At 37.9% G+C, this 57,671-nt stretch carries 49 protein-coding genes, 1 pseudogene and 1 riboswitch (1 of these 51 running past the window's edge); of the genes and pseudogenes, 18 read left to right on the top strand and 32 right to left on the bottom strand.

The window, feature by feature from the left end:
* The 5 genes from BTN98_RS06840 to BTN98_RS06820 form a co-directional block, all read left to right on the top strand.
* Positions 1-482, top strand: the 3' end of a protein-coding gene (locus BTN98_RS06840; RefSeq protein ID WP_060997441.1) for an ArsJ-associated glyceraldehyde-3-phosphate dehydrogenase. It extends 517 nt beyond the left edge of the window; only the last 482 of its 999 coding nucleotides appear in the window; its start codon lies beyond the left edge, outside the window; it ends in the stop codon at positions 480-482.
* Between the two features lie 42 nt (positions 483-524).
* Positions 525-1,757: an organoarsenical effux MFS transporter ArsJ gene (gene arsJ / locus BTN98_RS06835; protein WP_060997442.1), complete on the top strand. Its 1,233-nt coding sequence runs from the start codon at positions 525-527 to the stop codon at positions 1,755-1,757.
* A gap of 184 nt (positions 1,758-1,941) precedes the next feature.
* The gene (locus BTN98_RS06830; protein WP_060997443.1) at positions 1,942-4,887 is read left to right on the top strand and encodes a bifunctional diguanylate cyclase/phosphodiesterase; all 2,946 of its coding nucleotides are present in this window, start codon (positions 1,942-1,944) and stop codon (positions 4,885-4,887) included.
* An 81-nt stretch (positions 4,888-4,968) separates the two neighbouring features.
* Positions 4,969-5,643 (top strand): HAD family hydrolase, encoded by a 675-nt coding sequence (locus BTN98_RS06825; RefSeq protein WP_060997444.1) that lies wholly within the window; start codon positions 4,969-4,971, stop codon positions 5,641-5,643.
* Between the two features lie 69 nt (positions 5,644-5,712).
* The gene (locus BTN98_RS06820) at positions 5,713-5,979 is read left to right on the top strand and encodes a hypothetical protein (protein WP_060997445.1); all 267 of its coding nucleotides are present in this window, start codon (positions 5,713-5,715) and stop codon (positions 5,977-5,979) included.
* Positions 5,980-6,070: 91 nt separating this feature from the next.
* Here the strand turns inward: BTN98_RS06820 and BTN98_RS06815 are convergent, their stop codons facing one another.
* The 5 genes from BTN98_RS06815 to BTN98_RS06795 form a co-directional block, all read right to left on the bottom strand.
* Entirely contained in the window at positions 6,071-6,643 is a 573-nt protein-coding gene (locus BTN98_RS06815; RefSeq protein ID WP_060997446.1) for a cysteine hydrolase family protein, read from the bottom strand.
* 140 nt (positions 6,644-6,783) lie between these two features.
* A complete protein-coding gene (locus BTN98_RS06810) occupies positions 6,784-7,422 on the bottom strand; it encodes a murein L,D-transpeptidase catalytic domain family protein (RefSeq protein WP_060997447.1) in 639 nt (212 codons plus the stop codon).
* A 504-nt stretch (positions 7,423-7,926) separates the two neighbouring features.
* Positions 7,927-11,130 carry a chitinase C-terminal domain-containing protein gene (locus BTN98_RS06805; RefSeq protein WP_060997448.1) on the bottom strand — a complete coding sequence of 1,068 codons (3,204 nt, stop codon included), beginning with the start codon at positions 11,128-11,130 and terminating at the stop codon, positions 7,927-7,929.
* 381 nt (positions 11,131-11,511) lie between these two features.
* On the bottom strand, positions 11,512-12,144 hold the full coding sequence (locus BTN98_RS06800; protein ID WP_060997449.1) for a YccT family protein: 633 nt from the start codon (positions 12,142-12,144) through the stop codon (positions 11,512-11,514).
* Between the two features lie 179 nt (positions 12,145-12,323).
* Positions 12,324-13,514: a class I SAM-dependent methyltransferase gene (locus BTN98_RS06795; protein WP_060997450.1), complete on the bottom strand. Its 1,191-nt coding sequence runs from the start codon at positions 13,512-13,514 to the stop codon at positions 12,324-12,326.
* Between the two features lie 224 nt (positions 13,515-13,738).
* On the opposite strand from BTN98_RS06795, the gene yccX reads away from it, so the two are divergent.
* On the top strand, positions 13,739-14,011 hold the full coding sequence (gene yccX, locus BTN98_RS06790) for an acylphosphatase (protein WP_060997451.1): 273 nt from the start codon (positions 13,739-13,741) through the stop codon (positions 14,009-14,011).
* Between the two features lie 68 nt (positions 14,012-14,079).
* On the opposite strand, the gene tusE is transcribed toward yccX, so the two are convergent.
* The 14 genes and pseudogenes from tusE to ebgR form a co-directional block, all read right to left on the bottom strand.
* Entirely contained in the window at positions 14,080-14,409 is a 330-nt protein-coding gene (gene tusE, locus BTN98_RS06785) for a sulfurtransferase TusE (protein WP_060997452.1), read from the bottom strand.
* Between the two features lie 133 nt (positions 14,410-14,542).
* Positions 14,543-15,211, bottom strand: coding sequence for a Bax inhibitor-1/YccA family protein (locus BTN98_RS06780; RefSeq protein WP_060997453.1), 669 nt, complete (start codon positions 15,209-15,211; stop codon positions 14,543-14,545).
* Between the two features lie 226 nt (positions 15,212-15,437).
* On the bottom strand, positions 15,438-16,211 hold the full coding sequence (locus tag BTN98_RS06775; protein WP_060997454.1) for an amino acid ABC transporter ATP-binding protein: 774 nt from the start codon (positions 16,209-16,211) through the stop codon (positions 15,438-15,440).
* A 19-nt stretch (positions 16,212-16,230) separates the two neighbouring features.
* Positions 16,231-17,322: an amino acid ABC transporter permease gene (locus BTN98_RS06770; RefSeq protein WP_060997455.1), complete on the bottom strand. Its 1,092-nt coding sequence runs from the start codon at positions 17,320-17,322 to the stop codon at positions 16,231-16,233.
* 2 nt (positions 17,323-17,324) lie between these two features.
* Positions 17,325-18,516 (bottom strand): annotated as a pseudogene (locus BTN98_RS06765) (amino acid ABC transporter permease).
* 72 nt (positions 18,517-18,588) lie between these two features.
* On the bottom strand, positions 18,589-19,560 hold the full coding sequence (locus tag BTN98_RS06760; RefSeq protein ID WP_412779397.1) for an amino acid ABC transporter substrate-binding protein: 972 nt from the start codon (positions 19,558-19,560) through the stop codon (positions 18,589-18,591).
* A gap of 300 nt (positions 19,561-19,860) precedes the next feature.
* Positions 19,861-21,084 carry an L-lactate MFS transporter gene (locus BTN98_RS06755; protein WP_060997458.1) on the bottom strand — a complete coding sequence of 408 codons (1,224 nt, stop codon included), beginning with the start codon at positions 21,082-21,084 and terminating at the stop codon, positions 19,861-19,863.
* Positions 21,085-21,385: 301 nt separating this feature from the next.
* Entirely contained in the window at positions 21,386-22,612 is a 1,227-nt protein-coding gene (gene gltS, locus BTN98_RS06750; RefSeq protein ID WP_060997459.1) for a sodium/glutamate symporter, read from the bottom strand.
* An 853-nt stretch (positions 22,613-23,465) separates the two neighbouring features.
* Positions 23,466-23,807: a hypothetical protein gene (locus BTN98_RS06745; protein ID WP_060997460.1), complete on the bottom strand. Its 342-nt coding sequence runs from the start codon at positions 23,805-23,807 to the stop codon at positions 23,466-23,468.
* Between the two features lie 101 nt (positions 23,808-23,908).
* Positions 23,909-26,971 carry an EAL domain-containing protein gene (locus BTN98_RS06740; protein WP_060997461.1) on the bottom strand — a complete coding sequence of 1,021 codons (3,063 nt, stop codon included), beginning with the start codon at positions 26,969-26,971 and terminating at the stop codon, positions 23,909-23,911.
* Positions 26,972-27,148: 177 nt separating this feature from the next.
* A complete protein-coding gene (locus BTN98_RS06735; protein WP_060997462.1) occupies positions 27,149-28,573 on the bottom strand; it encodes an amino acid permease in 1,425 nt (474 codons plus the stop codon).
* Between the two features lie 171 nt (positions 28,574-28,744).
* Entirely contained in the window at positions 28,745-29,197 is a 453-nt protein-coding gene (locus BTN98_RS06730) for a beta-galactosidase subunit beta (RefSeq protein ID WP_060997463.1), read from the bottom strand.
* On the bottom strand, positions 29,197-32,274 hold the full coding sequence (ebgA, locus tag BTN98_RS06725) for a beta-galactosidase subunit alpha (protein ID WP_060997464.1): 3,078 nt from the start codon (positions 32,272-32,274) through the stop codon (positions 29,197-29,199). The genes BTN98_RS06730 and ebgA overlap by 1 nt, the downstream gene beginning before the upstream one ends.
* Before the next feature lie 236 nt (positions 32,275-32,510).
* Positions 32,511-33,500 carry a transcriptional regulator EbgR gene (gene ebgR, locus BTN98_RS06720; protein WP_060997465.1) on the bottom strand — a complete coding sequence of 330 codons (990 nt, stop codon included), beginning with the start codon at positions 33,498-33,500 and terminating at the stop codon, positions 32,511-32,513.
* 344 nt (positions 33,501-33,844) lie between these two features.
* Between ebgR and BTN98_RS06715 the strand changes: the two genes are divergently transcribed.
* From BTN98_RS06715 to galM, 3 genes are all read left to right on the top strand, one after another.
* Positions 33,845-34,906, top strand: a complete 1,062-nt coding sequence (locus BTN98_RS06715) for a UDP-glucose--hexose-1-phosphate uridylyltransferase (RefSeq protein ID WP_060997466.1) — start codon at positions 33,845-33,847, stop codon at positions 34,904-34,906.
* Between the two features lie 64 nt (positions 34,907-34,970).
* Entirely contained in the window at positions 34,971-36,161 is a 1,191-nt protein-coding gene (gene galK, locus BTN98_RS06710) for a galactokinase (RefSeq protein ID WP_060997467.1), read from the top strand.
* Between the two features lie 18 nt (positions 36,162-36,179).
* Complete coding sequence (gene galM, locus BTN98_RS06705; RefSeq protein WP_060997468.1) at positions 36,180-37,268, top strand: galactose-1-epimerase; 1,089 nt, start codon at positions 36,180-36,182, stop codon at positions 37,266-37,268.
* Between the two features lie 76 nt (positions 37,269-37,344).
* Here the strand turns inward: galM and BTN98_RS06700 are convergent, their stop codons facing one another.
* Complete coding sequence (locus BTN98_RS06700; RefSeq protein WP_060997469.1) at positions 37,345-37,863, bottom strand: hypothetical protein; 519 nt, start codon at positions 37,861-37,863, stop codon at positions 37,345-37,347.
* A gap of 233 nt (positions 37,864-38,096) precedes the next feature.
* Between BTN98_RS06700 and BTN98_RS06695 the strand changes: the two genes are divergently transcribed.
* Positions 38,097-38,453 carry a DsrE/DsrF/TusD sulfur relay family protein gene (locus BTN98_RS06695; RefSeq protein ID WP_060997470.1) on the top strand — a complete coding sequence of 119 codons (357 nt, stop codon included), beginning with the start codon at positions 38,097-38,099 and terminating at the stop codon, positions 38,451-38,453.
* A 64-nt stretch (positions 38,454-38,517) separates the two neighbouring features.
* Here the strand turns inward: BTN98_RS06695 and BTN98_RS06690 are convergent, their stop codons facing one another.
* Entirely contained in the window at positions 38,518-39,543 is a 1,026-nt protein-coding gene (locus BTN98_RS06690; protein ID WP_060997471.1) for a substrate-binding domain-containing protein, read from the bottom strand.
* 179 nt (positions 39,544-39,722) lie between these two features.
* Between BTN98_RS06690 and BTN98_RS06685 the strand changes: the two genes are divergently transcribed.
* The 6 genes from BTN98_RS06685 (at position 39,723) to BTN98_RS06660 (ending at position 43,750) form a co-directional block, all read left to right on the top strand.
* Entirely contained in the window at positions 39,723-40,055 is a 333-nt protein-coding gene (locus BTN98_RS06685; RefSeq protein WP_060997472.1) for a tRNA-binding protein, read from the top strand.
* A gap of 155 nt (positions 40,056-40,210) precedes the next feature.
* Positions 40,211-41,218, top strand: a complete 1,008-nt coding sequence (locus tag BTN98_RS06680) for a transposase (protein WP_060997473.1) — start codon at positions 40,211-40,213, stop codon at positions 41,216-41,218.
* Positions 41,219-41,495: 277 nt separating this feature from the next.
* Positions 41,496-41,777, top strand: coding sequence for a TetR family transcriptional regulator C-terminal domain-containing protein (locus BTN98_RS06675; RefSeq protein WP_060997474.1), 282 nt, complete (start codon positions 41,496-41,498; stop codon positions 41,775-41,777).
* A 179-nt stretch (positions 41,778-41,956) separates the two neighbouring features.
* Positions 41,957-42,298: a 5-carboxymethyl-2-hydroxymuconate Delta-isomerase gene (locus BTN98_RS06670; RefSeq protein ID WP_060997475.1), complete on the top strand. Its 342-nt coding sequence runs from the start codon at positions 41,957-41,959 to the stop codon at positions 42,296-42,298.
* A gap of 90 nt (positions 42,299-42,388) precedes the next feature.
* Positions 42,389-42,781: a cystatin domain-containing protein gene (locus tag BTN98_RS06665; RefSeq protein ID WP_060997476.1), complete on the top strand. Its 393-nt coding sequence runs from the start codon at positions 42,389-42,391 to the stop codon at positions 42,779-42,781.
* 318 nt (positions 42,782-43,099) lie between these two features.
* On the top strand, positions 43,100-43,750 hold the full coding sequence (locus BTN98_RS06660; RefSeq protein ID WP_060997477.1) for a Qnr family pentapeptide repeat protein: 651 nt from the start codon (positions 43,100-43,102) through the stop codon (positions 43,748-43,750).
* A gap of 60 nt (positions 43,751-43,810) precedes the next feature.
* Here BTN98_RS06660 and BTN98_RS06655 read toward each other — a convergent pair whose 3' ends face one another.
* The 6 genes from BTN98_RS06655 to BTN98_RS06630 form a co-directional block, all read right to left on the bottom strand.
* The gene (locus BTN98_RS06655; RefSeq protein ID WP_060997478.1) at positions 43,811-44,251 is read right to left on the bottom strand and encodes a VOC family protein; all 441 of its coding nucleotides are present in this window, start codon (positions 44,249-44,251) and stop codon (positions 43,811-43,813) included.
* 100 nt (positions 44,252-44,351) lie between these two features.
* Complete coding sequence (locus tag BTN98_RS06650; protein ID WP_060997479.1) at positions 44,352-45,935, bottom strand: Na+/H+ antiporter NhaC family protein; 1,584 nt, start codon at positions 45,933-45,935, stop codon at positions 44,352-44,354.
* Positions 45,936-46,018: 83 nt separating this feature from the next.
* Positions 46,019-46,193: riboswitch (Lysine riboswitch) on the bottom strand.
* Between the two features lie 131 nt (positions 46,194-46,324).
* The gene (gene ccoP, locus BTN98_RS06645; protein WP_060997480.1) at positions 46,325-48,523 is read right to left on the bottom strand and encodes a cytochrome-c oxidase, cbb3-type subunit III; all 2,199 of its coding nucleotides are present in this window, start codon (positions 48,521-48,523) and stop codon (positions 46,325-46,327) included.
* The gene (ccoO, locus tag BTN98_RS06640; protein WP_060997584.1) at positions 48,520-49,128 is read right to left on the bottom strand and encodes a cytochrome-c oxidase, cbb3-type subunit II; all 609 of its coding nucleotides are present in this window, start codon (positions 49,126-49,128) and stop codon (positions 48,520-48,522) included. Before ccoO ends, ccoP begins: the two co-directional genes overlap by 4 nt.
* Entirely contained in the window at positions 49,118-50,539 is a 1,422-nt protein-coding gene (ccoN, locus tag BTN98_RS06635) for a cytochrome-c oxidase, cbb3-type subunit I (protein ID WP_060997481.1), read from the bottom strand. Before ccoN ends, ccoO begins: the two co-directional genes overlap by 11 nt.
* Positions 50,540-50,626: 87 nt before the next feature.
* Positions 50,627-50,977: a c-type cytochrome gene (locus BTN98_RS06630; protein WP_065190212.1), complete on the bottom strand. Its 351-nt coding sequence runs from the start codon at positions 50,975-50,977 to the stop codon at positions 50,627-50,629.
* Positions 50,978-51,291: 314 nt separating this feature from the next.
* Here BTN98_RS06630 and BTN98_RS06625 point away from each other — a divergent pair, with 314 nt between their 5' ends.
* Entirely contained in the window at positions 51,292-52,494 is a 1,203-nt protein-coding gene (locus BTN98_RS06625) for a 3-phenylpropionate MFS transporter (protein ID WP_060997482.1), read from the top strand.
* Positions 52,495-52,746: 252 nt separating this feature from the next.
* Entirely contained in the window at positions 52,747-52,983 is a 237-nt protein-coding gene (locus BTN98_RS06620) for a hypothetical protein (RefSeq protein ID WP_060997483.1), read from the top strand.
* Between the two features lie 85 nt (positions 52,984-53,068).
* Here BTN98_RS06620 and artM read toward each other — a convergent pair whose 3' ends face one another.
* The 5 genes from artM to punC all read right to left on the bottom strand — a co-directional run bounded on the left by artM (position 53,069) and on the right by punC (position 57,600).
* The gene (gene artM, locus BTN98_RS06615) at positions 53,069-53,740 is read right to left on the bottom strand and encodes an arginine ABC transporter permease ArtM (protein ID WP_060997484.1); all 672 of its coding nucleotides are present in this window, start codon (positions 53,738-53,740) and stop codon (positions 53,069-53,071) included.
* The gene (gene artQ / locus BTN98_RS06610; protein ID WP_060997485.1) at positions 53,737-54,441 is read right to left on the bottom strand and encodes an arginine ABC transporter permease ArtQ; all 705 of its coding nucleotides are present in this window, start codon (positions 54,439-54,441) and stop codon (positions 53,737-53,739) included. Before artQ ends, artM begins: the two co-directional genes overlap by 4 nt.
* A 3-nt stretch (positions 54,442-54,444) precedes the next feature.
* Positions 54,445-55,179: a lysine/arginine/ornithine ABC transporter substrate-binding protein gene (locus BTN98_RS06605; protein ID WP_060997486.1), complete on the bottom strand. Its 735-nt coding sequence runs from the start codon at positions 55,177-55,179 to the stop codon at positions 54,445-54,447.
* A 61-nt stretch (positions 55,180-55,240) separates the two neighbouring features.
* On the bottom strand, positions 55,241-55,969 hold the full coding sequence (gene artP / locus BTN98_RS06600) for an arginine ABC transporter ATP-binding protein ArtP (protein ID WP_060997487.1): 729 nt from the start codon (positions 55,967-55,969) through the stop codon (positions 55,241-55,243).
* Positions 55,970-56,394: 425 nt separating this feature from the next.
* Positions 56,395-57,600, bottom strand: a complete 1,206-nt coding sequence (punC, locus tag BTN98_RS06595) for a purine nucleoside transporter PunC (RefSeq protein WP_060997488.1) — start codon at positions 57,598-57,600, stop codon at positions 56,395-56,397.
* Between the last annotated feature and the right edge of the window lie 71 nt (positions 57,601-57,671).

Here is a 57,671-nt window from a genome sequence, read left to right as displayed (position 1 = left end):
CATCCTTTACAACAATTCATAATTTAACCAATACCCAAACTATTTTAGACGCACCGCATAAAGATTTGCGTCGTGCTCGTGCGTGTGGAATGAGCTTAATTCCAACGACGACAGGATCGGCAAAAGCCATTGTTGAAATTTTTCCAGAATTAGCCGGTAAAATTGATGGTCATGCGGTACGAGTACCACTCGCTAACGCATCACTAACGGATATTATTTTTGATGTGGAGCGTGATACCTCTATTGATGAGGTTAACCAACTATTAAAAGCAGCATCAGAAAATGAACTGGATGGTATTTTAGGTTTTGAAGCACGACCTTTAGTTTCTGTTGATTATCGTGGCGACCAACGCTCAACCATTATTGATGGACTATCAACCATGGTGGTAAATCAACGCATGGTGAAAATTTATGCTTGGTACGATAATGAAATGGGTTATGCCACTCGAACTGCGGAACTTATCCGTAAAGTTGGCTGTTAATCAACTAACCATAAATATTGTTAGTCAGTAAGAGAGTATTTTATGTTAGCAAAGCTAAGTCAGCTTCCTAATGGCGTGCGTCAATATATGTTAGTGACGTTTAACTATTGGAACTTCACTTTAACCGATGGCGCATTGCGAATGTTGGTGGTGTTACATTTTCACCAATTAGGTTATAGCCCATTAGAAATAGCATCACTGTTTTTGTTTTATGAATTTTTTGGTGTTGTGACTAATCTGATAGGTGGTTGGCTTGGTGCGCATTTAGGCTTAAATCGAACCATGAATATTGGTTTATTTATGCAAGTTGTGGCGTTGTTAATGCTCGCTGTTCCATCTGCAAATTTAACCGTTATGTGGGTGATGTTTGCTCAAGCGTTATCTGGTATTGCGAAAGACTTAAATAAAATGAGTGCTAAAAGCGCGATAAAAACCTTAGTGCCAAACGATCAGCAAGGTGCGTTGTATAAATGGATTGCAATACTAACAGGTTCAAAAAATGCGCTTAAAGGTGTCGGCTTTTTCTTAGGTGGCGCATTGTTAGCATTAATTGGTTTTCAAGGTGCAGTTATTGTAATGGCATCTGTGTTAGCGGCAGTGTTTATATGCAGTTTATTATGGTTAGATAAAGATTTAGGTAAAGCAAAAACTAAAATTAAATTTAGCGAGATATTTTCAAAAAGTCGTAGCATTAATATATTATCAGCGGCGAGAATGTTCTTGTTTGGTGCGCGTGATGTATGGTTTGTGATTGCATTACCGTTATATTTAGGCCAAGTTTTTGGTTGGGATCATGTATTAGTTGGTAGTTTTCTTGCTATTTGGGTTATTGGCTATGGCTTGGTTCAAAGTATTGCTCCACGTATAACAGGGAAAGCATCGGGTATTGTACCTGATGGGCGAGTAGCTTTAGTGTGGGCGTGTGTATTAGCGCTTGTCACAGCAACGATTGCATTAGCAATACAAATTAATTGGTATTCTCAATTTGTAATTGTAATTGGTCTAATGATTTTTGGTGCTATTTTTGCGATAAATTCTTCATTACATTCTTACTTAATTGTCAGTTATGCCAAGGATGATGGTGTTAGTTTAGATGTCGGGTTTTATTATATGGCTAATGCACTGGGACGTTTAATCGGAACATTACTTTCTGGCGCGATTTATCAGCTTTATGGACTATCAATGTGTCTTTGGATTGCGTTTGCTTTTATTGCTATTACAACAGTAATTTCATTATGGTTACCTCGTAATCATCCAGATTCTGTCGCGATTTAAACGCATTTAAAAATTGCTTTTAATCATAAAGTGATATTTATCAAAAGATATTAAATAATAACTATGATTAATGGTTGTTATCTTTAATTAGGCAGGTCTATACGGTATATTGGGCGAATTATTATTATACATAGTATCAAAGATAATTATTTTTCCGATATATTGCGTAGGCCGCTGATTACTTATGGTTACAACGTTAAAAGCCTTAAAACGAAATAGTTATGGTGGTGAGTTTATACAAGAAGCACTTGTGAGTGTTTATGAAATGTTTAAACCAGTACATTGCTATATTGCTTACTTTGATAAAGTTCATCACAAAGCAATTTCATTAGCCTATTATGTGGATGGTAACCTTTCAAATACAGTATTTAGCTATTCGACGGTTAATGCGCCATGTTTAAAATTGATATCAGCGGGAAAACCACTTTATATACCAAATAATATATCGAAGATATACCCATTTAACCAGATCATAACTTCCTATATTTTTTATTCTTATTTGGGATTACCGATATTTTCTCGTCAAGGAGAAGTGATAGGTGTTATTGGGTGTTTATTTGACACTCCCTTTTTATTTTCTGAAGCACTACACCAAGAGTGGTGTGATGTTATTGGCGATATCCTTGGCTCCGATGTTGAGTATCTTGCTTTATTATCACAAAAAAAATTACTTCAAGAAATGGAGCAGTGTCAGCAAGAAGCTAAACTTGGTAATTGGCAACTCGATTTGGTGACAAATAATTATTATTGGAGTAAAGAAATCTATCGTATTTTTCAATGTGAGATAAACGATTTTATACCAAAAGAAAAAACGATTAATGATTTTATTCATGCTGATGATCAGGTTAGAGTGAATGAATTAAAAGATAAAATGCTAAATAGTAGTAATGTCAGTTATAGCATAATATATCGTATTGTGTTGAAGAATAAAAAAATAAAATACTTACGAGAACATTGTAATATCCTACGAAATATAAATGGTGCTGCAACTATAATTAAAGGTACTCTACAAGATATTACTGATTTTTATCATGTTAATGATAAGTTAAATCAAGCATCTAATAAATTGACAATGGCCTATGATGCCGTAGTTGAAGGTATTTGGGAATATGATTTAAAAACTGAAAATTTAATAACATCACCCAAGTTTTGGGATATATTATGCATTAATAAAAATCACGCTAAAAGTATTAGTGATTATTTAGCAATGATCCACAAAGATGATAGATTAACTGTTATTGAATCATTTTTGAAATTACGTAATGGTGATGCGATATCTATAGATGTCGAATTTAGATTACAACCAAAAGATAAACAAACAGAATGTCGTTGGTTTAATTGCAAAGGCAATATTATAGAATCAAATAACAATAAGTGTAGTGATACTATTGTTGGTGTATTGATTGATATAACAGAAACTGTGTTAGCTGCGCAACAACTAACATTGGCAAAAACTGTTTTTGATAATACCTCTGAATGTATCGTGATTACAGATCAAGATAATAATATCATATCAGTGAATAAAGCTTTTGAAATGGTAACGGGCTATAGTAAAAACTATCTGATAGGAAAAAACCCTAGAATATTAGCATCTGGCTATCATGATTTAGCATTTTATAAAAAAATGTGGCATAGCCTTGATACAATTGGAACATGGCAGGGACAATTACATAATCGTCGTAGTGATGGTTCTATCTATCCAGAAGAGATGACGATAAATAAGATTGAAGATGATCATAAAGTTGTTAATTATGTCGGTGTTTTTCACGATATAAGCTCACGAAAACAAACCGAAAAAAAGTTAAGATTATTAGCTGATAATGATATGTTGACGGGATTAATGAATCGTCGTCGATTTGTTGAAAAAGTTGAACAACAAATAAATACAATGAGTCACTCAGAGAAAGGGGCCACAACAACTGGTGTCTGTTCTTTATTATTTATTGATATTGATGATTTTAAAATATTTAATGATCTTTATGGTCACGACTTTGGTGATGATATTTTAAAAAGTGTTGCTGATATTCTAAGAGCAACAGTATGCGAACATAGTCTTATTTGTCGTTACGGTGGTGATGAGTATGCGGTATTAATTAAAGAGAAAGACATTAATTATGCCAAATATATTGCACGTCAATTAATCGATATTATATCAAAACCAATTATTTGTAATGATATTGAAATCAATCTTACTATAAGTATTGGTATATCGTCATATCCAGAAAGTGGTATTACCCATCAAGCATTGTTAAAAAATGCTGATTATGCAATGTATGAACAAAAGTGGCTGGGACGTAATGGTCTTTGTGTTTATGATCAACAATTACAAGATGAATATATTCGTAAGCTAAAATTACGCGATAAACTGAAATATGCAATCGATGCTAATAAGATCAATGTTTATTATCAACCGATTGTTGATAGTAGAACGGGTAAGGTCTGTAAATTTGAAGCGTTAGCACGTTGGTATGATGACGTTGATGGATTTATTTCTCCTGGAATCTTTATTCCTATTGCTGAACGCTATGGCTTAATTGGTCAGTTAGGCCAACAAGTGTTTGAGCAAGCTTGTGCTGATTTAGATCGTATCCATCGATGTGGATTTGATGACATTACTTTTTCCATTAACCACTCGGTAAAAGAGTTCTCACAACATAATCAACAGTACATTTTTGATACGATTAATCGTTATCATTTACCTTACAGTGCAATTATGATTGAAATAACAGAATCTACAGCATTGGATGACGGTAAAAATATCATTGATACACTTACCGCATTTCGTTCTCGTGGTATTGCAATTTCGTTGGATGACTTTGGAACCGGTTATTCATCACTTGCCGCAATTATTGATATAAAACCTGACATTATTAAAATTGATCGGGGTTTTATTATTGATATTGAGCACTGTAAAGAAAGCAAAATGTTGGTATCACTGGTACTTGATTTGAGTTATAAATTAGATGTTGAAGTTGTAGCTGAAGGTGTTGAGACTCAAGCACAGTTAGATATTTTATCTTCGATGGCTTGCCACTATATTCAAGGTTATTACTATAGTCCGGCTGTGGCGATTGATGAGGCGATTGCAATACTAAAAGTGCGTAATCATAATGTTATTGATATACAGTAAATAGCACCATTACTATTATTTGTAAAATTGAAATGCTATAACAAGAGTTCTTTTGATATATAGATTGTTATTTGGTAAGTCATGCAGACTCTTTTTTTTGATTTTGATGGTACTTTAGTTGATTCGGAAACATTCCATGCTGAAAATTGGAGTGCCTATTTAGCAACGTATGGTGTAACTCTCACTGCCGATGATTTTATTACATATTATGCGGGAGTTACCTGGCCTAAGATTGCGAAACATTTTATTGAACATTACCAATTAAATGTTGATGTTATGACAATCACTACTGAAATGGAAGCATTAACAGAGGCTAAAATTCGCGAGCAAGGAATCCCTGCGTTACCTGGTGTTGATGCCATACTTAACAGATTTGCGGGTAAAGTGCCAATGGCTGTTGTAACCGGCGCACCACGAGATTATGTTGAAGGGGTATTAAGGCAACATGGTTGGTTTGATCTATTTGAACATGTGTTTAGTGGCTATGAAGTCACTAATAATAAACCAGCGCCCGATGTTTATTTACATGCTTGTCAAGTAATGAAGGTTGCACCGCATCAAACTGTCGCAGTAGAAGATAGTCGAACTGGCTTACAGGCAGCTAAAAATGCGAATATTTGTTGTTTATTAATTAACCCCCATCCGTCATTAATAGAGATTGATGCTGATCATAAATTTACCTCTATGGTAGCAGCAACACCGCTATTAGATTCGTTATTTAAAGCTAAATTAGTAATTGAGTGCAGTGTAAAATAGACTATTATTTTGCGGCAACAACTCGCTATGTTAAATTACTCGGGTTGTAATAATTCAAATAGGTTGATGATGGAAAATGAAGAAATCATGACTGGCGATATGCTGGTTGAGACAGTGGAAAACCAGTTGGCTGACGGTAATCCATTAGTGGTTAAAGAAACATTAATGCGTTTAATGATGACAGGCACAGCTCGAGATGAAGCCGTGCAGATGATTGCTTGTGCATTATCAATTGAAGTATTTGATGTGATGAAAAATGACGGTAAATTTGATTTAAAACGTTACCGTGAAAATCTTGTTGCTTTACCTGATATGCCTTGGGAAGATGATCTGTAATATAGACTTTATGCTGAAAAAACCGTGAGTTAATATCACGGTTTTTTTATATCTATAATTGTTAGATGTCAGGTAATAATAGATAAATAAGCTAAATTTGGGAAAGGTTTTTTGCTTGGTGTAAAGTTGCAATTCTTGAAAGCATCGCTAAAGAACGTTGGTGGTCCTGTTCTGTTGCTGAAGTGCAAGCATCACTGACAATATGAACACTGTAGTCTCGATCATGAGCATCTCGAACAGCAGATTGAATTGCCCAACAAGTACTCACGCCACAAAAATAGACATCGGTGATGGCATTTACGCGTAAGATGCTATCTAGCTCCGTGTTATAAAAGGGATTGACGCGTGACTTTATTACTACCGTATCATCTGTTGCTACGTGTAGATCTGGATGAAATTCAGTTCCCCATTTACCTAGCTCTAAGGCGCGATATTGTTGTGCTTTACCAAACATCGGTGAGTGATGTGGTAATTCAAGATAGTTAGGTTGAAAGCCGACTTTGACAAAGATACAAGGAAGACTATTTTCTTTTGCCCATTGAATAGCAATATTTGCATTATTGATCACATGGTGAGTACTAACTTGTTCAGCACAGCTAGGTATTTTGCCATTTTTATCGACAATATCATTAATGAAGTCAATGATGACTAAGGCTTTATTCATATTATCACCTTTAAGATCAGAGTTTGGTTCTAGCAAGTACTAATAAGCATACAATCAAATCTTAAATTTTAATATTATGAAATCTTAGATATAAAAAAAGCCTTTAGTCTTACAACTAAAAGCTTTTTATGTTGATGGTATTATTTAGCATAAGCAAAAATAACACTACCACCTTTGATCGTATCAATAATACTTTTGGTTAAATTTGTCGGTATAGCAGGGCAGCCCCAGCTACGACCAAGATAACCATTACGCTTTATGAATGCTTCAGATACATATTTAGCGCCATGGATAACGATAAAACGTTTTAAAGCGTTATCATTTTCACCCCGTGTTAACCCATTAAGTTTTAATGAGTAACCATTACCACCATTATATGTGCCTTCAGTTAAGAATGTACCTAATGACGTTTTATGTGAATTGACACGATTAGAAAATCTATCAGCGATTAAGCGACCACTGTTTTCACCGTGTGATACATAGGTGCGATAAAGTAATTTATTTGACTTTAAGTCTATGACATAAAATCGTTTTTCAGTAGAAGGCATGCTGTAATCAATGATCGTTAGCAGCGATTTCTTTTTGCCATGCGTTTTGTTGTAAGCAATAAATGCTTTTTTGAAGACATTAAAATCGATTTTGCCTTTTAAATCGGCTTTTTGGTAGACATAGTCAGCAACAATGTCTGCATTTTTTCGTTCTGTATTGACAACATGCGCAGACGCACTTAACGGTAAAAGACATACCATTAATAGAAATAGGTAAATAACTTTTTTCATTTCATTCTTTCTATTCTTAAACAGGTTGCAGATATTAGTAGCAATTAAGCGAGGTCACACTTTATCATAAATAAGAATTAAAGAAGAATATTTAAATTCTAAATTATAAACGTGCTAACCGCATTAATATGATGATATTTGATAAATTAATAGTTAATTTAATTATTGATAACAAAGGCTTATTAATATGAACATCATTTAATTAATAACAGTCAGTTAAATGAATGTGAAGCCAAAAAAAGCTCGTTAAATTCAGTTTCATACATGCATAAGTCATTGATTTTAGAGTATTATTGTGTTTTTTATTTTAATTATTTAATATTTAATAAAAATTTAAAATAATAATGTGACAAGGGATTTTTTAGGCAATATTTTTTAAGTGAATTAAAATGACAACAAATAAACCTGAATATAAGATGAAGAAAAATAAATAATAGCTATTCATATTGTTCAATATAAATAATAGCGCAAATATTATAAATAATATCTGCGCTAATCTATAGATTAAATATTACAAACTTTACTCCAGCTACCATCACTTCCTGGAATAGAGACAGTATACCAATTGGCTTTGAAGATTACGCCGTTATGGATAATTTGATCTCCTGAACCTGCATGACTTGGATTGCCTTGCCAATCAGTCTGAGGCCAGTTAGGGTAAGTATTTAGGCCATCTGAATCACAGCTGCCGTTATTACCACCCGTATCGCCACCACCGTTATTATCACCGCCACTGGCATTTAAATCACCGATAGGTAGGTTAGGTTGCTCAAACTTAAACGCATACTCATTACCATCAACGTTTACTGAGTAGTTAGCTGGGCCTGAGATTGGTAGGTAGTAAATGAAGTCTAGCTCGTAGCTTTCACCTGCTGGTAGTGCTTTCCACTTAGGCAGAGTAAAGGCGACACGGTGCATAGTTCCGTCTAGACCACCAATATTATCACCACGAGTATGACCAGAAGAAATAACTTTCAAGCCACCACCAGATTGATCTTTCGCGTTATCAGGTGCTGAAACTGGAATATCAAACTGGAACTCTGTACCACCCGGTAAATCACTACCCGTGTTGTTGGTAAAGGTTACGGTTGGGTTGATAGGGTAGTTTTGGTCACCAACTTTGAAGCCGTTAACGTTAACTGCAATATCAATTGCTTGAGTTGGAATTGCACCAGTGGCGATTGTATTTCCATATGGAGTTGCAGACTTAAACTTATCGTAGATAGCTTTCGTCATAGCGTTACCCATGTGGTACTCACCGTTACCAGAAGCACATGCCTTTTCAGTTGCATCAATAGTGTTAGTACGTTTACCATCTGCATCAAATAAGTAACAGTTGTAGTCGCCCGCAAGCTCCCAGAACATGATACCACCGATTTCTTTATCGATTACGTAGTCAGCTTTCACGCCAACCGATGCTTTATCTTCTGTAGAGATAAATACGCTCTTCTCTGCGTTCCATAACCATGGTGCAACAGCGACATCATCGTAATTACGTGTGTACGAACCAACAAGTTTATCTTGTGGATCATTTACAGGATCTAAACCATAAGCGGCTGTGTATGAACCGAAGATACCTTTTTCAAGGTTTTTCGCATGCCACATTGGGTTAGAGCCGGCACCCATTTCTTTACCATTTGGATCAAGATCGTGCCACATGTTGTCGATACCGATAGCACCGTAACCACAGTTATTCTTCTCGCCTTCACCAGTACCTGCCTGACACTCAGACTGGTTAGGTAGTGCTGCACGACCCCATAGACCGTTATCACCACCTTTTACACCTTGCCAACCACGGGTGTAGTATGGAACACCGATATTGATACGACCAGCAGGCATTGAACCACGGAAGTAGTGGTAAGCCCAGTCAGTATTTAGGTAGCCAATACCACCGTATGCTGCTGTGCCGTATACGTTCCACTGTGCTAACTCTGAATCTTTACCTGTATCGAATAGCGCAGCATTATGACCAACGTGGTCGTTCCAAGCACCGTGTAAATCGTAAGACATGATGTTTACATAATCTAAGTACTGAGTAACATCAAATGTTTCCATACCACGTAGTAGGTAACCAGATGATGGTGCTGCAATAGTTAGCATGTAGTGAATATCATCTTCAGCAGAAGCAACATCCAGTTTTTCACGAAGGACTTTCATCAGTTCTTGGTAAGAAGCCCATAGGTATGGACGACGTGGTTCCATGAACTCTTTATCGTATGGGTTACCAGCACCCGCCATAGATGTTGGGTATTCGTAATCAATATCAAGACCATCGAACTTGTACTTACGTAGCATTTCAACGGCAGATGTTGCGAATTTCTCAATGCCAGCATGGTTAATAGAACCATCAGCATTTGTCGTCATAGTGTAGAAGCCACCATCTGGTGCTCGACCACCATCAGTACCAAAGTGACCACCTGTTTCAGCCCAACCACCGATAGAGATTAATGTTTTAACATCGTGTTTAGCTTTTGCTGTTGCAAGTGCACCGAAGTGACCTTTAAAGCCAAGTGCTGGATCGATTTCAACACCATCCCATTCCATACCGACTGCCGCATTGCTTGGATCTGATGTATCACCGATGTTAACTTTGCCATCAGCACCAATACTTACGAATGCGTAGTTAATGTGCGTTAACTGTTCCCATGGGATATCATTAACTAAGTAGCTGCTTTGAGGATCATCGCCTGCACGCCAGCTTGTGAAGTAACCAATAACACGACGAGGGTGATCGGCACCCATCATTTCACGTCCATCTTCATCATAGATAGAACAGTAAGGTACATTTACGCCTTCAGTTTGGTATAAACCGTCAGGACGACAACCATTTGATACAACAGCGCCATTAACTGCAACCGAACTTACGGCTGAATCAGATGTTTTGTTTTGGTCATCAGTTGCACGAGCAAAGATTTTTGCATTGCCTGCTTGAACTGTTGTGTATTCAAGAGCATAAGGGGCTGTAGCTGCGGTGCCAACCAGTGCGCCATTTACGTAGAAATCAACTTTTTCTACCGTGCCATCAGTATCTGCTGCGTCAGCAGTAATAGTAACAACTTCACCTAACTCAACACTTGTCGCTGAAACAGCAACAGAAACGGTAGGCGCTTCGTTAACGGGTCCTTCAGGTGCGACATCGACACTAACACTTGCTTTGCTACTTGCTGCATTTTGATCATCGTAAGCCATCGCTGAAAGGCTATGTACACCTTCTGTTGCTGTCCATGCAAACTCGTATGGTGCAGTTGTTGTTGAACCAACAACTTGCCCATCGACTAGGAAATCAACTTTAGCAATAGTACCGTCAGTGTCGGTTGCATTTGCTTTGATTAGAACAGTTTCACCTGTTGTGATCGCAGCCGTAGCTGTTGGTGCAGTAAGACTTGCTGTTGGTGCCGCATTTTCTACTGGATCAACAGGTGGGTCGATAGGTGGCTCGCCACCAGAACAAAGATCGAGTTGAACCCATTGCGAGTATTGACCGTTATTGTCTTTCGGTGAGTTATTTTGTGTCCAGTAATTTGCTTTATAAGCAACACCCGCTTGTTGAACTTGATCGCCGCCCGTATAAACGCTGTCACTTTTCCATTCTGTAAGGTCTGTACAATCAACAGCTGCTTGTGCGTTGAATGCAAATAAGCATGAGAGGCTAAGGGTACTGAGCGTAAACATTCCCTTTGTTGCTATTCCTTGTTTCCCGCGATTCATATGTGATCCTTTTGTTTTATTATTGATACAGCACCTGTAATAAATCTGAGTTTATTTACTTTTTACGTGCCATAAAAAAACTATAAGTGCAATTAGCCTATTTGTACGAAGCAATGCTTGGATATTCATGTGAGATCGCGGAAAATGTTGCAATAATGTAAACTTTTGCTGGGGTATTGAATTAAGCGCACTGTAATTGAGTAGTTTATTAACGGAAATGATAATCAATACTTAATAAGGATTATATTGAGAGGCGCTATTAAGAAACGGATTTTGGTGTTGTGATGGGATTGATTTCCCCTTTGTTATTGGTTTTGAGTATTTACAACAAAGGGGAACTGTTCATGTCGCTAACACAGCATGTGTTATTAATCAAAAATATTAGTTATTGATGTTAGCTTTGAATTTTTCTTGTGTAGTAGTATCAGCTTTGCTGTACCAATAGTTTAACATTTTGCTAACATAGGCTTGATCGATATGCCCATCTTTTTCTGCTGGACTAACTTGCTGCTGTGCGCGTTGCATTTCATTGGCCGTAATTGCTGTCGCTAATGCAGCAGGGGCTTTACTTAAGTTGTATTGCGCGATCTCTTGTTGGTAATCACGGTTAATTTGTAGACCATCTTTGATCAAAACATCGTGTTTAAAAGGTACTTCACTACCATTGGCAGCTAATAAATGTAGCGTTGGTTGACGGTTAAATTTTTGAGCTTGGTAATCACTTGAAATTTTAGGCAACTGAAGGGTGTACGTTGCATCATTACCAGAAAATGTCATAACAACGACTTCTGAACGAAATAAGTGAGTATCACCATTCTCACGGTAGTTTTTATCGTAACGAAAAGCGATTTGGTTACTACCATTATTTAAAATTTGGGTTGCATTACCTTCCGCGTTAACACCATTGACGAGAACCAGTTCAGCAGATTGTGGTAGATTAAGTGTTACATCAGCAAATGATGAGAAGCTAATGCTACACGCCGCTAAAGAGAGTAGGGCTGTACGTAGTTTCATGTCGATTCCTTTTGAGTGCGTAGAATTAATAATGTGTATTAGGTATAGTGGTACCATTGTATTCTGATCATTACTGTATTGACAAATAACTATCAAAATTAATAGCTAATAACGTTTTTGTTGGTATAAAAAAACCCAGCGCAGGCTGGGTTTAATGTGCATTTAGATTCAACATTCTGTTACTTTACGTAACAAGCAAAACCTTTAAGGTAAAAACCTTCAGGGTAAGCACTGTCTAGAGGGTGATCAGCTGCTTGGCTGAAACGCTCAATGAACTGCACGTCACGGTGAGCATCAATTGCAGCATCAGCAATGATTTTTTGGAATAAGCCATTATCCATTAAACCTGAGCAAGAGTATGTTAATAGCATACCGCCTGGTTTTAGAATTTGCATTGCTAGCATATTGATGTCTTTGTAACCACGACAAGCACCCACTAGCTGAGACTTAGATTCAGCAAATTTAGGTGGATCCATAATCACGACATCAAATAGCTCGCCACGTTCACGGTATTCACGTAATAGTTTAAATACATCAGCGTTTACAAACTGTGCATTTTCAACCGGATAACCGTTAATTTCTGCGTTAAGTTGTGCGGTATCAAGCGCTGGCTGAGATACATCAACGTTAACCACTTCACTAGCGCCGCCTTTTAACGCGTATAAACCAAAGCCACCGGTGTAGCAGAAGCAGTTTAGAACCCGCTTACCATTAACATATTTAACCGATGCTTCACGGCTATCACGTTGGTCAAGGTAGAAACCTGTTTTGTGACCACCGACGATATCAACGTTAATCTTAACGCCATTTTCTTCGATAGTAACAAACTTAGGTGGCTCTTCACCGTGTAGAACGCCTGTACGTTGTTTTAAGCCTTCTTTTTTACGAACAGATACATCTGAGCGCTCGTAAATATTACAGCTAGGGTAACACTGTTGTAATGCTTCAATCAGTACTTCACGCTGTGCTTCAGCACCTGCACTTAGTAACTGACAAACTAAGTAATTTTGGTAGCGATCAATCGTGATACCAGGAAGGCCATCAGATTCAGCTGCAATTAAGCGGTAACCAGTAAGACCATCGCGAGCCGCTAAGATATCACGTAGACTTTGTGCAGCATTTAGGCGGTTAACAAAGAAGTTAACGTCAATGGCTTCATTTTTGTTGAATGTCCATACGCGAACGCGAATTTGAGACTGTGGAGAATAAGCACCACGTGCTAGCCATTCGCCTTTGTTATCGTAAACATCAACGGTTTCGCCAAGTTCAGGTTTTCCTTCAACACGGTCAATACCGCGAGAAAAAATCCAAGGGTGGCGACGGCGTAGTGATTTTTCACGGCCTTTTACCAAATAAATAGAAGCTGTCATGACATGCCCAGTATGGAGTTCGAGTGGGGGCGTATTATGTTGCTCTGGCTAGGTAAAATCAAATGAAAACGTCTAAGTCGGCATATAAAACCGCTATTGGGTGTTAAATAAACGATGGCGGTTGCTAATAACAACCTTCGCTTTTGTGAGTAAGAGAGCAGTTTGTTGCGAGGGGTAAACTAAAATAATGCATATAGACAATATAAAAAGGTGTGGAGGTTATTATGGCTCGATGTTGTGTAAAAACGCGTGTAGTAGGGCATGTACAAGGTGTCGGTTTTCGGTTTCATACTGCTCATCAAGGGCTGATGCTTGATTTAACAGGGTATGCAAGAAACTTAGCTGATGGAAGTGTCGAAGTGCTTGCTTGTGGAGAACAAGCGAATATTGATAATTTGTTGGCTTGGCTACAACATGGACCTAAGACTGCGACGATTGAACAGCTCACCAGTGAGACATTAGCATGGCAACATCTAAGTGGATTTAAAATGAATTAATGCCAAATAAAAAAGAAAACCAAACATAAAGCGTATTTGTGGCTATGTTTGGTTTTTAGCGTACTAACTTAAATACATTTCACAGGTTTTGGTAACCCAGCAAGTTTCGTTGCTTGCTTTGCTGGACCTTTGGGAAATAAACGATACAGATAACGTGAGCTACCTTTTTCTTCACCATATTGTTTTGCCATCGCTTTTACAAGCATACGTACTGCGGGTGAAGTATTAAATTCAAGGTAAAACTCTCGAACAAAGCGAATCACTTCCCAATGTGCTTCTGATAATTCAATCGCTTCTTCTGCTGCAAGTAATGCAACTAAATCTTCAGACCAATCATCAACATTCTTTAGATAACCTTGGGCATCAGTGTCGATTTGTACACCGTTAAATTCAAGCATAATAGACCTCTTTATTGCTAACGCAGCAAGAATAGTGATTCGTCGGTCTGGCTGCAAGTAAAAAACAAAAAGCCTGCATCAAGGCAGGCTTTTTCAGTTTTTATTGCTAAACAGGCTAATTAATAGCGAGTGCTTAGTTATCGCTGCTGTTCACTACACCTAGGATCTGAAGCAAGCTTAAGAATAGGTTGTAGATAGAAACATACAAAGTAACGGTTGCTGAAATGTAGTTAGTTTCACCGCCACGAATGATTGACTGGGTTGTCAATAAAATCGCTGCTGATGAGAATAATACAAACATACCGCTAATCGCTAACGATAGCATTGGCATCTTTAAGAAGATATTCGCAACAACGGCAACGATAATTGCAATAAAACCAGCCATTAACATACCGTTCAGGAATGACAAATCACGCTTAGTTGTTAATGCGTAAGCAGAACAAGCAAAGAATGTCAGTGCTGTACCGCCAAGTGCTGTCATTACAACGTGGCCCATACCAGCGCCAACATACATATTTAGAATCGGACCAAGTGTGTAACCCATAAAGCCAGTTAATGCGAATACAAAAACAAGCCCTAAGCTACTGTCACGGTTACGTTCAGTTAAGAAAATTAAACCGTAGAAGCCAACAAGAAGAAAGATCCAGTGTACTGGTGGAACATTCATCACCATTGCTACGCCAGCTACACCAGCAGAGAACAACAATGTTAGCGATAGTAAGAAATAAGTGTTACGTAAAACCTTATTGGTTGACAATACGCCTGCGTAACCGCTGTCACGATTAACCATACGTTCGTTCATAAGTGCTCCCCTTAGGGTAGTGATATTAATTCTATTAAAGCTATATATGAGGCTAAACAATATAAATTGCAAGTGTAAGCCAAGCTTTAGCGCCATTTGTTTGCCATGAAGCACATTATAAGTGTTTGAAGATTAAAATACTTACGGCAGTAGTGACTATTCATTGTTAAGTTGTAACCAAATATTTCATTAATTATGTTTACATTAATGGTGGCATTTTCTGCAATTAGTGCAATATTTGTTGTAAAAAAAGTTGGGAGCGGTCAGATTTTGGATTATCAAAAAAATCTTGTGGGTTATTTTCTTCAATGATTTCGCCTTGATCCATAAATATAACTCGATCAGCAACTTGACGAGCAAACCCCATTTCATGAGTGACACATAGCATTGTCATTCCCTCATTAGCAAGTTCAACCATTACATCCAATACTTCACGTACCATTTCAGGATCTAACGCAGAAGTTGGTTCATCAAATAACATCACTTGCGGGTTCATGCATAATGAACGTGCGATGGCTACTCGTTGCTGTTGTCCACCTGAAAGTTGGCCAGGGTATTTATGGGCTTGATCAGGAATTTTTACTCGCTCTAAATACTGCATAGCGAGCGCATTCGCTTCTTTTTTGGGCATTTTCTTTACCCAAATTGGCGCTAAGGTGCAGTTTTCTAACACTGTGAGGTGAGGGAACAGATTGAAGTGTTGAAAACACATACCGACTTCTTTACGGATCAATTCGATATTTTTTAAGTCTCCAGTAATGTCTTGCCCCGCAACTGAAATTTTTCCTTGTTGGTGTTCTTCTAAGTAATTGATACAGCGGATCATAGTTGATTTTCCTGAACCAGAAGGCCCACAAATTACGATCTTTTCACCTTTACGTACTTTTAGATTAATGTCTTTTAGTACGTGGAATTGACCATACCATTTATTTACGTCCTCTAATTCGATAACCCATGGCGTGTTATCATCATTGACTGTGGTGTCATTAGTATTTTTCATTATGCAATCCTTGCTAATGTTAGTGTCCAGTATGTAGTTTATTTTCTAGATAGATACTGTATCTAGACATACTAAAGCAAAAAATCCAGAAAACGAAAGCAACAAAAACATAGCTTTCAGTGGCAAAGCCTAACCATTCAGGATCACTGTTAGCGGCTTGTCCGACCCCTAAAACGTCAAACATGCCAATAATGAGTACGAGACTGGTGTCTTTAAATAATCCAATAAAGGTATTTACAATCGAAGGTATAGTGATTTTTAACGCCTGCGGTAAAACGATCAGATACGTCTTGCGCCAATAGCTTAATCCTAACGCATCTGCCGCTTCATATTGGCCTTTAGGTATTGCTTGTAGCCCGCCTCGAATTACTTCTGCCATATAAGCGGCACTAAATAGTACGACGCCAATTAAGGCTCTAATGAGCTTATTGGTTTCTAATTCAGAGCTTAAAAACAGGGGTAACATTACCGATGCCATAAACAAGACGGTAATTAATGGTACTCCGCGCCAAATCTCAATATAAACCGTACAAATGCTGCGAATAATCGGCATTTCTGAACGGCGGCCAAGGGCTAATACAACCCCAATAGGTAACGAGACCACAATACCAACAATAGCGATAACTAAAGTAATTAGTAATCCGCCCCATAAATGTGTTTCGACGATAGGTAATCCTGCAATACCGCCGTAAAGTAGAAATCCGGCAATAAACGGATAAATATTCACGAAAAATAGCCAAATCCAACCGCGATGAGGCGTTTTCTCGTAGGCGAGTAAGGCAATAAAAATAGCCAAGGTGGCGTAAAATAATTTTGGTCTCCATAATTCAGCGCTTGGATAGAAGCCAAACATGAACTGATCAAACCGTACTTTTATAAAGGTCCAACATGCGCCACTCAATGTACAGGCTTCACGAGAATTGCCTTGCCAGTTTGCATTGATGAATGCCCAATCTACAATGCTCCAGACGCCAATAATTGCAAAGTAGCCTAAGATGAGGGTAATAATTGTATTAAAAAATGAAGAAAAAAGATGTTGGCGTAACCATCCTATAATTCCCACTGTATTTGCTGGTGGGGGTAAATCGGGAAGAAATTGATGTTTACTCATGGTTACCTCTCAACCAGTGCCATTTTTTTGTTATAGATATTCATTAGCAGAGATGTGATTAAACTTAAGCTTAAATAAACCGCCATCGTCATTGCGATAATCTCAATCGCTTGTCCTGTTTGATTGAGGGTGGTACCTGCAAAAACAGACACTAAATCGGGGTAACCAATCGCCATCGCTAGCGAGGAATTCTTAGTTAGGTTTAAATATTGGCTGGTAAGTGGAGGGATAATGATCCGCATTGCTTGTGGGATCACTATTAATCGCAACGTTCTATTACGGCTTAATCCTAATGCTTCTGCGGCTTCTGTTTGGCCATGACTGACCGCATTAATACCTGAACGAACAATTTCGGCAATAAAAGCTGCGGTATAAATACTTAATGCCAGTAACAGTGCTGCAAGTTCAGGTAAAATGGTAATACCACCACTAAAATTAAACCCTTTAAGCGCAGGATAGTCGATACTGATTGGTTTGCCTGCGATAAAAAAGGCCAATAGTGGTAGTAAAATAATAATCGCTAGGCTCACGAGTAATACTGGCGATTGTTGACCGGTATCTTGCTGTTTTTTCTGGGCGTAATACTGGTAACCCATCGCAATAATAAAAGCAGCAATGAGAGCGATAAAAATAATACCGGAGCCTTGCTCAAAAATAGGACTTGGAATCGATAATCCGCGTACATTAAGAAAAATACTGTCGCCTAATTGTAAGCTCTGTCTTGGTGAGGGGAGAACCTGTAATACGGCAAAGTACCAAAAAAATTTGTAGTAATAATGGAATATTACGGAAAATTTCAATATAGAAAGCAGCAAAACGACTGACTAACCAGTTAGGAGATAAACGGGCAATACCAATAATAAAACCTAAAATCGTTGCTAATATCACACCGAGAACGGCAATTAACGCAGTGTTAAGCAAGCCAACAAAAAATGTGCGACCATAGGTGAATGTTTCATCGTAGTCGATAAGGGTTAAACCAATACCAAACCCAGCTTCTTGATTAAGAAAATCAAAACCAGTCGCAATACCACGGGTTTCTAAATTGGTTAAGGCATTATTGATGATGCTATAAAAGAAAAAAACCAGTGCTGCAATTGCAATAACTTGAAATATTACGGCACGAAAAGTGGGATTATAAAAAATATTTTGATGGGTAGATCTTGTCTGTGATCTATTCGTGGGTGTTTCCATACAACATCCTCATATCCATTGAGATGTACAGAGGGAGCTATTACAGCTCCCTTTTATTATTAAACGGTATTATTAACGAATAGGTGGGGCATATTGAATACCACCTTTAGTCCACAAGGCGTTTAAGCCACGTTTAATTTTAAGTGGTGAATTAAGACCGACGGTACGCTGGAAGCTTTCACCATAATTACCCACTTGCTTAATGATTTGGAAACCCCAATCATCATTTAAGCCTAATCCTTTGCCTTTTGGTCCATCAAGACCAATTAAGCGGCGAATATTTGGATCTTTTGATTCTTTTTTCAGGTTATCGACATTGGCGGAAGTGACATTGAATTCTTCAGCATTTATCATGGTAAATAGTGTCCAACGCACAATATTAAACCATTGGTCATCACCTTGACGAACCACTGGACCTAGTGGCTCTTTAGAAATGATTTCAGGTAGAACAATAGCAGATGTTGGATCTTTAAGGTTGAGACGTAGAGCATATAAGCCCGATTGGTCAGTTGTAAGCACATCACAACGTCCAGAATCAAAGCCTTTTGATGTTTGCGGTGCGGTATCAAAGACAACTGGCTTATATTTCATGCCATTAACACGGAAGTAGTCGGCTAAATTAAGTTCTGTTGTGGTACCGGATTGCACACAAACAGCAGCACCATCGAGATCTTTTGCACTCTTTATACCCATGTCCTTTTTGACCATGAAACCTTGACCGTCATAATAGCTGACGCCGGTAAAGTTGAGGCCAAGCGATGTATCGCGGTGCAGTGTCCAAGTGGTATTACGCGACAAAATATCAATTTCACCCGATTGTAAGGCAGTAAAACGTTCTTTTGCTGTTAGGGGGATATATTTAACTTTGGATTTATCACCTAATGTTGCAGCGGCAACTGCTTGGCAAAATTCAACATCAAGACCTTCCCATTGACCTTTGGCGTTAGGGTTTGAAAACCCAGGTAAGCCAGCACTTACGCCACATTGGACGTATCCCTGTTTTTTAACTTTATCAAGTGTGCTGTCGGCGGCATTTGCATTCATTGCAAATATGGTGGCAGATGTAGCAAGTACAGCTAAGACACCTGTTATTTTTTTAGCCATTAGTACCTTCCTTGTCTGGTCAATAGTAAAACTACGTTGTCTTAACATGTAATACTATCAATAAATAATTAACAATACATTAACAAGTACAAGTATAGAAAAATATATATAAAGGTCTAGTTTTGTTGGAAATAAATAGTGTTAGGTGATGATTATGAGAGGTCAGACAACAAGATTTGTAATATCAGAGGAAACAAAACCCAGCGTGATGCTGGGTTTTGCTTTTAAGCGAAACAGGTATTATACGGCTGCGAGTTTTTTCTCTAGTGCTGCTGCATCTACTTTCTTAGTGATAACAGACAGTACAACAGCAACTGCGATCATTACCGAACACACAGTGTACGCTAGGGTGTAAGTACCTGTTGTATCAACTGCAAATGCTGCTACTACAGGACCGATAAAGCCACTTACGCCCCATGCAGTGTAAAGCACACCATAGTTAGCGCCGTAGTTTTTAAGGCCATAGAAATCAGCAATAATTGATGGGAAGACAGCAAGTAATGTACCGTAACCAACCCCCGCTACTGCAGCACCGATAATTAACGTGAACTCAGAGTTAAATGTAGCGAACATCACCATATTAATGCCTTGCATTACAAAAGCGATCATCAGTGTTTTTACGCCACCAATTTTATCTGACAGAATACCCGCGACAACACGACCACCTGAGTTAAAGATTGCTAGAATAACAACAAGATAAGCCGCATCTGTGATATTTGCTTGTGTTGCTGCAATAGAAGTAATGTTACCAATGATCATTAAGCCTGCAGCCGAAGCAAATGCATACATTACCCATAGAGAATAAAACTGTGGCGTTTTTAGCATGCCACGCCAATTAATATCAACAGGCTTATCTGATTTCGCTTTATAGCCTGCAGGTGCTTCTGGCACATAATCTGCTGGTGGATTGTTAATGGTAAAGGCCAGTGGAACAGCAATCACTAATACCGCAACACCTAAAACAAGGAAGCTCGTATTAATACCATACTCAGCAATAAGTGCAGATGTTAGTGGTGCTAAGTAAACTGCAGCCAATCCAAACCCAGCTGCGATTAAGCCGTTAACTAAGCCTTTTTTCGATGGATGGAACCATTTCATCGCTGATGGGCTTAAACAAGCGTAACCAAAACCAATACCACTACCTGTCATAATACCAAATGTTAGTACTAGCATCATTGGTGTCGTTGCAAAACTTGAGATGATCATACCTAAGCCAACCATCACTGTACCAAGAATAAGTACACGACGTGGGCCCATGCGATCTTGTAAAATACCAGCAACTAACAATGATAATGCAAAGGTAATAATAGCAACAGTATAAGGCAGTGATGCATCAGCATTCGACCAGCCTAAATCAACAACGAGTGCTTTTTTAAATACACTCCAAGCATAAAGGATACCCATACATAAGTTGATACAGAAACCCGCAACAAGGATCTGCATAGCTCGATCAAATTTTTTCATAGAAAACTCAATTAATTAATTCTTAGCGTTGTTATGAATGGTTGAAACAACAACGATAAGCGAGTGATTTAGTGTAATGACTAAAGTCAAACTTTAGAAAGAGCGCGGAGTGTAACAACATCGAAAAAATAAGATATTGGTCAGACATTCCTTGTTACAAAACAGCAAAGAACAGCCAATATAAATAGATAATTAGTGAGGAAATGAGTGTATAAAAACAAAAAGGGGCAAGATAGAGCGTTACTTTTATCGTAACGTTATCTATCTTACCCCTTTATTGAAAGGTTAGTTGTTTTAGTGGTTAGTGACCAAGAAAACTAATATAACCTTGTAGTACAAGCAGGTTAGTGATGTCAATAAAGAAAGCACCAACGATAGGTACAACCATAAAGGCTTGTGGTGATGGACCATTACGTGACACTAATGAACCCATATTCATTACAGCAGTAGGTGTTGCACCCATACCAAAACCACAATGACCACCGGCAATGATTGCGGCGTCATAGTTACCACCCATAACTCGGAAAGTAACAAAGTAGGTAAATAAACCTAATACAAGGGTTTGAACTGCAAGAATAATCAACATTGGCATTGCCAAGTCCATTAGCTCCCACAGGTGCAAGCTCATCAGTGCCATTGCTAAGAATAGTGATAAGGATATCGTGCCAAGCGCATCAACGGTTTCTTTATTGATCTTATAACACTTAGTGCCTTCGCAGACATTAGTTATAAACACACCAATAAATAAGGCATACACGAATTCAGGAATACGTAATGCGCTGATACCAAGACCATCGATAAAGTCTTTAAAGTGTGCTGCACCAGCAACACAAACCAATAAAATAAATAATACTTCAATGGTGTTTTTAGACGTTATACGATCTTCTTCACGATCGCTGTAAGTGATTAAATCAGGGTGTTCAATGTGGTGGTTACCACTTTCACCGAAATCAGATTTTAACTTATGTTTGTTGATTAATCGCTGTGCAATTGGGCCACCGATAATACCCCCCATGATCAGACCAAATGTTGCTGCCGCCATCGATAGTTCTAAGGTGTTGAGGCCATAATCGGTAGCAAAAGTTTGTGACCAAGCTGCACCAGTACCGTGACCGCCTGAAAGTGTGATCGAACCGACAATAAGTCCAAGTAACGGATCTAAGCCTAATGCCTTACTCATTCCCACACCAACAGCATCTTGAATAATAATAAATACTGTTGCAATGCCTAAAAATAGAAAAACGCGTGAACCGCCTTTCATTAGCAGTTTATAGCTAGCGGCAAGGCCGACGGTGGCAAAAAACATTTGCATTAACGTGTCTTGCATACTTAATTTGAAACTAATGTCAAAACCTTGAAAATGGAAAAATGTAATAATAAAAGCAATGACAAGTCCGCCAACAATTGGCTCTGGAATATTATACTTTCTTAAGATCTTGACTTTAGTATTAATAAAGTAGCCAAGAAAAAGCACGATTATTGCGATGAGCAATGATTCGAGCTCATTAACATGAATTGTTGTGTTCATTTAAAATCTTCTTTTTTACTTCTTTGGTGCTAATTTTAACTCCAAAAAGACATTCTTACCATATTGCCATCATTGTATTACTGTGTTAGCCACTTCTCGTTTTTAGGACTTATCTATTTAGATATTATTAAGTAGTCGTTTTTTTATATGGTTTGTTGTTGTTTTTTTGATGTTAATTGTTAGCTTTTGGTGCGTTTGTTGTTTTAATATTTATTGGGGATATAAATATTATTCAGGAGTTTTTTTTTACTTCTCTTGTGGCTGTTAGTTTTTAATAATCATAGTGTTATATTTTATTTTCGGTCTTTTTTTACTATAGGGTACAGCATTTCTTTTATTTAGAGGCTGTAATACAAAGGTTAAAATGAAAATTTAGTTGCCGAGAATGTAATATAAAAAAAAGTATTAATTCTCATAATTTGAGAATGATGGTTGGAGGGGATTATACGATAAATTGGCCGTTGAAAAAAAATTATAAAAATAACGAAAAAAATTATTACACACTGTTCAGAATAGTGTTTTAAGGCTTTTTTTGCAATTATTAGCCATTAAATGTGCGTAAATATTTTATTATGAGTACCTATTTTAGAAAACATATAGGGTTGAATTACGATAAAGAAGTTGTGAGATAACATGTTGCTTATGAGATGTTATCTCATTGAGTGAGAATGATAACTGAACATTATTTTTAGCAGTTTATAATTGATGGTAAAAAAGAGTTATTAAAAAACAGTGGGAATAGCCCTAATAATAACGATATAAGGTATCGTTACTATTAAGGATATGAAGTTGAAACGATATAATGCTTAAACAATATCGTGAGCAATAAGATTTGTTTTTGTGTGCGAAAAAATTACTCAGCAGCGTATTTTTTTAGCTTTAGGTCTTTTTTAAGTTGTTGGATGTATGCAATACGATCGGGATCTGCTGGGCGAGAGTTATCTTGGCGTTGTTGCTGTGCTTGTGCTTCACTTGGAAGTACACAACGTCCACGAATACGTTGATGGTATTGTTTTGTTTCTTGTTCTGCGCGCAATGTGGCTTGTTCTTGTTCTTTTGCCATTGCTTCACGTGCTTTGCTTTGATCAGTTGCATCCACAACAACATAAGTATTGCGCTTTTGCATTCTATTTGGTTGTTGACCAAATTGTTCCCGTTGCTTAATAAAGTTATCTAAGTGATCACTAAAACTCATTGTGACGTCCTACTCAGTAATCAAAAATCATCCACTTATAGTTAACAATAAAATGGCGTATAAGATTAATAATAAGCTACAACGTTGAATAAGAGAACCTATTATACAATGTTATCTGGTATTTGTTGTTGCTGGGGCAAATACTGACGATTGAAATGATAATGAGATAATGGTTTATTGAAGTAATACCCTTGGAATTCTTCGACGCCAATACTTTCAAGAAAGTGGATTTGTTCTATATTTTCAACACCTTCAGCGACAACTGTTAAACCAAGGTTATGGGCAAGATTAATAATAGCTTCAATGATAGTAATGCTATCTCTATTATAAGGTAACTCTTTTACAAACTCGCGGTCGATTTTGAGAATGTTAATAGGGAAGCGACTAAGATAAGCGAGTGAAGAGTAGCCAGTACCAAAATCATCGATAGCGATTTTAATGCCAATTTTTTTTAGTTGGATTAATTTTTGATAGGCTAATTCAATATCTGTCATTAATACACTTTCTGTTATTTCAATCTCTAAATAGGCCGGGTTACAACCTGTTTTGTTTATCGCATTAGTTAAAATTGTCGTAAGGTCTGACTCCAGTAATTGCTTTGTAGAAATGTTGATCGCCATACTAATAGTAAGCCCTTGTTGTAGCCATTGCTGAAGTTGATAGCAGGCTTGTTCAATCAAAAATGCCCCCGCTTCAAGGATGAGACCAGATGACTCAAGTAAAGGAATAATATCAACTGGGGCTTGATAGTGGCCATCCTTATCGCGCCAACGTAATAATGCTTCAACACCTGTTAATGTATGTGAGTGTGCTAATACTTTTGGTTGATAGTAAAACTCATAGCGATCAGTATTAATCGATTTTCGTAATTCAGATTCTAATTCTAATTTATGAGCCGTTTCTGTTTCCATCTCAGGGTTGAAATAGCAGTATTGATTTTTTGTTTTATCTCTCGCAGAACTTAATGCGATATTTGCATTTTTAAGAATTTGTTCTGCAGTTATGACTGTATTCGTTTGAAAAGAAATACCAATACTCGCAGATATTGAAATAAGTTTACTATCGTAACTAATGGGAGCCTGAATATTATTAAGTAGCCTTGTTACTAAGTGATTGATACTCTTCTTTTGTTGAGCTGATTGAGAAATTACACCGAATTGATTGTTATTTAATCGAGAAAGTAGATTTATATCTCTTAGGTTTGAACGAATTCGTTTTGATATAATTACTAAAATATTTTCTATATTATCATTACCTAATGAATCATGTAACTTTTTGAAAAGGTCAATTTCAATAATTAGTACTGATATTTGTGATTGATTTTTTTTAGCCTCTAATATTTTATTATTCACTTCTGTAATAAACATAGCTCTATTTGGTAGCGTTGTTAATTGATCATAGTGAGCAAGATAGTGTAAACGATTCTCATAATTTATACGTTCAGTAATATCTTTACTGGTTGATATATAGTTACTTATGCGATGATTTTCATCACGAATTGGTGATATTGTATTATCCAGATAATGAATAGTATTGTCTGCGTTTTTTTGGGAAATAATGCGTTGAATAGTTTGTCCTTGGTTTAATTTTGATTGTATATCATCTATTTTTTCATTGTCATTTATATAACGTTTGAAAATGGTTTTACTGTTTAATCCAATGATATTATTTGATTCTTCACCAGTACTCTTTTCATATGAGCTATTTACATATTCAATAAAGCCAAATTTATCAGTGATAATAACGGCTTCTTCGCTTTGTTCTACTGCGCGCGATAATCCTTTTAATTTTTGTTCACGTTTGACCCAAGAGGTGACATCTATGATATGTAACATGATATAGTCATCGTTATTATTAATTTTTGTCGCTATTATCTCTAGATGTTTAAATGGAGGAGTGTTTATTTTTAATTGTATTTTTTTCTTATCGTTAAAACCAAGTCTATCAATACTTTTTAATAATCTTATGATATCTGTTTTTGTATTAATAGTTGATATGTGTGAAATTATATTTTCATAATGAACATCATTTTTTAATTCTAAAATCGTGATGGCTGCTGAGTTTATTGCTGTTATTTTATGTTTTTTATTGATTACGATAATACCAGAATCAGTATTCTCTATTAAAGAATAATAACGATGGATAGTTGTACTTCTAACATTATTAATGCGAAGAATTTCATTATTTTGTTTTTTAATATACCGAAGAGTTAGCATCACACTAAGCGTTATTATCATAAACAAGATGAAGTTTTTATTAAATGATTGCTGAATATATGTAGTGACACTACTGTTATTTGTTAGTTTAACTTCTGAAATTAATACCCATGGTGATAGATTACCAAATCTAAAGTCAATGTTTGATTTTAATGGCATTGGTATAAAGAGAGGCGAGTAAGTGTAAAGTTTATTATTTTTAAATAATTGATTATGATTATAGCTTTGTATTTTTTTTAATAATGAAAAATGGTCATTTTTAAAATTTTGCACATTATTAGAAATAGAAACCTTATTATTATCGATATTCATTAAGGTGTTGCCTTTATTATCGATAATCCAAACTTGTTGTTCTAGTGAATTCTTATTTAAAAATGATGTTAGTGTTTTTTTTTGCTCAATTTTAATAACCCATTGGTGATTATTGATTGTAATGTGTTGATAATATGCAATGTGGTTAAATTTAAGGGATGGGGCACTAATATAGGTTTTGTTTGATGGTAGTGAAAACGCATGATCAATATTGTTTAATTCAGAGGTAGACATAACACTTTGATTATCTAATACAAGACTTTTAGGTTTAGTGGTTGTAATGATTTTTAGGCGTTGGCTATTTTTATAATCAATCAGAGTAATGCTATGAATATTTGAATTATTTTCCAATATGTTATTGGAGAATTGAATAAAATCCCTACGTTGGATAGGAGTCAGTATTGATAACCAACGTTGCTGGCGTAAATAAGTATTTAATTGATTTAATTGGATTATCGTATGGTCTATTTGCTGAGTAATATGGCGTTGTAGCAGTAATTGTTGTTGGCGCTGAGCTATTTTTATTTTATTGATTGTTTCATCATTATTTTGTTGGTTGTTAGTCAGTGCGCCTATCACAGTGAATGTAAGTAATAGTAGAGTGAAGAGTAAACTTATCACCAGCGTTTTTCGCATAATATCTATATTAAGTTCGGTTACATATAGATAGATTATATGCTATTTAACTCATAAAGTTAAGGTGACGTGTGAAGTTTTGTGCACATAATGTAACGGTTTGGTTGTGCTGCGGCGAATATATAAAAAGCCTTGAGGGAGAACTCAAGGCCTTGGTAAAACTAAAACTTAGCAGTGTTAGTCGTTAGTTGCTGTTGCTAAGGTTGGTTGTTCTGCTGCCAACTGACGCTCATAGCGGTTGTATTTCCACCATGCGTAGCCAAGGAATATTACAATACCACCAACGTTATAGAAGATAATAGTCATAATATCAGCCCCTGTCGGGAAGGTTGATGCTAAGAAACCGATACTAAAAATACCTATTAGTATTGATACCATCACAATCCCCGTTGTGCGTGAGCCCATTTTAAAATCACGTGGTAGGTGATCCAACTTTAGACGTAGGTTTAAGTAAGCAATCATAATAAACAGTGGTGGTAACATTGATGCTGCTGCTGTCATGTTAATCACAGTACTCATTAGTTCTTGGACTGAATCTGAACCTAACATTGGAACGATTAGTAGTGGAATAACAATAAAGAATTGTGCCCATGCTGCACGTGCTGGAACGCCATTTTTATTGAGCTTGACGGTTTTTTCACCAAAAATACCGGCAGGAATTTCAGAGAAAAAGATCTTAACTGGTGTTGCTGTCCACATCAGTAGTGAGCCAAGCATTGCCGTAAATGACACTACGCCAACGAAACGGTTCATCATGATTTCAGATAGGCCGTAATGACGTGCTAAACCTTCAAACACTTGTACTGAACCACCAGTAAACTTCAATGCTTCACGTTCAACAAACACATTCATTAGCACCGATGAAACACAATATAAGCCACCAATGAAAATACCCGCAAAAATAATTACTCTTACAAACGCTTTATGGCCGCCTTTAATATCGTTAACGTAAACGGACACTGATTCTGCACCACCGGCTGCCATGAATATCCAGGCAGTGACACCAAAGAAGGCCCAGTTAATTTGTGGTGTTAATGCTTCTACAGTAATCGGATCTGCGGGTTCAATTCCGCCAACAACTGCAGCGCCTGCTAAGATGATATAAGACAATGTCAGCACTAACATAAATGATGATGTTACCGAGGTAATCGGACCTAACATTTTAGCGCCATTGGTTGATACATATGTCGCACCGGCAAACAGAATAATACTTAATATGGTGGTCGTCGTCGGCGTAAATATATATTCATAACCTAGGAAAGCATAAGAGGCATAAGCAATAACACGCGGTAGTAATGAGGTGAAGAAGAATAAGTTAACAAACCAATACGTGTATGCGGCTAGAAAAGCCCAACGTCCACCAAGAGAGCTTTTAACCCATGCATAAACGCCAGCTTCAGAGTTCTTATTGAGGGAAACAAACTCTGCAATAATTAAACAAAAAGGAATGAAGTAGAGCAAAGTAGCAATAAAGAACATAGGGGTAGAGGATAAGCCAATTTCAATATTGTTATTAATGACGTTATTGAAACTGTATACCGCAGCAAAGGTCATCGATAGTAGACCAAATTTCCCTATGGTATTACGTTTTGATTCAGACATGAGAATCTCCGATGGATCACGTTTAGTAGTGTAGGGTTTCTATGTATTGAGCGAATGAGCTTAATCATAGGTTATTGTTTTTATACTTTTGTTGTTTCTTTTGTTGTTTCTTTTGTGTTACTACTTTTATTGCATAACCGCCAGTTATTACTAACTGGCGGTTGTGTTTAGTTATTTATTAAGGAAGTAGCCGTCCTCAATCGTGACACGTAAAACAACTTTCTCAAGGTTGTCTGCAGCACTGAAGCGGTGTGCTTGGTGATTTTCAAAGATCACCATTTGACCTGCTTCTATCCGATGCGGTTGTCCTGTGCCTGTAAAGTATTCACGATCGGTTTCATCGCTATATGGCTGAGCTTGTGTCAGAGCGCTTTTATCAGCACATTCAATGGTTTCACTGCCGGCAAGGTAGTAGTGCACATCAAAATAGCGACGATGGCCAACAAATTGTTCATCTGCTTTGGATGGTCCATGCTGAACTCGGTAAGCCAGTGAGTCTCCTACAGAATGAAACACATTTGGTTGAATATTACCTATGTTTTCAATCGCTTCGACACAACGGTTCCATTTACGACCATCACGGTACAGGCTTTTGAATTGATCCAGTGATGCTAAAGTAATCATTATTTATCTCCGCCGATACGTGTTGTAGTAAATGTTTGACTTGCCAAATAACGGCTATCACAATCCGCCTTACTAAAAGGCACTAAGCTCACTTGGTAGCTGAAGTCATTAAAGTAAACACGGTATGAATCAAGAACCTCTGATCCCCATGAGTTAGAACCTAAGCCCATAACTTGATGATCAAGATTGACTGTAATGTAACCACTTGGTTCTAGCTCATTAATGTGTTGTGCCTGATGAATATGTTGATTGGTGTAATGCCATGCGCTGAAATTAATTTCTTGCTCTGGTTTAACCAATAAACCCACACCATGACGATTCGTTAAGCTCGCCCAGCGCACATGCTGACGGTTGCCATTATTTTGTGGGAACGGGTAGTTCTCAAACATATTGCTAACGGTGGTGTTGTAGATATCAATAATGTTGCTTTGACGGCTATCTTGATAGTTTTCTTCTGGGCCTCGACCGTAATATTCAACTTGGTCAAATTGGTTATTAATGCCTAAATCTAAGCCGATAGCAGGGATCACATGTGGGTAATCACCATATTTGTTGCCACTTAAGGTCATGTTAACTTGCCCTTGAGGACAAATTTCAAAACGGTATTGGCAACGCATACCAAAATCTAATACTGGTGGTGCAACAATACTGTTGGTGGTAACAATGACCTTACCGGCAACGTGTTCTACATCGATGCTACGGAAATGCTCTTGCATAATTTGAAGATGAGCTGGGTGCCATAAGCCTTCATATTCTTGCTTATGGTTATCAATCATTGGCTTGAAGAAACTCATTGCAGGAGATGACGCAATCAATTCATTATTTTGACGTAGCCATGAGGTCAGCTTGCCATCGACCTTAGAGAAGCGCATCGTAAAGTCATAACCACTAATTTCCCAATCAAGACGATTTTCAATAACAGTAAGCGGCATAGCATTGTTATTTTCAAACAGGTCGGCATGGGCAGTATTTGGTTTTGCTTGGTATTGGAAAATCCCCAATTCATGGTTGGCATCACTGTAAGCTGTGCGTGATTTCTTACGAATGGATATATTTACAAACGTTTCACGGTGATCCATCACAGGCAGAGCGAGTTCAATATCACGAGATTCACCTGCAGCAAGATCGGTAAGCGTAATTTGATTAAAGTCTAATGTATCACCTTCAGCACGTACTGTAATATCAAACACCACATCATCTAAATTAGAGAACCAATATTTGTTAGTAACAGTAATGATGCCTTTGGTGTGATCTTTAACTGCGATTTTTATCGGACAAATAACTTGTTTATATTCACGTAAACCAGGGCCAGGTGTTTGATCAGGATAGATCAAACCATCCATGCAGAAGTTATAGTTATTAGGGTAATCGCTGTAGTCACCACCGTATTTGTAGACATCACGGCCATTTTCATCTTGCTCATAAATGCCATGATCACACCATTCCCAAACAAAGTGACCCTGAATATGGTCATGCTTGTAGAATACGTTTTGGTATTCTGTTAGACCACCGGGCCCATTACCCATTGCGTGAGCATATTCACAAATAATTCGTGGTTTAGCGTGTGGGAACTCACCAAACTCATTCATCATTTGAGCACGAGAGTACATAGTACTAATGATATCAACCACTTCTGCATCACGATCTTCTTCATAATGAACCAGACGGGTATCATCAATCGCTTTGGTTGCTGCATACATTGAACGAATATTACAGCCGTAGCCAGATTCGTTACCCAGTGACCACATAATAATAGAAGGGTGGTTCTTTTGAGCGTGAATATGACGTTCAATACGTTCAACAAATACTTGCTTCCATGCAGGATCATCAGTGATCATGCTGAGATTGCCAACGTTAGCGAAACCGTGAGTTTCAACATCCGTTTCAGCCATTACAAATAAACCATACTGATCACACAGTTCGTAAAAACGTGGATCGTTAGGGTAGTGTGCTGTACGTACTGCGTTAATATTGTGTTGTTTCATCAATACGATGTCTTTCTCGACACGATCCATACCAACAGCACGACTGTTAAGATGATCGTTATCGTGACGGTTAACACCGTGGAGCATGACGTATTGACCGTTTATTTCAAATAGACCATTGCGCACTTTAATATCGCGGAAGCCAACTCGTTGTGGAATAACTTCAACCACAATACCGTCTGCATCGCGTAACGTTAAAAACAGGTGGTATAAATGTGGATTTTCAGCCGTCCAATGAATTGGATTTGCCATTTTGATTGCAAAATCAGTATGGGTTGTCGTTGCAATAGCTAGTTTGGAAACGTTTCCATTTTCAACTAAAACATGGCCGTCGTAGAGCGCATAATCAAGGCTGTAATCACTAACAACAGTGTCGCTGAGGTTTTCTAAATCAACTTTACAGCTCAAAGTAGCTGCTTGGTAATCATCATCAAAATCAGTACGTACAGTAAAATCACGTACGTGAACAGGCTCTTTACCGACTAAGTAAACATCACGGAAAATGCCCGCCATCCACCACATATCTTGATCTTCGATATAGGTTGAATCAGCCCATTGCATCACACGTACAGAGAGTAAGTTTTTACCAGGATTAGCAAACGCTGAAATATCAAACTCAGCAGTTAAGCGGCTACCTTTGCTAAAACCAACATAATGACCGTTAACATAAACTTCAAAATAAGTTTCAACACCATCGAATTTAATGATGGTTTGTTTTTCAGTCCAACTATCGCTTAAGAAAAAGGTACGTTGATATGCGCCTGTTGGATTATTTGATGGTACGAAAGGTACATCAATTGGGAATGGAAAACCTTCGTCGGTGTACTGTAAGTTACCATGACCTTCCATTTGCCACATGTTTGGCACTTGGATTGTGGTCCAATCATTCATCTCTTGGTTATAGAACTCTTCAGGAACGAGCAATGGATGAGTAAAGAAATTAAATGTCCACTGGCCACTTAGCAACATAAAATGCTGACTTAAATCACGCTGAAAGCGTTGTGCTTTATTTAATGCGTTGTAAGAGAAAAAATATGCACGAGGTGCCAGTCTATTTTCGCTAAGTAAGTTAATGTTTTCCCAGTTATTCACGATGCCTCCGAGACATGTTTTAATTATCTGGAGTCATTATTAAGTAAAGTTTTACTAAAAAAAACAGGTAAAACTTTTTAGTATTAACTTGGTCACATTCTGTTTTGAGCTTTGTGAGATGGGCTACAAAAAAACAATCATTGGCGTTTATTTGAGTGATCTTGCTCCTATTTTAGGCTGTAGTTGATATTTTAAACAAAAAAACGACATCAAGGATGTCGTTTTGTTATTTATTATCAATGTGTTATTTGTTTTTTTGTGGTGCTGCGTAAAATTAATTGGCTTGGTACAAATACACGTAATGGAATTGTTCTGCCATCGCGACTGCGCTCTAATAATAAATTAACCCCTTGAGAACCCATTAACTCTGAGTGAATTCTAAAAGTTGATAATGGTGGATAAGTAAACTTTGCGGTTGGTATATCATTAACGCTGATTAATGAAATATCATCAGGAATATTGAGTCCACTTTCATGTATTGCACGTAATACACCAATAGCAATCGAATCAGATGCGACGAATAACGCGTTAGGATGATTGGTTGTAAGCATTTGTTTGGCTAATGAATAGCCCGATTGACTACTAAAATCACCGCGATAAATGTCTTCATCTGAGACAACACCTTTTAATTTTCCATATTCAGTAAAGGTTAGCTCACGAATATCGTATTTATCTGGGTTATCTTGACCGCCAATAAACCCAATTCGTTGATAGCCTTGTTGAGTAAAATGGTTAATTACCTCTTTACTGAGTCGCTCCAAATCAATATCAATACAATCAATATCAAGGTTGTGATCGGTGTAATCAACATAAACAGTGTTATTTGATAGGGCACGTATTGCAATAAGATTGTCTTCACTGACTTGGCCGATGATTAATACACCATCAATCGCTTTAGGGGCTGCAGCAAGGTTACATTCGTAGATATTTGTTAGTTTAATGCCCAATTTATCGCATTGAGTATCAATACCATGGCGAATTGCAAGATAGTATGGATCGTCAACTTCAACATCTTGTTTATAATTATATAAAGCGAGGAAATGAAGTGTGTGTCTTTTAGCCGTTTTTCGAGATTGGCTGGTTGTATATTCCAGTTGCTCTGCAATCTCAAATATTTTTCGTTTAGTTTCATCCTTTACGCTAAGGCTAGGATCATCGTTTAAAACACGAGAAACTGTTGCTAATGATACGCCCGCTTTGGTTGCGATTTGTTTTAATGTTGCCATCTTTCCTCCGGCAATCCCTGCAACCTAAGTAACGTTTGCTGTGTGTTTGAGGGATGTGTTGTTATATTTTATAGAATGATATTATCCATTTTTAGTAAAAAACTCGAATAAATCAGCACCTGTTTGACAAATTTTTATCATTTCATTCATATTTACACGGTTGTGACCGTAAAATAATTGAATTATATGCCATAAATTACCAATAAGGTTGATCTTATCCTGTGATGGTTTTCACGAATGATGATTTCTGTGGAAACGTTTACATAACGTGTCATTGATCACGGAAGTTAATTTAAAATCGCTTTAGACTTTTTAGCATTACAGAATCTAACAGCGAAATTATTATGTCTCAATTTTTTGATCCGATTGACCATCCTCACCGTCGTTATAATCCACTAACAGGGCAGTGGATATTAGTTTCTCCTCATCGTGCTAAACGTCCGTGGCAAGGTGCTGATGAGCAACCACAACCGGAATCAAATGTGGCTTATGATGATTCTTGTTTCTTATGCCCAACCAATACCCGTGTTTCAGGAGATAAAAACCCGGATTACACAGGTACTTATGTTTTTAGCAACGATCATGCTGCGTTAACTGCAAATACACCGTCTGCGCCTGAAAATAGTAATCCACTCTTTCGTTGCCAAAGTGCACGTGGTTTAAGTCGCGTGATTTGTTTCTCGCCAAACCATAGCAAAACATTGCCGCAGCTTTCAGTGCCAGCGATCCGTAAAGTGGTTGATACCTGGAATGAGCAGATTGAAGAGTTAGGGAAAGATTACGTTTGGGTACAAGCGTTTGAAAATAAAGGCTCAGTGATGGGATGTTCGCAACCACATCCTCATGGTCAAATTTGGGCTAATAGCTTTTTACCCAATGAAATTAGTCGCAAAGATACCTTATTACGCGAATATTACTCACAGCATGGGACTAACTTATTAGTTGATTATGTTAATAGTGAATTAGCTGATGGCTCACGTACCGTTGTGGAAACAGAGCATTGGTTGGCGGTGGTTCCTTATTGGGCAGCATGGCCGTTTGAAACCATGTTATTGCCGAAAGTTCATATTCGACGTATGGATGAATTAACCGAAGCTCAGCGTGATGATTTAGCGTTAGCGATTAAAAAACTGACTAGCCGTTACGATAATTTATTTAAGTGTTCATTCCCTTATTCAATGGGCTGGCATTACGCACCTTTCTTTGAATCTGATCGTGATTTTAGTGAAACTTCAACCGATCACTGGCAGCTGCATGCGCTATTTTATCCGCCATTATTACGCTCAGCTTCTGTGAAAAAATTCATGGTAGGTTATGAGATGTTGGCTGAGAGCCAACGTGATTTAACCGCAGAACAGGCAGCAGAAAAGCTACGTGCGGTCAGTGATGTGCACTATTTAGATTAAGCGCTAGCTGCGTTAATGAATGACATTGTTTCTTGATAATTTTTGGTAATAGTAGGTAAAAATAATGACAACAAATCGTACTCAACACCTTATTGATAATGTTTCAGCTGTTTTTTCATCAGTATTAGGCTACAGCGCAAGTCATATTGTTCAAGCTCCTGGTCGCGTCAACCTTATTGGTGAGCACACTGACTATAATGATGGCTTTGTGCTTCCTTGTGCAATTGATTATCAAGCGATTGTTGCCGCAGCTCGTCGTAACGATAATATTGTACGTGTGGTCGCGGTTGACTACGCCAATGAAGTTAATCAATTTGATATCACTCAGCCACTTGAATTTGATCAGCAGTGCATGTGGGTTAACTATGTTCGTGGTGTAATCAAGTGCTTATTAGATCGTGGTTATGTATTGGGTGGCGCGGATATTGTTATTAGTGGCAACGTACCACAAGGCGCAGGTTTAAGTTCATCAGCAGCACTTGAAGTGGTGATTGGCCAAACGTTTAAGGCGCTATTTGAGCTTAACATCAGCCAACAAGAAATAGCGCTAAATGGTCAGCAAGCTGAAAACCAGTTTGTTGGTTGTAACTGCGGCATTATGGATCAGTTAATCTCTGCTGAAGGTGAGAAAAACCACGCTCTTCTTATTGATTGTCGCTCGCTAGAAACTAAGGCTGTTGCAATGCCCGAAGATATGGCGGTGGTGATCATTAACTCCAATAAGAAGCGTGGTTTGGTTGATAGTGAATACAATACCCGTCGTGCTCAATGTGAACAAGCGGCTGATTTTTTTGGTGTGCCAGCATTGCGTGATGTAACGCTAGCTATGTTTACTGAACGTGAAGCAGAATTAGCGCCAATGGTGGCAAAGCGTGCACGTCACGTTATTACTGAAAATGCACGTACTGAACAAGCGGCGATTGCATTAGCGAATAGTGATATGACGTTAATGGCGCAATTGATGGCACAGTCGCATGCATCAATGCGGGATGATTTTGAAATTACCGTACCTGAGATTGATACTTTAGTTGAAATGGTTAAAGGCGTTATCGGTGATCACGGCGGTGTACGTATGACAGGTGGTGGTTTTGGTGGTTGTATTGTGGCTTTAGTACCACCTACATTTGTTGATGCGATTACCGCTGAAGTGAATGCTAAATACCATGCTGCAACGGGCTTACAAGCGACGATTTATGTGTGTAAAGCCATGGCGGGTGCGGGTGTTATGAGTGAAAACGTTATGGCTGTTGCATAATTTACAAGGTGATCGAATATGTTAGATAACTTACCTCAACATGCAATAGCGTTACATCAATCGATGACAACTGATATGGCCGCAGATGGGCTACCTGCCAAGTTGATTACATTAGTTAACCAGCAGGGTATGTCAGTAACTCTGATGGATATTGGTGCTACATGGTTGAGTTGTTGTGTACCTGTAACGGTTAATCAGCAACCAGCGCTTAGAGAGGTGTTGCTAGGGGTAAGTACTCTACACAACTTTTATCAGCAGCAAGCTTATTTAGGGGCAACGGTTGGTCGTTATGCTAACCGTATTGCAGCAGGTAAATTTAGCCTAGACGGCCAAGATTACCAACTATCGACTAACCAAAATGGCAATTGTTTACATGGCGGTGACAATGGTTTTAATCACCGCCGTTGGCAAATGCAACAGTTGAATGCAACAGAAGTACAATTTAGTTTGGTATCAGCAGATGGCGACATGGGGTTTCCTGGTAATTTACGTGTTGTTGTTACCTATACACTCTTGGAAAACAATGAATTAACCATCCGTTACAGTGCAGAAACAGATAAACCGACAGTGGTCAATTTAACCAACCATGGCTATTTTAATTTGCTTGGAGCTGATGGCGATAATGATTGTTTATCACATCAACTGACGATCAATGCCGATCATTATTTACCAACAGATCAATATGGGATCCCGTTAGGTGGCTGGAATACGGTAGAGGCGACAAGTTTTGATTTCCGTCAGCCAAAAATGATTAATCAAGATTGGTTAGCTGATAACGATCAACAACAAGCACATGGGTATGATCACTCATTTATACTAAGGTCAGATGTACGTCGAGCAACAACAGCTTGTGCAACCGTAACAGTGGCAGATGATTCATTAACAATGGATGTATTAACCACTAAACCGGCAATACAGTTGTATACTGGGAACTTTTTAGCAGGGTGTCCAAACCGAGCTGGTGGTGAATATGCTAACTACAGTGGATTGGCATTGGAAACGCAGTTTCTACCTGATTCACCTAACCACCCTGAGTGGCATGATAATAATCCGGTATTGCGTCCTAATGAGCATTATCACCATTTAACCAGTTATCGATTCCGTTAGTTATTAATGGTCTCAAAAGTATTGTTATTCCGCCCGCAGTCTAATTTGTTAACGCTGCGGGCGTTTTCATTGGCAGTTAGTTATTATAAAAACCATTAAGTTGTTGAATAATCTCTTCGATACCATCGATGTTATGCAGTTTTTTGACACTATCATCAGGCACTTCAAAAATGTGTTTGATCGCTTCAGCGCTGGCATTAGAGATACCATTAAGGCGATATTCTAAACGTTGATGAATTAACTTATCTGAGGTGGTGACATAGATCATGTCAATATCATCAATATGCTGACGAATATAGTCACGATGCTTTTTCTTGTATGCACCTTGAGTAATCACCAAACGTGGATAAATAGTGCGGTAATGGTTAATTTTATCAACAATACGGCAGAAAAATTGATCGCGCATATCTTCTGTGAACGGTTGTTTAGCTGCAATTACCTGACGCATTTCATCGGTAAGATCGTCATCAGCATGATAAACAAACCACTCATTGTGCGCGCCTATTATATCCCCAACAAATGACTTGCCAGCACCCGATAGGCCAAACAAAAATAGCACCGATGGGGCAGAAGTTAGTTGAAGACGATGGCTCATTGAATGCTCACTGTAAATGACGGTTAGGTTATGGCAAATGCATTTAACATACAATTACTCGTTAGGGGCGTTAATGTGCCAAATAATTGCAGCAGTTAACAGTTTAAAATTATAAAAAATACCGTTAGAGAATAAAAAATAGACATTAGGTGTGGTTTACCTGCATTAATGGCTATCGATAATCGGTTTTATGGTAAAACAGGGACTGAAATATCATCGCGAGTAACAAAATAATGCAAACCATACTAATGATAATTAATGATGCTCCTTATGGATCTGAACGACCATTTAATGCACTACGTTTAGCTATCAAGCTTAACGAGCAAGAAACACAACCAGTAGCAATGAAAATCTTTTTAATGTCTGATGCTGTCACTTGTGCTTTAGCAAAACAAGCACCCGTAGAAGGTTATGATATTCAACAAATGGTCGAGATCATATTAGCTCAAGGTGGCGAAGTTAAATTATGTAAAACTTGCTGCGCTGCACGTGGATTAACAACATTACCTTTAATTGAAGATGTTGTTATTGCTACATTGGATGATTTAGCAGAGTGGACACTCGCTGCTGATAAAGTGTTTACCTTCTAATGCTCATCGTTAGACTGGGTCGTAAGTGACGCTGTAACTTACGGCCCAGTTTAATAACATTTTATTAACGTGGTTCTGCTACCGATAATCGTTTCACTAACGTAGGTACAAACGTATGGGTAATCGTAGAATCAAGTGCTTCAATAGATGTTGGTTGTTTGGCAGCTGTTGCTAATTGAAACGCCAGTTGAGTTGCTTGCTCTGCCATTATTTGAATTGGATAACGTACTGTTGTCAGTTTCGGATGCAGATACTTCGCAATTAACCCATCATCAAACCCAATTAATGACATTTGATTAGGAACAGTAAGTCCATTTCCTTCAAGTACACACAAACAGCCAGCCGCCATATAATCATTATAAGCAGCAATCGCAGTGATAGGAATCGCCTTCGCCAGCAGGTTTGTCATTGCAAGCTCACCACCATCTTCATCAGGTGAACCATACTCAATATAACTTTGTGGTGCCGTTAAGTTATGAGCGTGTAATGCATCTAGATAGCCTTGTTTGCGTTGTGCAGTATCTTCAATATCATGGTTAGAGCAAATATAGCCTATATGCTGGTGGCCGTTTTTAATCAATAGCTCAGTTGCTAAATATGATCCTCGATGGTTATCAAGGGCAATACAACGATCGGCAATTTCAGCAATAAAACGGTTAATAAGCACCATACCAGGTACTTCTTTTGCAAAAGCAATCAATTCAGCATTGGATAAATTTTTGCTATGAATAATTAATGTATCACAACGATTATTGATCAACAGTTCAATCACTTCGCGCTCACTATCAGCATTATGATAACCATTACCAATTAATAAATGCTTGCCATGCTGGCGGGCGATATTGTCGATCGACTTGATCATTGCGCCAAAGAAAGGATCTGATACATCACCGACTAATACACCGATAGTGTTGGTCGATTGGCTGACTAAAGCACGAGCATTAGCATTAGGACGATAGCCAAGTGCTTGCATTGCTTGTGTTACCGCGGTAATGGCTGCTTCACTGGCTTTAGGCGATTTGTTAATCACTCTTGATACGGTTGCGACAGATACATCGGCGAGCTTCGCCACATCTTTGATTGTTGCCATAATCACCTCTATTACTGTTAGAGCTATTAAACTACGGTTGTGTAAATAACGCAATTTAACTGTGTGATAGAGCTAACTAATTTGAAATGATATTCTTTGTAAATCAATATTTAATTGTTAATGTAAACGTTAACAATTTTGTGTGCTTATCGCCACTATTAACTATATAAGGAGAACCCATGGATACCATTTCATACGCAGACTTCGCTAAATTAGATATTCGTGTAGGTAAAATTATTGATGTTGTTCGTCATGAAAATGCCGATAAACTGTATATTGTTCAAATTGAAGTCGGCGAGATTAAGCTACAAACAGTGACCAGCTTAGTACCTTATTACACTGAGGAACAACTGCTAGGTAAGCAAGTGGTAGTACTGTGTAATTTAGCCAAAGCTAAGATGCGTGGTGAAACCTCAGAGTGCATGTTGTTATGTGCTGAAACAGATGATGAATCTGAGAGTGTATTGTTAACCCCTGAACGTTTAATGGCAACCGGCGTAAAGATTGTTTAATTGCTTTTTAATAAGCTCAGCAGACCGTGGCGAGGAGGACTTTTATTTTTACATATATAGATCACTATCTTTCCTTTCTTCTCAGGACAGCCATAACCTTGCACATCAACCATGAGTAACTACACTTAAGCTTCAAGTTGCTTATGGTGAAACCAATGACAATCTCAAGACGTAAATTGATCGAACCTCAAATCACGCCTTTTTATCATGTTATTAACCGCTGCGTACGGCGTGCGTATTTATGTGGTGACGATCCATATAACGGCAAAAATTATCATCACCGTCGCGGTTGGATAGTAAATAAAATCAAGCAACTAGCCGCTGTATTTTGTATTGATGTGTGTGCTTATGCGGTGATGAGTAACCATTATCATTTGGTACTGAAAATAGATACTGAGCAGCAACAGAAGTTAACTCCGAAAGCGGTAATATCGCGCTGGTTGCAGCTATTTAATGGTCATCCTATTGCTGTCGATTTCTTAAAAGAAGGACAAGTAGGTACAGATAAACAGCAAGCGTTATCGAATTTAGTGACGGAATGGCAGCAACGATTAGGCAGTATCAGTTGGTTTATGCTTTGTCTTAATGAGGAAATAGCACGAAAAGCCAATAAAGAAGACCAATGTAAAGGCGCGTTTTGGGAAGGACGGTTTAAGTCTCAAGCTTTATTGGATGAACAAGCGTTATTATCTTGTATGATGTACGTTGATTTAAATCCGATTCGGGCAGGTGTTACACAGTCATTAGAGCAATCAGATTTTACCTCGATTCAACAGCGCATTCGTGAATATAAGCAACTGAAAACCACCGCTAGACAATCATCATTAAATAAAGCGAATTTTCGATTATTACCTTTTGTGGGTGCTGAACATCAAGCGAAAACGGCCGGAATAAACTTTGCCTTTGCAGATTATCTCGAACTGATTGACTGGACAGGTCGTTGTATTCGCAATGATAAACATGGTGTTATAACATCGAATCAACCCAAGATTTTACAACAATTAGGAATAACGCCGGATGCTTGGCTTGAGCATAGCAAACAATTTATGGAACGTTATGCCAATGTGAGCGGAAAATGGTCTCGAATGTGCGCCTTTAAGCAATATGCTGGTGGGCTCTGGTGTAAAGGGAAGTCGGCGAGTCATCAGTTACATCCCAATTAGATAGGGCTTTTTATAATTAGCACAAAATACCGCAATAGCTGTAAGAATTGTGGGTGTTGGTGATCGCGAAATATGGGAGTCTGATTGATTTAACCAAAAATATTAAAAATAAGCGGTAATTTTTACAATAAAAGACTCTGTTGCTTGTGGAATTGTTTATCTTATCGGGTGATTTTTGAGAACGAAAACTTTTGGCTGTCCAAAAATGCTATGTAGAATAAATTTTTCAAAATGATGTTGTCTGCATCGCTCTGATAATTTACCTAATAGTATGTGTATGTTAACTAAAACATTGAGTGAATTAACAAACGAACAACAATCATTGCTTGATATTACAAAAGCCCATCTTAGAGAGTTAACTGATCAGTTTGTTATTCTAATTGAAGAGGCTCAACATCAGGGCGAGGTGGAAAAAAGTAAAAATGCGCAAGATCTTGCTGATTTTATTATGGTTCAAATTGCAGGGTTGCGTACCTTTGCTAAATTAAATACTGATAAGAGTAAGCTTGGTGAAATGATCGATCAGTTATTTTTAAATTATCCATTTAAGAATAACTAAAATTATGAGTTCTATCGTTTCTCAAACAATTTTACTAAATAATGGTATTGATCACAGAACGATACATTAGCGATTAAAACCTAATTTAGTGAACTAATATTAGCGATGTTAAGCAGTTATGACATTTATTGTGTGTTAACGTCAAAAATAATAATAGCATTTTAGTTAGGAGTAACAACATGCCGCATTGTATCGTCGAGTATGCGAAGGATTTAGAAACTCAAATTGATTTAAATGAGTTAATGACCACCACACATTTTTCTATTTTTAGCTCAGGTATTTTTGAAGAAGAAGATATTAAAACTCGACTGGTTCCGTATGATATTTATCGTACAGGTACTACAGAGAAGCCTTTTGTGCATGTGACGTTAAGAATCTTACCGGGTCGCAGTGAACAACAAAAAGATATGCTTTCTGAAGTATTATTGCACCATATTGCTGCTATGTTTAATTCTGATATTGCGATTAGTGTTGAGATAGAAGATATCAATCAACAATCGTATCGTAAATACGTCGTATAAATTTGAATATTTTCATTTTCTGCAATTAAACTTGCAATGAACACTGTTTTTATGTTGTTATAAACGCGTCTACTATAAATAGGAAAAGTTATGAATAAGAAACTTCTGGTGGTTGCTTTGGGTTCATTAGCGTTAGTGGCGTGTAGTGCACAAGATGTTAAAACAACGCAAGAGGCAAGTATGCAAACAGGGTGTGATTATACTCAAGCTATTCCTGGTGGTTGGCAGCAAGGCGAAATTACACCTGAAGTGACGGCTGCTGCTCAAGCTGCTGTAAAAGAGATTGCTGGTGATCATCAGTTAAAAAATGTTTTACATGTTACGCAACAAGTTGTAGCTGGTATGAATTATAACGTGACATTTTCGATTGAAAATAATGATGTTTATACAGCCAAAGTCTTCCGCAGTTTAAAAAATGTTTATACTGTTGATCATGTTAATAAATCAAATGGCGCTGTTTCAAATTGTGACGTAAAAAATTAATCGATCACGCTTGGTTGTTATTTGATTGATTGAGTGAGTGAAAAATAGTCGTTGTTATTGATAAATTATCAATAATAGCGGCTATTTTTTATGTCGATTTTAAGATGGTTTAAATGGTAATAGAAATACGAATATAAAATTCAAACCGAGCATGCGATTATAATAAAAGAATAGCTTAAAACATGGTTACAGTTCATTTGTGTAGGCTTTAAAATGAGGCTAAAAATCAATCAACAAACTAATGTTTTTTCTGGTAATTGATGGTTTATTGTTATTAATATAGGCCTAAGGTTTACTATTTATATAGAGTAATGATTGATGCATGTTACAAAAAAACAATTTGATGGCGAGGTGTTTACGCATCAAGATTTAACAGAAGCAACCTTTGAACAGTGTCAGTTTTATTGCTGTGATTTTTCTCGTACCAATTTAACCGATGCGTGTTTTATTGATTGTAACTTTATTGAAGCAGGGGACACAGAAGGCTGTAGTTTTGCCTATGCAAAGTTAAAAGATGCTAGTTTTAAAGGTTGTAATCTCGCGATGGCAAATTTTAGAAATGCGCAATGTTTTGGCATTGAATTACGCCAATGTAATCTTAAAGGCGCAGATTTTCACTATGCCTCGTTTGCTAATTATATAACTCAAAGTAGCTTTTTTTGTTCGGCATTTATTTCTGGATGTGATTTAAGCTATGCCAATTTAGAAAGTGTAATGCTTGAAAAGTGTGAGTTATTTGAAAACCGTTGGCGTGGAGCTAGTTTAATTGGCGTGTCATTTAAAGGTTCTGATTTAAGTCGGGGAGAATTCTCAAGCGAACAGTGGCAACAAGCAATATTTCAAGATACTAATTTATGCCATGTTGATTTAGATGAGGTTGATGTTCGCCGCGTTTCTTTAGCGGGGGCTCAAATTAGTGATTGGCAGCAAGAACAACTGCTGAGTAATTTAGGGATCATTGTTTTATAATTGTAGATTGCGAATGCCACAGGAATACAAAATAAACCTGTGGCGCACAATTGTCTAAATTTACCATTCGCCAACATTAGGCTGTGAAATCCACGGTTCAGCAGGGGATAATGGCTCACCCTTTTGCAGTAATTCAATTGAAATACCATCCGGTGAACGAACAAATGCCATGTGACCATCGCGTGGTGGGCGATTAATCGTTACACCATTATCTTGTAGCTGTTGGCATAATCGATAAATATCATCAACACGAAATGCAAGGTGGCCAAAGTTACGCCCACCGCTATAAGTTTCAGTATCCCAATTATAGGTTAATTCTAACAGTGGCGATTGAGTCTGGGCAGCCGCTTCTGCTTGAGATGGCGCGGCTAAAAAGACCAGAGTGAAACGTCCACGTTCGCTTTCTTTTCGGTGCGTTTCAATGAGCCCTAATTGTTGGCAGTAAAAGTCTAGTGAGGCATTCAAATTACTGACACGTACCATTGTGTGTAAATATTCCATTGCTTATCTCCTGATCAAAAAAATCCCCGCTGCGTCGTGCTATAGAATAAATCAAATAAGCACAAAAACGAACGGGGATTATTCTTTATAACGGTTGCTTTTAATTCACAGCTGCGACTAATTGCTGTTTCTTATCTTGGCGAACGTGATAAACACAGCAACCAACGAACCATACTGAACTTACAGCGATACCAATCATAGTAGAGCCTGAAAGACCCATTGCTAAGTAGCCAAGGAAAGCACCAAAGGCAACGGTTACGGCATACGGTAACTGAGTCATTACGTGATCCATATGGTGACTACCAGCGCCCGTTGCTGACAAAATACTGGTACTTGAGATCGGCGAGCTGTGATCACCAAATACTGAACCTGCTAATACCGCTGATAACATAGGCATTAATAAGTTAACGTCACTCGCGATTGCCATATCACCTGCGAGAGGCAACATGATACCAAATGTACCCCAGCTGGTGCCGGTCGCAAAAGACATACCACATGATAGTAAGAACACTAATGCAGGTAGTAGCGCAACAGGCAAACCATACTTTGTTAATGATGCTAAGTATTGACCTGTTTCCATATCACTTACAACAGTACCAATTGTCCATGCAAATAACAGAATGATAATTGCAGGCATCATCGCTTGAACACCTTGAGGTGCAGCCGTTAACCATGTTTTTAGTGGTAGCTTTAGGCGTAATGCTAATACAATAGATACAGCCAGACTACATAGCGCGGCGTACACTAATGATGAACCGACATCTGTATGTTCAATTGAACCAATTAAGCTGAATGCTTGACCTTTAGCGGCTAACACATCAGCACCACTGATGATCATAAAGACAATGCTAGAAACCGTTAGGGTTAGAATTGGTAACACCATATCGATCATGGTGCCATTACCTTCACCTTCAGTGGTGATTTCTAATCCTTTTGGATGACCTTTTGCTTCATCCCAAAGTTGACCCTCACGTGCACGTTGTTCGTGTTTACGCATTGGACCAATATCAAGTTGGAAGGTAATAACCACTAATACCATCAACAAAGTAAATACAGCATAGAGATTCATTGGAATCATCTGTACAAACAATGAAATAGGGCTTGTTTCTGTAATGTCATTGGTCACTAAAATGCCACCAAGGATAGCAATAATATATGCACCCCATGATGAAATAGGCGTGATAACACACACAGGTGCCGCGGTTGAATCTAGCAAATAAGCTAGTTTTGCACGCGAAATTTGAAAACGATCGGTTACTGGACGACAAATAGGTCCTACAGACAAACTGTGGAAAAAGTCATCAATAAAAAAAGCAAATACCATCATACCTGTTAGGATATTGGCACTGCGACGATCTTTACAACGACGTACACCCCATTCAGCAAATGCTTTGGTAGCACCTGTTGCGGTCATTAAGCTAATCAAGCCTCCTAGTAATAACATAAACAATAACATGTTAACGTTACTGGTGTTGATAGCGCCATCAGCCCAAACTAAGCCAAGAATTTGATGTAAAAGATATTGTAGTGCTGCGAGTGGGTTGTAATTATTTAGAAGGATTGATCCTGCAATAATGCCCGCGCCTAAGGATAACAATACACGGCGGGTAGTAATTGCAAGAATAACTGCCAGTAGTGCGGGTACCACTGATAGTAGTGAATCAGAATATTGGATTAAATTCATGGATCTCTTAAACACCTATAATAAGGTGGAGATCTACCGAAAGGATAGAGAAACAGATTTCTTGAGAAATAATACTTCTTATCCCTTAGGGTAGCGCTCCATAGACAACATAACTATGGCAGTTCTGCACTTATTCAATACAGAACCAGCGACTATTGATGACTCAATAATCACTTCGGCGCTGACTCCTTTCTTCGATTTTCATTGGGGATCTCCCTCCAACCGAATACTTTTAGGCAGCGCGCCTCTACTCAAAGGATTAAGATTTGACTATACCTAGATATTTCTCACAAGCAATAAAAAATAACGCTTAATTGTGTAATAGGCGTAAAATGAAGCACTTCAGCTAACTGATTTTAGTTTCAATCAGTTAGCGAGAGTTTATTTCATTATTCTGGATCATTACTCATAGGTTGAGTCATATTATGGATATTCCCTGCAAATCCCGCTTTAGTAAGATCTTTACGAATTGTCGTGACTTGATTTTCCGTAACGGGAATGTCTCTACCACCTAATTTTTGACGCACAAAAGTGATTAGTTGGGCCAAATCAGCATCATTTAACACCGTATTGAAACTACTCATAGGCATAAAATCAATTTCCTGCTCTAAATAGTTCGGTGTAAGACCTCGAATGGTGACGGCAATGGTGTCATAAGGGTCTTTGTGCATAATAATACCGTTATTGAGTAACGTTGGTGCTATACCTTTACGGCCTTTACCATCGGCGCCATGGCAAGCGCCACAGGTTTGAACGTACAACCCATAAAGCCGTTGTTCTTGTTGACGTGTATCCGTTGGTGGCGTGGTTGCTAAATCACTTAAATCTGGGTTTTGAATATTTACTTGAGCTGGAATTAAATCACCAAAACCGGGTGGGTTGAGCTGGCCAACTGATTTATCAAGTACGTTATATTTATCGCCAGTAATAAGATATTCAGCAATAGCACTGACATCATCACGGGTTAAATAGCGAGTACTGTTTTTGACAACCTCAGCCATGCCACCAAATGCGGTGCCTTTTTCTGAATGGCCTGTTTTTAGAAAATCGGTAAGAGAAGCAATTGTCCAACGATCTTGATACAGCTCTGTCGCGGTAATATCCGGTGCCATCCAGCCATCAATTAAATTACCCTGAAACAGTTTATCGGCAATTAAAGCTTGGGCGATATTTCGTGGAGTATGGCATTCTGAACAGTGACCTAAGCCCATGGTTAAATATTTACCGCGACGCCAAGATGGGGTGCTATCGGCAGGGTATTCAAGTGGTTCAGTATTGAGAAAGGCGATATTCCAACCAAGTAGACCTAACCGAATATTACTAGGAAACATCATCTGATTATCACGATTACGAGTATTAACGTAACTAAGTGATTGCATGTATGCCCATAATGCTTGAGTGTCTGCATCTGTTACGTATTGATAAGAAGAATAGGGCATTGCCGGATAAAGATAGCCGTGTTTTCCCTTACCTTTATGGAGTGCATCATAGAACTCGTTATACGTGTAATCACCTATACCAAATTCAGGGTGAGACGATATATTGGTTGAATACATGGTACCAAATGGAGTCACAAAACTTAATCCGCCCCCAAATAATTCTCCTCCTTCACCAGTGTGGCAAGCGACACAGTCACCTGCGTAAGCTAAATATTGGCCTTTGGTAATTAATGCTTGATCTAATTGAGCCACTTTATCTGTTTGAATGGTGTTTTGATGGCGAATGTAAGCACCAAGCGCTTGAATCTCAGCTGCAGAAAGTTGGTTAGCAAACGCTGGCATAACGTTATTTAATCCGTTGTTAATCGTGTTAATAATACCTTCAATACTGCCATCGTGGAGCCAGATATTATCGGCTAGGTTAGGTGCGCCGATTAATTGATTTCCTTGTGCATTACTGCCATGACAGCTGGTACAATTTTTAGTAAAAACGGTTTTACCTTGTTGTAATGTAAAGGCGGGTGCCGAAATGATGCGATCTGCTTGTAAAGAAGCAATATAAGTTGCGACATGCTTAATATCTTCGGCTGATAAAATCGTTTTCCAGCCAGCCATAACGCCATTTCGGCCTTGAGTGATTGAATGATGAATATCTTTATCTGTACCACCATAAAGCCATACATCATCAGCAAGATTAGGAAAATGGGTTTGACCCTCAGCTTCACTTAGATGGCAGGCGGTACAATGGGTCTGAAACAATGCATCACCAGCACTGACTATCGTCGAATCTTGACTGAGTTTTTGGTATGAACTACCACTGAGCTTGGCTTGGCTAATTTGTTTTGTTAAGTCAGTAGGGTGAGGCTTCGTCGCTTCACTGGTTGATGTCCAATCCATAAGACCCTGCCAATTACCAAGGCCAGGGTAAAGCACGAAAAAGCCTGCTGATAAAACAAATGCGATAAAATAACAAAACAATAATAACTTAGGTACTGCAGCATCATTTTCTTTAATATTATCAAAGCTATCAACAGTTTTATTTTGATCTGCAGTAGGATTTTTTCGCCAGTAATAGACCACCACAATGATCATAAGAATCAGAAAGAGTAAGGTTAATACAATAACCCAGTTGCTCCAGAAAGTGTTCATTGCTGTACTCCCTGATCTTGTCCCAAACTTTGTAAATAGGCTATTAGTGCTTCGGCTTTGGTACTACCTTTAACTGCTAGACGCGCTTGTTGTATTTCACGGTCGTTATACGGTACACCAAGCATACGTAATGCTTTGAGTTTGGCTTCTGTATCTTCGCCATTCAGTACTTGCTCAAATAACCATGGATAAGCTGGCATAATGGAAGTAGGTACAACATGGCGAGGGTTATTAAGGTGGATTGCATGCCACTCATCAGAATATTTACGCCCAAGGTTTGTGAGATCGGGGCCTGTACGTTTAGAACCCCATAAGTTTGGAAACTCATAAATATCATCACTTTCACGACTATAGCGGCCATAGCGTTTTACTTCGGCATCTAAAGGCCGCACCATCATGGTATGGCAAGTGTGGCAACCCTCACTAATATAGATATCGCGCCCCTCAACTTCGAGTGCAGTGAGCGGTTTGGCACTTGATTCTGCAATTAACTTATTTTGATAAAAAAAAGCGGGCAGTACCCAAACCAGAAAAGAAAAACTGGCCACAATTACGGTAGAAATGATTAAAATAAATACCGATTGTGTGAAATCTTTATTTAGCATGATCATTGACCTCTTCGGTTGAGGACGCCGTTGCTAAAGGTTGTTTAAGCGTGCGATAAAGGTTATATATCATTAATAATAAACCCAGCACAAAACTAACACCGCCAATGAAGCGGGCGAGCATCCACGGTGAAGAAAAATTCATCGCATCGACAAAACTGTAGGTTAAACTGCCATTAGGCTGTTGTTGTAACCACATATAGCCTTGACCAATTCCCGCAATCCACAGCGCAACTGCATAAATGAGTATGCCTATATGTGCCAACCAAAAATGCCATTTAACTAAGCGATTTGACCATAATTGCTGGTGGCCCCATAGCCGTGGAATAAAGTAATAAAACACTGCAATAGCTGACATGCCAACCCAACCGAGAGCAGCTGAATGTACATGACCAATGATCCAATCAGTGTTGTGAGCAATCATGTTAAACCATCGAATCGCCAGTAATGGGCCTTCAAACGTTGCTAAAGCGTAGTAAGCGATAGCCGAGAAAAAGAACCACATAATGTAATCATGTTTAAGTTTGGGTTTATTGTTGAGCAAAGTCATGATGCTATTAAATGCGCCACCCCATGATGGTAACCATAAAATCAGTGACATAACGATTCCAAGGTTTTGTAACCAATCAGGCACTGATGAATAGATAAGATGATGTGTTCCTGCCCAGGTATAAAAACCGACTAAGCCCCAAAAATGAATTACAGATAAGCGGTAAGAATAAATAGGGCGTTCCGATATTTTGGGAATGAAGTAGTAGTTCATGCCAATAATACCGGCAGTAAGGAGAAAGCCGACGGCATTATGTCCCCACCACCATTGGACAATGGCATCTTCTGCACCTGAGTAAATGGAGTATGATTTCCAAAAACTAACCGGTAATTCAAGATTATTGACAATAAAAATCATCGCAATCACGATAATAAAAGCACCGTAAAACCAGTTAGCAACAAAAATATGGGACACGGTTCTTTTTGCGATAGTTCCAAAAAATAAAATGGCATATAGAACCCAAATAACCGCAATTAAAATATCAATTGGCCATTCAAGTTCGGCATATTCTTTTGAGGTTGTAAAACCCAGTGGAAGAGTGATCACTGCCAGAATTAAGACTAACTGCCAGCCATAGTAAACAAACCAAGATAAGCTGCGATTAAATAGGGGAACTTTACAGGTACGTTGAACAATATAAAGCGAAGTACCCATAAGAATATTGACGACAAAGCCAAAAATAACCCCATTAGTGTGTAATGGACGTAAGCGACCAAATTGAAAGTACTCTGAGTTTAAATTGAGTGCGGGCCAATAAAGCTGTCCGGCCAGTATGACACCAATCGTCATGGCGATCAGTCCCCAAATAACACTGGTAACCATGAAGTATTTAACAACTTTATAATTGTATTGAATATCCATTCCAAAAACCTTTGACTGTGTTATTGGTCAAAAAATGATAACGAGTCATTAATCACAGATATTTATCTCAGTGAGAAAGCTGATAATTTAGTCATCATTTTTTAAAGGTGTCGATGTTACTTGATTAAAATAAAATGCAATATCCTGCATGTCTTTTTCGCTTAGAGCATCAGCTTGAGCATGCATGAGAATAGCAAGACCACCATTACGTTGACGTAATTTATAGGCTTTAAGTGCTGCAATAAAATAGGCCTGCTTTTGCCCTTGTAAATTTGGGTAGGTATCGATTGTAGAAATGCCGTCAGTGCCATGACATGTCATACAAATAACGGATTTCTCTTTTCCTTGTGAAAATTGGGTTTCAGTCGCCACTGTTGCCATTGAAAAAAGTAATGCATAGAGTGGAAGTAGTAGTCTAACTAAAATTTTTATTGTCATTGTTATACTCTGCTTGATCATTATGGTTACTGTAGTAATGGTAATGTGTCTAAAAACACTATTTAAAGATAGAATATCCGTTGGTTTTTTTGAAATATAAGATTGATAAAACATGACACATGTAATTTTACTTGTTAATGTCAGGGCTGTATTTGAATGTTTTTTAATGAAAAATGAAACGTAGTCGCAATTAAAAGTTTTTTTTATTTTTAATTGTGAATATAAAAGAGTAAAAACGAACACGTGTAAATAATAATGATTTTCGTTATTGTTAAGTAAGTTACTTAGTGTTCTTAATATGAGTTGCTTGTTTTATGTTTCAATGTCGACCTGCGATATGGATGTCCATTTACCAGTTTACGTTTTTCTTTGCTTATGGAGTGTATTTACCTTTTAGAGGCTTATGGTTAGAAAAGTTAGGAATAACAGATGCCGATATTGGGATGTTGGTTGGGTTAGGGTTAGCTTCTCGTTGTATTATCAATTTTACTCTCACACCACTTTGCCATAAGGTTGAATATTTAATTCCAGCACTGCGCTTGTCAATGTTTCTTGGCGTTCTAGGATTTATTTCTTTTATTTATATTGGAGAGTTAAAAGCCAGTTTTTGGGTCTTGGCTATTTTAATTATTATGTTTAATTTAGCGATTGGACCTGCGGTTGCTATATCGGATGCAATATCAAACCATTATGCAGCTGATAAGCAATTAGATTATGGCTATACCCGTTTATGGGGAGCCGTTGCTTTAACTGTTGCTTCTGCTTCAATGGGATTAATAACTAAACACTGGGGTATTACTGCTGTACCTATTTTAGGTGCGTTGGGGTTATTTATTACTTTTTTAGGCACAATGATTAAGCCTACGGTGCCGATGAAATGTAATCATAAAAAAACAGATAAGATTAATATTATTAAAGTGTTATGCGATAAAAAAATATTAATCTTTATTTTAGTCGCTTCATTACTTGAAGGTAGCCATGGTGGTTATTATTTCTTTAGTGCTATTTATTGGAAGGATGCAGGATACAGCACTGAAGTGATCGGTTATTTATGGAGTTTATCTACAATTTCGGTCATAGTTTTCTATTTCATTAGCCGTAAAGCATTTTCTAATTGGCAGGTTAAATCATTATTTAAATTAGCTGCTGTTACTGTTGTTATTCGTTGGGCATTAATGGCGTATTCAACGGAATTACCAGTGCTAATTGTTTGTCAGATTCTACATGGTATTACTTTTTCCGGCACAATTTTATCATCAGTACGCTATGTTGAAGAAAACAAAAAGCATAACTATATGGGGTTACAAGCACTTTACCATGCTATTCCTGCAGGGTTTGCGTTAGCATTAGTATCAGCTGCTTGTGGTTGGATCTATCATCATAGTGATATTAATGTGTTTTGGTTTATGGCTGCGATGGGCATACCGTGTTTATTCTTGAGTGTCATTAGTGATGGCGATGATGATAAAGATAAACAGAGAACCTATGGTCAAACAGTGCGGTTTAGCCCAGAATAAAAAATTTAATATAATCATTAGCAACTATATGTTGTTTCAACAGTAGCTGATAAATAGATATTTAATTATAGCCTTCTTATATTCACTTTTCTCACTGAAGGGTATAAGGGGCTTTTGAGGTAATATTTATGGGAAATAGTTATAAAATGAAGGCTTTATTATAACGAGTTAGCAAATATTCAATTATTAGATAGTATTTGCAATCATAATCTAATATTTTAAGGGCAGTTATAAATAATAAGGATGTTCACTATGAATTTCTTCTTTCGCGCCAAGAAAGCTGAAAAAGGAACAACAGCATCACAGGCAAAGCAACGACTTGTTAGTGAGATCTCTCGCCATAGAAGTACGCGTCATTTACAATTAATGAAAGATGAGCTTGCATCGCTATTATCACAATTTACGCATATTAAAGAAAATAGAATTGATTTAGTAAAAAATACCAAATCACAAATGGTGTTAAAAATTAATGCTAAATTAAGCCATTAATTATGTCGTGTTTTACAGTGCCAAGCGATTAAAAAGCCGACATAATGTCGGCTTTTTAATAGGTTAAAATAGCAAAATAGTGGTGTTAGCGTGCCGCTTCAAAGGCTAAAGCTTTTTTCTCAAATACGCGGAAAATTAAAGTAAGTACGCCATTAACAGCGAGGTAAAATGCACCGGCAACCGCAAAAACAGTCAACGTGTCATAAGTTTGCGCATTAATTCTTTGGGCATAACCCATAATATCCATAATGGTGATAGTACTTGCGAGTGATGTGCCTTTAAATACTAAAATAACTTCATTTGAATAGGCTGGAACGGCGCGACGAATAGCAAAAGGTAATAATACACCGAGAGTTGCTTTGGTATTCATGCCTAATGCTCGACAAGCATGCCATTGACCTTTGGGTATGGCATCAAAAGCACCTTTAAATAACTGTGTGCTATAAGCTGCTGTATTTAAAGCTAATGCGAGCATGGCACAAAACCATGGTTGACTTAACCAATCCCATAAGAAACTTTGGCGAATAACCTCAAATTGCCCAGGCCCATAATAGACTAAGAAGATTTGCACTAATAAAGGTGTACCTGTGAACAGAGTAATAATACTGCGACTGATCCAATGAATAATGGGCGTACGTAATATTAAGCTTGCTGTCATTAGTAAGGCTAAGCTACAGCCAACCAATAAAGAGGCGGCAGTTAATTCAAGGCTAGTAATTAACCCTTGCACCATAAGCCAAAAGTTTTGTTCATTCATGCGGTTGCTCCTTGGCTTTTATTTTTGATTACATTAGAGCCATCTTGCTCGCTGAATTTGTTTTCGATTATTTTAATGACGCGTTGAGTAATTAAAGTAATGATTAAATACACCGCAGCAGCGGTGGCATACCATGTGAAACTTTCATGTGTTGCTGCTGATGCTAACTGGGCCTGTTTGAGTAAATCTGTTACACCAATTAACGAAACTAACGCAGTATCTTTTAATAATACTAACCATTGATTGGTTAACCCAGGTAAAGCGTGACGTACAGCTTGCGGTAAAATAATACTGAAAAAAGTACGCTGTTTACTGATGCCTAGTGCATTTGCGGCTTCTTGCTGACCTTTAGGGACGGCTTTTAATGCTCCCCGTATTGTTTGGGCAGCATATGATGCAAAAATAAGAGATAACGCAATCACACCCGATAAAAACGGGCTAATTTCAATAAATTCGCCAGTAATGTAAAAAATAATTTGGCCTGAACCAAAAAAGATAAAAAGTACTACTAATAGTTCAGGCAGACCACGGAGGATAGTCACGATAAATGTTGTTGGCCAAGAAATAACACGATAACGTGACATTTCGCCGCCTGCAAATAACATCGCTAAAATTAACCCTACCGCTAAACTGACAAAAGCGAGCTGGATTGTCATCCAGCTGGCTTCTAGCAGGGATTGTGAATATCCCGTTAATATCATAACTTACTTACCAAAATACTGTTCAAAGATTGCTTGGTATTGACCATTTGCTTTAATGGCTGCCAATGCTTTATTTAATTGCTCAACTAATGCTTTATTGTCTTTATTAACGGCGATACCAAAGCCATTTCCAAAATATTTTGCATTAGTAACAGGTTTACCGACATAAGACAGTTTGTCGCCATTGCCTTTTTTGAACCATTCTGCGACAACTGCTGTATCACCAAACACAGCATCAATACGACCATTTTGCATATCGATAAATGCATCTTGATAACTGGTATATGGTACAGCTGTTACTGCTGGCATTTGATCGGTGATATAGCTTTGGTGAGTGGAACCATTTTGAACTCCAACACGCTTGCCTTTAAGTGCTGCTTGATCAGCAACATGATCTTTTAATGATACAAACGCAGCGGCATTGTCATAATAGGTATTACTAAAACTGACTTGTTGTTGACGGGCCGCTGTAATATCCATCGCTGAAATTGCAGCATCATAACGTTTGAATTTAAGTGCCGGAATTAAGCTATCAAATGCTTGATTATGGAATGTACAGTTGGCTTTCATTTCAGAACATAACGCTTTTGCAATATCAATATCAAAGCCTTGAATTTGATTGTTAGCATCCATGTATTCAAACGGTGCGTAAGTAGCCTCAGTGGCAAATTTAATATCCTGTGCAATTGCGTGATTTGATGCTAGACCAATCATTGCGGCTAATAGAATTTTCTTCATCGCTATACTCCATGCGGTTTATTACGTAGTTCTATCTACGCGGCTTTAAAAAGGATACCTATTAGTGGTTAAGGTATTCTGCAAATTGGGGGGTTTTGGGGGTAGTAAAAGAAGCATGGCTACCATGTTCAACAATACGGCCGTTTTCCATGTATAAAATATGACTTGCAATTTTTTTGGCAAAATCGACTTCATGGGTAACAACGACTTGTGTTATTCCAGTACCACTGAGATCTTTGATGATCGTAACGATTTGGCTGGTGATCTCAGGATCAAGTGCTGCCGTTGGTTCATCAAATAACAATACGTCGGGTTTCATCATCAATGCGCGAGCAATCGCAACCCGTTGTTGTTGCCCACCTGAAAGTTGTAGTGGCCATGCTTCTGCTTTATCTGCGAGCTGTAATTGCGTCAGAATATCGAGTGCTTGTTGTTTGGCGACTGTTTTAGCAACGCCTAATACTTTGATTGGTGCTTCAATAAGATTCTCAATGACGGTTTTATGCGGCCAAAGATTATATTGTTGAAATACCATGCCGACTTTACGTCTTAACGCTAAGCCTTTTTGTTCAGCAATAGGTTTAGAAAAATCAAACATATTGTCAGCAATCGTTAGTTCACCGTCAGTGGCATTTTCAAGCAGGTTTAATACGCGTAGGAGCGAGCTTTTACCTGCGCCACTTGGGCCTAATAAAACAAGGGTGTCGCCAGTACTGCAAGTAAAGCTGACATCATGCAGTACTTGGTTGTGGCCATAAAATTTATTGATATTACTTGCTTGAATACTCATGCTCTAATACTGCATTAATCATCACTTAATTTATATACTACTCACCACGATATCTTATGCAAGAGAAATGTATAAAAAAAGAAATATGTTGCAAATTTGTTTATTTTATAGTGCTTTGGCAAGTTATTCTACTGGATATTAGTCTTGTTAATAACAAACATTAAACATAAAGGTGAGGTGGATACTAGAAGGAATAAAACGCGTTAAAATCACATATATTGTGATTTTTATAAAATGATTATTTAGTCATTCATTAGTGATTGGTTGTGTAAGCGGATTAATAGTTGGATGCGGGTGTTGTTGTTTAGGCAAAAAAGATAATTTATTGAATAGTGGATATATATTAAACAGGAGATCTTTGAGAATGGTTGAGCAAAAAAAAGCAGCCATAGAGGCTGCTCCTGAAATGATTAAGGTGTAGGTAATTAAGCGGTTGCGGTTACAGATTGCTGGTGGCGTGATTGTGCAACCAAAATGAAACCGAAAATCGCAATGAAACCTGTGATAAACATAGCTACTGTTACCGTGAATAAACCGTAGCCTGCAAAAGCTGAAACCAAACCACTGGCAGCGAAACATACCATCGTTTGCATAAAGTTCAATAGACCAGCAGCAGTCGCACTACAATTTCTAAAGTCAGATAATGCAGCGCTAATAACTAATGGGTAAATAGCACCATTAGCTACAGCAAGGAAGCAGAATGGAATCAGAATTGGCCAGATAGTCGTTACAGTTATTGAAATAGAGATAACAAACATGATTAACACGCTGCTAAAGAACAATGCCAAAATCCACGGTAATAGTTTCTTGCTTTCGAAATGATTTAATAATGAACGACAACCATAACCACCGATAATAAAGGCAACAGTTTGTGGTGCATAGCTCAAGCCAATATCAGTGCCTGAATAGCCCATTGCTGACATTACAAACGGTGAACCGGTTAGGTAGGCAAAGAAAGCTGCTGAACATGCTGCGAAGATAAGCATGTTGCCCCAGAATTTTTTTGAACTCAGGATTTGAGCGTAATCTTTACGCAACTTAGTCGTCAATTTTTCTTGCTGCTGGCTAAGGTTGGCACTTTCAGACTCTTTTAACGTCATGATAGCCAATACTGCGCCAAAGCCAACTAATGCAATAAAGATGCTACGCCAGCCTAATTGATGCTCAAGCATTGCGCCAAGTAAAGGGGCTAAAGCGGGAGAAAGAGCAACTAACGGCATGATGGTGGCAAAAACACGCTCAGAAACTTTGCCGTCGTAGCGGTCAACAACAACTGCTTGCCAGATAACTGTTGCACTACATGCACCTAGTGCTTGTACAAAACGTGCCGCAAGGAATACTTCAATATTAGGAGCAAATGAACAGGCAATAGAAGCAAGGCTGAACAGCACCATGCCGCCAACAAGTACTTTAATACGTCCAACGCGATCAGAGAGAGGACCATAAATAACTTGGCCTAATGCCATACCAAGCAAAAATACGCTGAGTGATAGGCCGATAAGAGATTGGGTTGTTGCAAAGTCGGCGCGGATCGTCTCAAACGAAGGTAAATACATGTCAGTGGCTAAGAAACCTAGCATACTTAGACATGCAAACCAAAACAGGGTTATTTTAGATGGTTGATTTTTCATTTTATACTTTTCGTCAATATTACAATTGCCGCTAGTGTAATACTGGTTTTAATGGCTGTGAAACGCTAAAA

This window comes from Photobacterium aquimaris, assembly GCF_002954455.1.
GTDB classification, from domain to species: Bacteria; Pseudomonadota; Gammaproteobacteria; order Enterobacterales; family Vibrionaceae; genus Photobacterium; species Photobacterium aquimaris.
The sequence above is the reverse complement of the archived record's forward strand: the minus strand, read 5'-3'. Positions and strand labels throughout refer to the sequence as shown.

Bases quoted from the DNA above. Each gene is read 5' to 3' on its own strand.
- BTN98_RS06670 (WP_060997475.1), top strand. From the start codon at position 41,957: ATGCCGCATTGTATCGTCGAGTATGCGAAGGATTTAGAAACTCAAATT.
- BTN98_RS06735 (WP_060997462.1), bottom strand. From the start codon at position 28,573: ATGTCTGAATCAAAACGTAATACCATAGGGAAATTTGGTCTACTATCG.
- BTN98_RS06660 (WP_060997477.1), top strand. From the start codon at position 43,100: ATGCATGTTACAAAAAAACAATTTGATGGCGAGGTGTTTACGCATCAA.
- BTN98_RS06780 (WP_060997453.1), bottom strand. From the start codon at position 15,211: ATGAACGAACGTATGGTTAATCGTGACAGCGGTTACGCAGGCGTATTG.
- BTN98_RS06810 (WP_060997447.1), bottom strand. From the start codon at position 7,422: ATGAAAAAAGTTATTTACCTATTTCTATTAATGGTATGTCTTTTACCG.
- BTN98_RS06755 (WP_060997458.1), bottom strand. From the start codon at position 21,084: ATGAAAAAATTTGATCGAGCTATGCAGATCCTTGTTGCGGGTTTCTGT.
- BTN98_RS06690 (WP_060997471.1), bottom strand. From the start codon at position 39,543: ATGGCAACAATCAAAGATGTGGCGAAGCTCGCCGATGTATCTGTCGCA.
- BTN98_RS06700 (WP_060997469.1), bottom strand. From the start codon at position 37,863: ATGAGCCATCGTCTTCAACTAACTTCTGCCCCATCGGTGCTATTTTTG.
- BTN98_RS06665 (WP_060997476.1), top strand. From the start codon at position 42,389: ATGAATAAGAAACTTCTGGTGGTTGCTTTGGGTTCATTAGCGTTAGTG.
- BTN98_RS06685 (WP_060997472.1), top strand. From the start codon at position 39,723: ATGGATACCATTTCATACGCAGACTTCGCTAAATTAGATATTCGTGTA.
- arsJ (WP_060997442.1), top strand. From the start codon at position 525: ATGTTAGCAAAGCTAAGTCAGCTTCCTAATGGCGTGCGTCAATATATG.
- BTN98_RS06715 (WP_060997466.1), top strand. From the start codon at position 33,845: ATGTCTCAATTTTTTGATCCGATTGACCATCCTCACCGTCGTTATAAT.
- BTN98_RS06775 (WP_060997454.1), bottom strand. From the start codon at position 16,211: ATGAAAAATACTAATGACACCACAGTCAATGATGATAACACGCCATGG.
- BTN98_RS06800 (WP_060997449.1), bottom strand. From the start codon at position 12,144: ATGAAACTACGTACAGCCCTACTCTCTTTAGCGGCGTGTAGCATTAGC.
- ebgR (WP_060997465.1), bottom strand. From the start codon at position 33,500: ATGGCAACATTAAAACAAATCGCAACCAAAGCGGGCGTATCATTAGCA.
- BTN98_RS06605 (WP_060997486.1), bottom strand. From the start codon at position 55,179: ATGAAGAAAATTCTATTAGCCGCAATGATTGGTCTAGCATCAAATCAC.
- BTN98_RS06760 (WP_412779397.1), bottom strand. From the start codon at position 19,560: ATGAATGCAAATGCCGCCGACAGCACACTTGATAAAGTTAAAAAACAG.
- BTN98_RS06620 (WP_060997483.1), top strand. From the start codon at position 52,747: ATGAATTTCTTCTTTCGCGCCAAGAAAGCTGAAAAAGGAACAACAGCA.
- ccoP (WP_060997480.1), bottom strand. From the start codon at position 48,523: ATGAACACTTTCTGGAGCAACTGGGTTATTGTATTAACCTTACTCTTT.
- BTN98_RS06730 (WP_060997463.1), bottom strand. From the start codon at position 29,197: ATGATTACTTTAGCATCACTGGATCAATTCAAAAGCCTGTACCGTGAT.
- BTN98_RS06770 (WP_060997455.1), bottom strand. From the start codon at position 17,322: ATGAGTAAACATCAATTTCTTCCCGATTTACCCCCACCAGCAAATACA.
- ccoN (WP_060997481.1), bottom strand. From the start codon at position 50,539: ATGGATATTCAATACAATTATAAAGTTGTTAAATACTTCATGGTTACC.
- yccX (WP_060997451.1), top strand. From the start codon at position 13,739: ATGGCTCGATGTTGTGTAAAAACGCGTGTAGTAGGGCATGTACAAGGT.
- tusE (WP_060997452.1), bottom strand. From the start codon at position 14,409: ATGCTTGAATTTAACGGTGTACAAATCGACACTGATGCCCAAGGTTAT.
- BTN98_RS06695 (WP_060997470.1), top strand. From the start codon at position 38,097: ATGCAAACCATACTAATGATAATTAATGATGCTCCTTATGGATCTGAA.
- BTN98_RS06675 (WP_060997474.1), top strand. From the start codon at position 41,496: ATGTTAACTAAAACATTGAGTGAATTAACAAACGAACAACAATCATTG.
- BTN98_RS06630 (WP_065190212.1), bottom strand. From the start codon at position 50,977: ATGACAATAAAAATTTTAGTTAGACTACTACTTCCACTCTATGCATTA.
- BTN98_RS06795 (WP_060997450.1), bottom strand. From the start codon at position 13,514: ATGACAGCTTCTATTTATTTGGTAAAAGGCCGTGAAAAATCACTACGC.
- gltS (WP_060997459.1), bottom strand. From the start codon at position 22,612: ATGAACACAACAATTCATGTTAATGAGCTCGAATCATTGCTCATCGCA.
- BTN98_RS06745 (WP_060997460.1), bottom strand. From the start codon at position 23,807: ATGAGTTTTAGTGATCACTTAGATAACTTTATTAAGCAACGGGAACAA.
- BTN98_RS06805 (WP_060997448.1), bottom strand. From the start codon at position 11,130: ATGAATCGCGGGAAACAAGGAATAGCAACAAAGGGAATGTTTACGCTC.
- artQ (WP_060997485.1), bottom strand. From the start codon at position 54,441: ATGATATTAACGGGATATTCACAATCCCTGCTAGAAGCCAGCTGGATG.
- artM (WP_060997484.1), bottom strand. From the start codon at position 53,740: ATGAATGAACAAAACTTTTGGCTTATGGTGCAAGGGTTAATTACTAGC.
- BTN98_RS06825 (WP_060997444.1), top strand. From the start codon at position 4,969: ATGCAGACTCTTTTTTTTGATTTTGATGGTACTTTAGTTGATTCGGAA.
- artP (WP_060997487.1), bottom strand. From the start codon at position 55,969: ATGAGTATTCAAGCAAGTAATATCAATAAATTTTATGGCCACAACCAA.
- BTN98_RS06740 (WP_060997461.1), bottom strand. From the start codon at position 26,971: ATGCGAAAAACGCTGGTGATAAGTTTACTCTTCACTCTACTATTACTT.
- galM (WP_060997468.1), top strand. From the start codon at position 36,180: ATGTTAGATAACTTACCTCAACATGCAATAGCGTTACATCAATCGATG.
- galK (WP_060997467.1), top strand. From the start codon at position 34,971: ATGACAACAAATCGTACTCAACACCTTATTGATAATGTTTCAGCTGTT.
- BTN98_RS06680 (WP_060997473.1), top strand. From the start codon at position 40,211: ATGACAATCTCAAGACGTAAATTGATCGAACCTCAAATCACGCCTTTT.
- punC (WP_060997488.1), bottom strand. From the start codon at position 57,600: ATGAAAAATCAACCATCTAAAATAACCCTGTTTTGGTTTGCATGTCTA.
- BTN98_RS06625 (WP_060997482.1), top strand. From the start codon at position 51,292: ATGTTTCAATGTCGACCTGCGATATGGATGTCCATTTACCAGTTTACG.
- BTN98_RS06655 (WP_060997478.1), bottom strand. From the start codon at position 44,251: ATGGAATATTTACACACAATGGTACGTGTCAGTAATTTGAATGCCTCA.
- BTN98_RS06820 (WP_060997445.1), top strand. From the start codon at position 5,713: ATGGAAAATGAAGAAATCATGACTGGCGATATGCTGGTTGAGACAGTG.
- BTN98_RS06650 (WP_060997479.1), bottom strand. From the start codon at position 45,935: ATGAATTTAATCCAATATTCTGATTCACTACTATCAGTGGTACCCGCA.
- ccoO (WP_060997584.1), bottom strand. From the start codon at position 49,128: ATGCTAAATAAAGATTTCACACAATCGGTATTTATTTTAATCATTTCT.
- BTN98_RS06830 (WP_060997443.1), top strand. From the start codon at position 1,942: ATGGTTACAACGTTAAAAGCCTTAAAACGAAATAGTTATGGTGGTGAG.
- BTN98_RS06815 (WP_060997446.1), bottom strand. From the start codon at position 6,643: ATGAATAAAGCCTTAGTCATCATTGACTTCATTAATGATATTGTCGAT.